The 56478-nt window shown below is 74.2% G+C and carries 49 protein-coding genes (1 of these 49 only partly in view); 15 read left to right on the top strand and 34 right to left on the bottom strand.

Going from position 1 to position 56478, the window contains the following annotated elements; all coding sequences use genetic code 11:
- Nucleotides 1-1897: the 5' portion of an MMPL family transporter gene (locus tag ACF07N_RS11820; protein ID WP_392111250.1), read on the bottom strand. It extends 254 nt beyond the left edge of the window; only the first 1897 of its 2151 coding nucleotides appear in the window; its start codon is at nt 1895-1897; its stop codon lies beyond the left edge, outside the window.
- Between the two features lie 89 nt (nt 1898-1986).
- A complete protein-coding gene (locus ACF07N_RS11815) occupies nt 1987-2991 on the bottom strand; it encodes a ketopantoate reductase family protein (protein ID WP_392111247.1) in 1005 nt (334 codons plus the stop codon).
- Between the two features lie 219 nt (nt 2992-3210).
- Here ACF07N_RS11815 and ACF07N_RS11810 point away from each other — a divergent pair, with 219 nt between their 5' ends.
- Complete coding sequence (locus ACF07N_RS11810; RefSeq protein ID WP_392111244.1) at nt 3211-3825, top strand: RraA family protein; 615 nt, start codon at nt 3211-3213, stop codon at nt 3823-3825.
- A 40-nt stretch (nt 3826-3865) separates the two neighbouring features.
- On the opposite strand, the gene uppS is transcribed toward ACF07N_RS11810, so the two are convergent.
- The 7 genes from uppS to ACF07N_RS11775 form a co-directional block, all read right to left on the bottom strand.
- Nucleotides 3866-5620, bottom strand: a complete 1755-nt coding sequence (gene uppS, locus ACF07N_RS11805) for a polyprenyl diphosphate synthase (RefSeq protein WP_392111240.1) — start codon at nt 5618-5620, stop codon at nt 3866-3868.
- 177 nt (nt 5621-5797) lie between these two features.
- Nucleotides 5798-5929 carry a hypothetical protein gene (locus ACF07N_RS11800; RefSeq protein ID WP_392111237.1) on the bottom strand — a complete coding sequence of 44 codons (132 nt, stop codon included), beginning with the start codon at nt 5927-5929 and terminating at the stop codon, nt 5798-5800.
- Between the two features lie 11 nt (nt 5930-5940).
- On the bottom strand, nt 5941-6705 hold the full coding sequence (locus tag ACF07N_RS11795; RefSeq protein WP_392111235.1) for a cytochrome c oxidase assembly protein: 765 nt from the start codon (nt 6703-6705) through the stop codon (nt 5941-5943).
- A complete protein-coding gene (locus tag ACF07N_RS11790) occupies nt 6702-7148 on the bottom strand; it encodes a DUF2243 domain-containing protein (RefSeq protein WP_392111233.1) in 447 nt (148 codons plus the stop codon). The genes ACF07N_RS11795 and ACF07N_RS11790 overlap by 4 nt, the downstream gene beginning before the upstream one ends.
- Nucleotides 7145-7714, bottom strand: a complete 570-nt coding sequence (locus tag ACF07N_RS11785) for a hemerythrin domain-containing protein (RefSeq protein ID WP_392111231.1) — start codon at nt 7712-7714, stop codon at nt 7145-7147. The genes ACF07N_RS11790 and ACF07N_RS11785 overlap by 4 nt, the downstream gene beginning before the upstream one ends.
- A 1-nt stretch (nt 7715) precedes the next feature.
- On the bottom strand, nt 7716-8918 hold the full coding sequence (locus tag ACF07N_RS11780; RefSeq protein ID WP_383322858.1) for a hypothetical protein: 1203 nt from the start codon (nt 8916-8918) through the stop codon (nt 7716-7718).
- Between the two features lie 125 nt (nt 8919-9043).
- A complete protein-coding gene (locus ACF07N_RS11775; RefSeq protein ID WP_392111229.1) occupies nt 9044-9712 on the bottom strand; it encodes an ANTAR domain-containing response regulator in 669 nt (222 codons plus the stop codon).
- Nucleotides 9713-9897: 185 nt separating this feature from the next.
- On the opposite strand from ACF07N_RS11775, the gene ACF07N_RS11770 reads away from it, so the two are divergent.
- On the top strand, nt 9898-10254 hold the full coding sequence (locus tag ACF07N_RS11770) for an STAS domain-containing protein (protein WP_383322864.1): 357 nt from the start codon (nt 9898-9900) through the stop codon (nt 10252-10254).
- Nucleotides 10251-11204 (top strand): anti-sigma factor RsbA family regulatory protein, encoded by a 954-nt coding sequence (locus ACF07N_RS11765; RefSeq protein ID WP_392111227.1) that lies wholly within the window; start codon nt 10251-10253, stop codon nt 11202-11204. Before ACF07N_RS11770 ends, ACF07N_RS11765 begins: the two co-directional genes overlap by 4 nt.
- Before the next feature lie 19 nt (nt 11205-11223).
- On the opposite strand, the gene ACF07N_RS11760 is transcribed toward ACF07N_RS11765, so the two are convergent.
- The 7 genes from ACF07N_RS11760 to ACF07N_RS11730 form a co-directional block, all read right to left on the bottom strand.
- The gene (locus tag ACF07N_RS11760; protein ID WP_383322870.1) at nt 11224-12261 is read right to left on the bottom strand and encodes a rod shape-determining protein; all 1038 of its coding nucleotides are present in this window, start codon (nt 12259-12261) and stop codon (nt 11224-11226) included.
- 165 nt (nt 12262-12426) lie between these two features.
- The gene (locus ACF07N_RS11755) at nt 12427-16830 is read right to left on the bottom strand and encodes an SAV_2336 N-terminal domain-related protein (protein WP_392111223.1); all 4404 of its coding nucleotides are present in this window, start codon (nt 16828-16830) and stop codon (nt 12427-12429) included.
- A gap of 25 nt (nt 16831-16855) precedes the next feature.
- Complete coding sequence (locus tag ACF07N_RS11750) at nt 16856-17863, bottom strand: AAA family ATPase (RefSeq protein WP_392111220.1); 1008 nt, start codon at nt 17861-17863, stop codon at nt 16856-16858.
- Nucleotides 17864-17950: 87 nt separating this feature from the next.
- Nucleotides 17951-19639, bottom strand: coding sequence for a trypsin-like peptidase domain-containing protein (locus ACF07N_RS11745; protein WP_392111217.1), 1689 nt, complete (start codon nt 19637-19639; stop codon nt 17951-17953).
- Nucleotides 19636-19974: a CU044_2847 family protein gene (locus ACF07N_RS11740; protein WP_383322882.1), complete on the bottom strand. Its 339-nt coding sequence runs from the start codon at nt 19972-19974 to the stop codon at nt 19636-19638. Before ACF07N_RS11740 ends, ACF07N_RS11745 begins: the two co-directional genes overlap by 4 nt.
- Before the next feature lie 80 nt (nt 19975-20054).
- Nucleotides 20055-21395 carry a carboxyl transferase domain-containing protein gene (locus tag ACF07N_RS11735; RefSeq protein ID WP_392111214.1) on the bottom strand — a complete coding sequence of 447 codons (1341 nt, stop codon included), beginning with the start codon at nt 21393-21395 and terminating at the stop codon, nt 20055-20057.
- Nucleotides 21388-22833: an acyl-CoA synthetase gene (locus tag ACF07N_RS11730; protein WP_392111211.1), complete on the bottom strand. Its 1446-nt coding sequence runs from the start codon at nt 22831-22833 to the stop codon at nt 21388-21390. Before ACF07N_RS11730 ends, ACF07N_RS11735 begins: the two co-directional genes overlap by 8 nt.
- A 318-nt stretch (nt 22834-23151) precedes the next feature.
- Between ACF07N_RS11730 and ACF07N_RS11725 the strand changes: the two genes are divergently transcribed.
- A complete protein-coding gene (locus tag ACF07N_RS11725; protein WP_392111208.1) occupies nt 23152-24030 on the top strand; it encodes a RimK family alpha-L-glutamate ligase in 879 nt (292 codons plus the stop codon).
- Between the two features lie 15 nt (nt 24031-24045).
- On the opposite strand, the gene ACF07N_RS11720 is transcribed toward ACF07N_RS11725, so the two are convergent.
- The 10 genes from ACF07N_RS11720 to ACF07N_RS11675 form a co-directional block, all read right to left on the bottom strand.
- The gene (locus ACF07N_RS11720) at nt 24046-24693 is read right to left on the bottom strand and encodes a hypothetical protein (RefSeq protein WP_392111205.1); all 648 of its coding nucleotides are present in this window, start codon (nt 24691-24693) and stop codon (nt 24046-24048) included.
- On the bottom strand, nt 24659-25486 hold the full coding sequence (locus ACF07N_RS11715; protein WP_392111202.1) for an FkbM family methyltransferase: 828 nt from the start codon (nt 25484-25486) through the stop codon (nt 24659-24661). Before ACF07N_RS11715 ends, ACF07N_RS11720 begins: the two co-directional genes overlap by 35 nt.
- Nucleotides 25483-25704 (bottom strand): Trm112 family protein, encoded by a 222-nt coding sequence (locus ACF07N_RS11710; RefSeq protein ID WP_383322900.1) that lies wholly within the window; start codon nt 25702-25704, stop codon nt 25483-25485. The genes ACF07N_RS11715 and ACF07N_RS11710 overlap by 4 nt, the downstream gene beginning before the upstream one ends.
- Nucleotides 25701-26606 (bottom strand): hypothetical protein, encoded by a 906-nt coding sequence (locus tag ACF07N_RS11705; RefSeq protein ID WP_392112381.1) that lies wholly within the window; start codon nt 26604-26606, stop codon nt 25701-25703. Before ACF07N_RS11705 ends, ACF07N_RS11710 begins: the two co-directional genes overlap by 4 nt.
- 15 nt (nt 26607-26621) lie before the next feature.
- A complete protein-coding gene (locus tag ACF07N_RS11700; RefSeq protein WP_392111199.1) occupies nt 26622-27365 on the bottom strand; it encodes a class I SAM-dependent methyltransferase in 744 nt (247 codons plus the stop codon).
- Complete coding sequence (locus ACF07N_RS11695; protein ID WP_383322909.1) at nt 27362-28609, bottom strand: condensation protein; 1248 nt, start codon at nt 28607-28609, stop codon at nt 27362-27364. Before ACF07N_RS11695 ends, ACF07N_RS11700 begins: the two co-directional genes overlap by 4 nt.
- The gene (locus ACF07N_RS11690; RefSeq protein ID WP_392111196.1) at nt 28606-32775 is read right to left on the bottom strand and encodes an alpha-(1->3)-arabinofuranosyltransferase family protein; all 4170 of its coding nucleotides are present in this window, start codon (nt 32773-32775) and stop codon (nt 28606-28608) included. Before ACF07N_RS11690 ends, ACF07N_RS11695 begins: the two co-directional genes overlap by 4 nt.
- Nucleotides 32772-33569 (bottom strand): class I SAM-dependent methyltransferase, encoded by a 798-nt coding sequence (locus ACF07N_RS11685; RefSeq protein ID WP_392111193.1) that lies wholly within the window; start codon nt 33567-33569, stop codon nt 32772-32774. Before ACF07N_RS11685 ends, ACF07N_RS11690 begins: the two co-directional genes overlap by 4 nt.
- Nucleotides 33566-34717 (bottom strand): glycosyltransferase family 4 protein, encoded by a 1152-nt coding sequence (locus ACF07N_RS11680; protein ID WP_392111190.1) that lies wholly within the window; start codon nt 34715-34717, stop codon nt 33566-33568. The genes ACF07N_RS11685 and ACF07N_RS11680 overlap by 4 nt, the downstream gene beginning before the upstream one ends.
- Nucleotides 34718-34933: 216 nt before the next feature.
- Nucleotides 34934-35929, bottom strand: coding sequence for a DUF3068 domain-containing protein (locus ACF07N_RS11675; RefSeq protein ID WP_383340281.1), 996 nt, complete (start codon nt 35927-35929; stop codon nt 34934-34936).
- Between the two features lie 214 nt (nt 35930-36143).
- On the opposite strand from ACF07N_RS11675, the gene ACF07N_RS11670 reads away from it, so the two are divergent.
- On the top strand, nt 36144-36296 hold the full coding sequence (locus tag ACF07N_RS11670; RefSeq protein ID WP_383322921.1) for a hypothetical protein: 153 nt from the start codon (nt 36144-36146) through the stop codon (nt 36294-36296).
- Nucleotides 36297-36299: 3 nt separating this feature from the next.
- The gene (locus ACF07N_RS11665; RefSeq protein ID WP_383322924.1) at nt 36300-37544 is read left to right on the top strand and encodes a helix-turn-helix domain-containing protein; all 1245 of its coding nucleotides are present in this window, start codon (nt 36300-36302) and stop codon (nt 37542-37544) included.
- Nucleotides 37545-37575: 31 nt separating this feature from the next.
- Here ACF07N_RS11665 and ACF07N_RS11660 read toward each other — a convergent pair whose 3' ends face one another.
- Nucleotides 37576-39630 (bottom strand): TerD family protein, encoded by a 2055-nt coding sequence (locus ACF07N_RS11660; RefSeq protein WP_392112378.1) that lies wholly within the window; start codon nt 39628-39630, stop codon nt 37576-37578.
- Nucleotides 39631-39855: 225 nt separating this feature from the next.
- On the opposite strand from ACF07N_RS11660, the gene ACF07N_RS11655 reads away from it, so the two are divergent.
- Together ACF07N_RS11655 and ACF07N_RS11650 are read left to right on the top strand one after the other, a co-directional pair.
- Complete coding sequence (locus ACF07N_RS11655; protein WP_383322927.1) at nt 39856-40629, top strand: IclR family transcriptional regulator; 774 nt, start codon at nt 39856-39858, stop codon at nt 40627-40629.
- Nucleotides 40626-41474, top strand: a complete 849-nt coding sequence (locus tag ACF07N_RS11650; protein ID WP_392111186.1) for an SMP-30/gluconolactonase/LRE family protein — start codon at nt 40626-40628, stop codon at nt 41472-41474. The genes ACF07N_RS11655 and ACF07N_RS11650 overlap by 4 nt, the downstream gene beginning before the upstream one ends.
- Nucleotides 41475-41546: 72 nt before the next feature.
- On the opposite strand, the gene ACF07N_RS11645 is transcribed toward ACF07N_RS11650, so the two are convergent.
- The 3 genes from ACF07N_RS11645 to ACF07N_RS11635 all read right to left on the bottom strand — a co-directional run bounded on the left by ACF07N_RS11645 (nt 41547) and on the right by ACF07N_RS11635 (nt 45020).
- Nucleotides 41547-42947: an NAD(P)/FAD-dependent oxidoreductase gene (locus tag ACF07N_RS11645; RefSeq protein WP_383340287.1), complete on the bottom strand. Its 1401-nt coding sequence runs from the start codon at nt 42945-42947 to the stop codon at nt 41547-41549.
- Nucleotides 42948-43182: 235 nt separating this feature from the next.
- Entirely contained in the window at nt 43183-44412 is a 1230-nt protein-coding gene (locus tag ACF07N_RS11640) for a DUF6545 domain-containing protein (RefSeq protein WP_392111183.1), read from the bottom strand.
- The gene (locus ACF07N_RS11635) at nt 44409-45020 is read right to left on the bottom strand and encodes a toxin-antitoxin system, toxin component family protein (protein WP_392111180.1); all 612 of its coding nucleotides are present in this window, start codon (nt 45018-45020) and stop codon (nt 44409-44411) included. Before ACF07N_RS11635 ends, ACF07N_RS11640 begins: the two co-directional genes overlap by 4 nt.
- A 249-nt stretch (nt 45021-45269) precedes the next feature.
- Here ACF07N_RS11635 and ACF07N_RS11630 point away from each other — a divergent pair, with 249 nt between their 5' ends.
- The 4 genes from ACF07N_RS11630 (at nt 45270) to ACF07N_RS11615 (ending at nt 50001) form a co-directional block, all read left to right on the top strand.
- Nucleotides 45270-46628, top strand: a complete 1359-nt coding sequence (locus ACF07N_RS11630) for an extracellular solute-binding protein (protein ID WP_392111177.1) — start codon at nt 45270-45272, stop codon at nt 46626-46628.
- Entirely contained in the window at nt 46628-47566 is a 939-nt protein-coding gene (locus tag ACF07N_RS11625; protein ID WP_392112375.1) for a carbohydrate ABC transporter permease, read from the top strand. The genes ACF07N_RS11630 and ACF07N_RS11625 overlap by 1 nt, the downstream gene beginning before the upstream one ends.
- Entirely contained in the window at nt 47563-48396 is an 834-nt protein-coding gene (locus ACF07N_RS11620) for a carbohydrate ABC transporter permease (RefSeq protein WP_392111174.1), read from the top strand. The genes ACF07N_RS11625 and ACF07N_RS11620 overlap by 4 nt, the downstream gene beginning before the upstream one ends.
- Before the next feature lie 90 nt (nt 48397-48486).
- Nucleotides 48487-50001 carry an alpha-N-arabinofuranosidase gene (locus ACF07N_RS11615; RefSeq protein WP_392111171.1) on the top strand — a complete coding sequence of 505 codons (1515 nt, stop codon included), beginning with the start codon at nt 48487-48489 and terminating at the stop codon, nt 49999-50001.
- Nucleotides 50002-50011: 10 nt separating this feature from the next.
- On the opposite strand, the gene ACF07N_RS11610 is transcribed toward ACF07N_RS11615, so the two are convergent.
- Entirely contained in the window at nt 50012-52837 is a 2826-nt protein-coding gene (locus ACF07N_RS11610) for a beta-galactosidase (protein WP_392111168.1), read from the bottom strand.
- Nucleotides 52838-52914: 77 nt separating this feature from the next.
- Here ACF07N_RS11610 and ACF07N_RS11605 point away from each other — a divergent pair, with 77 nt between their 5' ends.
- Together ACF07N_RS11605 and ACF07N_RS11600 are read left to right on the top strand one after the other, a co-directional pair.
- A complete protein-coding gene (locus ACF07N_RS11605; protein WP_383322954.1) occupies nt 52915-53373 on the top strand; it encodes an RrF2 family transcriptional regulator in 459 nt (152 codons plus the stop codon).
- Between the two features lie 372 nt (nt 53374-53745).
- The gene (locus ACF07N_RS11600; RefSeq protein ID WP_309093499.1) at nt 53746-54396 is read left to right on the top strand and encodes a DUF4360 domain-containing protein; all 651 of its coding nucleotides are present in this window, start codon (nt 53746-53748) and stop codon (nt 54394-54396) included.
- A gap of 47 nt (nt 54397-54443) precedes the next feature.
- On the opposite strand, the gene ACF07N_RS11595 is transcribed toward ACF07N_RS11600, so the two are convergent.
- Nucleotides 54444-55007 (bottom strand): dihydrofolate reductase family protein, encoded by a 564-nt coding sequence (locus ACF07N_RS11595; protein WP_392111164.1) that lies wholly within the window; start codon nt 55005-55007, stop codon nt 54444-54446.
- 99 nt (nt 55008-55106) lie between these two features.
- Here ACF07N_RS11595 and ACF07N_RS11590 point away from each other — a divergent pair, with 99 nt between their 5' ends.
- Complete coding sequence (locus ACF07N_RS11590; protein WP_392111162.1) at nt 55107-55658, top strand: YciI family protein; 552 nt, start codon at nt 55107-55109, stop codon at nt 55656-55658.
- Nucleotides 55659-55661: 3 nt separating this feature from the next.
- Here the strand turns inward: ACF07N_RS11590 and ACF07N_RS11585 are convergent, their stop codons facing one another.
- Nucleotides 55662-55844, bottom strand: coding sequence for a DUF397 domain-containing protein (locus ACF07N_RS11585; protein ID WP_392111159.1), 183 nt, complete (start codon nt 55842-55844; stop codon nt 55662-55664).
- Nucleotides 55841-56478 (bottom strand): DUF5753 domain-containing protein (locus ACF07N_RS11580; RefSeq protein WP_392111156.1); only part of this gene is annotated, 638 nt, incomplete at its 5' end. The genes ACF07N_RS11585 and ACF07N_RS11580, both read right to left, overlap by 4 nt.

Genomic DNA, 56478 nt, shown 5'->3' with positions numbered 1-56478 from the left:
CCGAGGTGATGACGCCACCGGTGGCCGAGAGGGCTTTGAGCATGCCCTCCCGGGTGCCGAGACGCACGGTCTCCTCCCGGGCCCGGCTGGCCAGGAAGATGTTGTAGTCGACGCCGAGCGCCACCAGGAACAGGAACGCCAGCAGCGGCACCGAAGAGTCGACCCCCTCGAACCCGAGGATCGTGTCGAAGACGAACACGCTGCCGCCGAAGGCCGCGGCGAACGAGACGATCACGGTGGCCATCAGGACCAGCGGGGCCAGGATCGCGCGCAGCAGCAGCCCGAGGACGATCAGCACGACGGCGAGCACCAGCGGGATCACCAGCTTCTCGTCGCGGCCGGTGGTCACCTCGGTGTCGAGGTTCTCCGCACTCGGCCCGCCGACGATCGCCTCCGCCCCGTTCACCGCGTGCACGGCGGTGCGCACCCGCAGAATCGTGTCGTACTCCGCGGCGGTGTCCGGCGCGTCCTCCGGGAACACGGAGATGCCGGCCCAGCCACCGCTGGTCTGCTCCGGGACGGCCAGGGCCACACCGCGCGTGTCCTTGACGACGTCGAGCACCCGCTCCTGGTGCGCCGGCCGCGTGAAGACCGTCATCGGCTGGCCGCCGAGCTCGGGGAAGTGCTGGCGGAGGACGGTGAACCCGGTGACCGATTCCGGCGCCGACAGGAACTGGTCCTGCTCCCGCAGGGCGCCGGTGTTGCCCGCCAGCCCGAGGGCGAGCACGCCGAGCACTCCGAGCGAGCCGAGCGTCGCCACCCACCGGCGGCGGCTGAGGGCGGCGCCGAGCCGTCCCCACAGCCCCGGCCTCTCCGCCACGGCCGTGCTGAACCGCGGGACGGCCGGCCAGAAGATCCGCCTGCCGAGCACCACGAGCACCGCCGGGAACAGCGTCAGCATGGCCACCAGCGCGCACAGGACGCCGGCCGCGCCGATCGGGCCCAACCCGCTGGTGCTGTTCAAATCCGCGACGAGCAGGCAGAGCAGGCCGGCGACCACGGTGGCCGCGGACGCGACGATGGCCGGCGCCGCGCCGCGCAGCGCGTGGACCATCGCGACCCGGACGTTCTCATGGTGGTGCAGTGCCTCCCGGTAGCGAGCGATGAGCAACAGCGCGTAGTCCGTGCCGACACCGAACACCAGGATCGTCAGCAGCGCCGAGTTCTGGTCGTTGACCACGATGCCGAAGCCCTTGACGAGCAGGTAGACGGTCCCCATCGCGGTCAGTGCGGCCGCGCCGGCGGCCACCAGCGGGATGATCCACAACACGGGGCTGCGGTAGGTGAGGATGAGCAGGAGCGTGACGACGGCGATGGTGGTGAGGAGGACCTGCACGTCGATGCCGTCGAAGACGGCGTCCATGTCGCCGTCGATCGCGCCCGGGCCGGTCACGTCGAGTTCCAGGCCGGAGGGGCGGTCCTTCGTGGCGTCACGCAGCGGGCCGACGATGTCCTCCGGTGCGCCGTGGGCCGTGCTCACCTCCAGGGTGAACATCATCGCCTTGCCGTCGGCGGAGGGGCTCGTCGGTGAGCCCTCGCCGTCCTCGCCGGCCGCCGCCGTCGCCTTCGGCGGGTACCGCTGGGCAAGGGTGTCGTAGTGGCGCTCGACCGTCGCGCGGTCGGCGTCGGTCATGCCGCCGGCACGGTGGTACACGAAGACGAACGTGTTGCCGTCACCGTCGGAGAGGCTGTCCTCCAGCACCGCCGCCTTGGTGGACTCGGCACCGGCCGGCAGGGTGTCCACGGCGCTGTCGGTGGTGACCGAGCTCAGCTTCGCGCTCAGCGGCACCATGCCCGCCGCCAGCACCAGCCACAAGCCGATCACCAACCACGGCACCCACCGGCCTGCCAACCGGCCGGCCGGCGCTTCCCGGGACGGCGCTGCGTCGACTGCCATCACTGGCCTCCTCCATAGGGATTGCATCGCTTCTGGATGCCGAATTCCTACGGAGCGAAGCTGAGACGACCGTTAATGCGGTGCTCAGGTCAGGCGGTGGCGCTCGCGGCGGCGCGCCGGCTCAGGTCATCCGCCGTCAGGCCGCCCGGCTTCCCGCCCCGCAGCGCGCTCTCCCGGGCGGCGGCCTGCAGCGCCGCGTTCACCGGGGTGGGCACGCCGTGCTCCCGGCCGAGGAGCACGATCTCCCCGTTGAGGTAGTCCGTCTCGATCGACCCCGTGCCCCGCGCCAGGCTCTGCCAGGTCGAGCTGCGCGTGGGCTCGCCCGGGACCGGCCGCACCTCGACCGTGCCGCTGCGCAGCTCGGTGATCTCCGCTCCGCTCGCGTAGGCGATGCCCGCGGCGTCCAGGACGGCGGCGCCCTCGGCCTTCGCCCGGGCGATCAGGTCCCGGGCGGCGGCGTCCGAGGCGGAGCCGCAGACGGCCTCCACGGCGTTGGCGAGGTTGCCGAGGAGCTTGCCGTACTTCCAGCGCATCACGTCCGCCGCCACCGGAGTCAGGAAGCAGGACTTCTCCAGGTCGTCGGCGATCCGCCGGGCCCTGTCGTCGCCGCCCGTCCCGTAGCGGCCGAGGACGAGGGCGCCGGAGTACGGGCCGCAGGGCGCCACGACCTCACCCGGCGTCAGGTGGCTGCTGGGCAGGACGACGCACATGCCGTACACCTCGCGGAAGCGGCGCAGCGCCAGGCGCTCGTTCTCCACGCCGTTCTGCGCGCACACCACGGCCAGGCGCTCGCCCGCCGTGCCGCCGCCCGCCACCGGCCGTGCGGCCCAGGCGTCCAGGGCGGCCACGCTGTGCTGCGTCTTGACCGCGAGGACGAGCACGTCGTCCGCGCGCAGGCCGACGTCCTCGGGTCCGGCCGCGACGGGCACGTCGAGGGTGAGCGTCCCGGTGGGGACCGTGAGCCGCAGTCCCCGGGCGCGCAGCGCCTCGGCCTGTGCGCCGCGGGCGGCCAGGACGACCGAACGGCCGCTCTCGTGCAGCCGCCCCCCGATCGAACCGCCGACCGCTCCCGACCCGATGACGATGTAGCGCATTCCGCTCCCGGCTCCCCGCTGGTTCGACACACGTCCGGTGCGTACGGGGCGTGTCGGCGAGTCCTGGCCGGGCGCCACGGCACCCCGGTACGGCGCGCCCACCGTACCCCGCGGGCGTCCGGAACCGGGCCGGTGCCGCTGGGAGTTGGGAAGGAAAGCGATGCCGGGCCGCGGACCGGGCCGCGGCCCGGGGCCCTCGACACCGAGACAGAGGAAGCAATGGACCACGCGTTCAAGGACGTTCCCCCCACCACCCTGGCCGACCTGCTCGGCCGCGCACAGGTCATGGACATCGGCATCCGCCCCCTGTGGAACTCGCCCCGCGTCGCGGGCCCCGCCTACACCGTGCGGTGCGAGCCCGGCGACAACCTGATGCTGCATGCCGCGATCCACCGTGCCGAACCCGGTTCCGTCATCGTCGTGGAGTCGGGCGACGTCGACTACGCGCTGGCCGGCGGCAACGTGTGCGCCGTCGCCCAGCGCCGGGGCGTCGCGGCCTTCGTGGTCGACGGTGTGATCCGCGATCTCGGTGAGGTGCGCGAGGCGGGCTTCCCCGTCTTCGCGCGCGGTGTCATCCCGATCCCCGGGACCAAGAAGAAGGTCGGCGCCCTCGGTGAACCGGCCCGCGTCGGCGGCGTGCTCGTCCACCCCGGCGACATCGTCGTCGCCGACGAGGAAGGCGTCGTCGTCACCCCCGCCGCCCGCCGGGACGAGATACTCGCGGCGGCCCGGGCGAAGCTGGCCGGGGAGGCCGGGGAGTCCCTCGACGCCTGGGAGGCGAACCACCGCGCCCGTATCGACAAGGCGCTGCGCGAGGGCGGCTTCACCGCCTGACCCGGCCGGCCGCCCTCCTCCCGCCGCACCGGCCGGTCCACTACCGGGGCAGGGGGTCCGGGTTCGTCGTGCCGTGGCGGCGCTGGCGGTGGGTGTAGGCCGTGACGGCCTCCCAGAGATGGCGGCGGTCGGTGTCGGGCCACAGGCCGGGCGTGAAGTGCAGTTCCGCGTAGGCCGCGTGCCAGGGCAGGAAGTTCGAGGTGCGCTGCTCGTTGCCGGTGCGCCAGAGCAGGTCCACGTCCGGCATGTCCGGGTGGGGCAGGTGGCGGGCGAAGTCCTCGTCGGTGATCCGGTCCGGGTCCAGGTGGCCGGCCCGGACCCGGCGGGCCAGGGCGGCGGCGGTGCGGGTGATCTCGTCCCGGCCGCCGTAGTCGATGCACATCGTCAGGGTCAGCCCGGTGCGGCCGCGCGTGGTGCGCTCCCGCAGCTGGAGCAGGTCGGCCAGGTCGGGGGGCAGCCGGCCGGCGCGGCCGTGCCAGCGCATACGGACGTCGAGGTCCCGGAAGGGGTCCTCGGCCACCTCGTCGCGCAGCAGGCCGAGGATCGCGTCGACCTCCTCCGCGTCCCGGTGCCAGTTCTCCGTGGAGAACGTGTAGAGCGTCAGATGCGCCAGGCCGATCTCCAGGGCACCGTGGACCACTTCGCGCACCGCGTGGGCGCCCGCGCGGTGACCGGCGTGCCGGGGCAGGCCCCGCTGCTGCGCCCAGCGGCCGTTGCCGTCCATGATCACCGCCACGTGCGCGGGAAGGAGGGCCGGCGGGATGACGGGCGGACGCTCGCCGCTGGGGTGCGGCGGCGGGCGGCGGAAGGCCCGTGCGGTGGCCGGCCGGGCCGGGGCGGCCGGCTGCCGCGCGGCGTCCGGCGAACGGTGGTGCGGCGGCAGGGTGAGCGGGGTCAGCGACCAGGCCAGGGCCGCGCGGGTGCGGGCCGGGGCGAGGATGCGGACCCGGGTGCGCAGCGCCGGGCGGGGGCGGGCACGCAGCAGGGCAGGGCCCGCCGCGTCGACGGCGTCGAGCTGCGCGCGCAGCAGGGCGGCCATCGTCTGCAGGACGGTCGCGGGCCCGGGGTGCATGCCGCGGGTCAGGGTCTCCTGGGCGACCCACCGGCGGGCCCGGCCCGTCAGGTCGGTGACCAGGGCCGACACGGCCGGACTCCAGCGGCGGTTTGCCAGGTCGTCCGCCGAGCCCGGGTGAAGGGCGAGGGCCTCCTCGGGCACCAGGAGATCCCCCTGCGCGAGGTCGGCGGACAGGTCGGTGAGGATGTCGGTGAGCCGGACGCCGTCGAGGAACTCCTCGTAGGCCTCCCGGGTGTCCAGGCGCAGGGCCACCGGGACACCCGCGCGGTCCAGGATCGCGCGGACCTGGCCGAACCAGGGCAGGAGGTTGTCCCGGCCCCAGGTGCGCCATGCGGCCCAGTCGGTGAAGCTCCGGCCGTCGGTGTCCTCCCGGACCTGGGCCATGGCGTCGCGCAGTTCGGACAGGTCCAGCCGCCAGCGGGCCGCGGTGTCCACCAGGGCGTGGCGGATCGGGTCCGGGCTGGTGCCGGTGGGCAGTTCGCGGTGCAGGGCGGTGATCCACGCCTCCACGCGGGCGGCCCGTTCGGCGGCGGGGGCGGTACGGTCGTCGCCGAGGTCGTCCAGGGCGTTGGCCGCGGCCCACAGGGCGTGCAGGGCCGGGCGCAGCGGCGCGGGGACCAGCTGGATGAGGGCGTACTCCGCCGGGTCCTCGCTCTTTGTCCGGCGTCGGCACAGTCGGTAGGCGGCCCGCAGGGCCGGGTCGGCAGGCGCATCGCTCACACCGAGGACATTACGTCCCGGCCCCGCGACGCTCCGAGCACCCCGGGGCACGGCCGCGCCGCGCGGTGTCCGGCGCGGGGCGGCCTCCGCGTCCGTCCGGGCGGCAACGCCCGCCGACCCGCCGGGGGCCGCTCCCGCCCGGGTCCCTCCGCGCGGCCCGGGCAGCGGGCGCGTGCGCTACGCCGTGTCGTCGTCCTCCGGTTCCGTGTCGTCGCGGTCGCCCTCCGCCTGGGACGGGGTCGAGGTGGGCGTCGTGTCCTGGTCGTCCTCGCGGTCGCCTTCGGCCTGGGACGGGGTCTGCTCGCTCATCGTCTGTCTCCTTACGCCGGTGCCGGCTGCCGGGTACCCCGGTGGGGCCGGAGTGATCGTCCCTGCGCGCGGTACCACTGGGACGCCAGCAGCAGGGCCAGGGCGATCTCCACCGCGTCGCCGCCGTAGTACATGAGCTGCGAGGCGAGGTGCAGGTCGGTGGGGGTGTGGGCGGTGCCCGGCGGGCCCGCCGCCCACAGGCTCTTGGCCAGGACGGCGTGGGCCGCGGCGGCCGCCAGGAGGGTGCCCGCGCGCACGGCGGGACCCGCCCGGTGGCGCACCGGGTCCACGGCGAGCAGGGCGAACGTGAAGAGCAGACCGGCGAGGAAGAGGTGCAGCAGGAGAAGGGGGTGGTGGTGGAGCGAGGGAGGCAGCGGGGCCCGGTGGATCACCCACAGGCCGCCGAAGTCCAGGGCCGCGGCCACGGGTGGGAAGAGCAGGACGGTGACGAGACGGGAGCGGGTCAGGCGGACCAGGGCGCGGCGGGCGGACAGCGGGAGGGTCCGCAGGGCCAGGGTGACCGGCCGCGCGAGGACCAGCGGGAGCGGGGCCGCCATGCCGGCCGTGACATGGGCGGCCGTGTGCGCGGTGAACGGGGGCAGCCACGTCTCCCACGGGACCGCGAACGCGGCCACCAGCAGGCACCCGCCCAGCCAGAACCCCGCGTCCCGGGCCACCGGCCAGCGGTCCCCGCGGCGCCGCAGCCGGCCGGCCGAGGCCGTGTACAGCAGGCAGCACAGCAGGACCGCGACCGGCAGGGCACCGGGCGTCGTCATCGCGCTCTCCCGCGCTCCGCGCGCCGGGCCCTGCGCCACAGCAGCAGACCGGCCAGCAGGAACAGGACGGCCACCACGTTCCAGGTCCAGTCGTAGGGCCGCGGATCGACCTCGTACCGGATCTGGTGCAGGCGCAGCAGCTTGTGCTGGACCGTGCCGTCGTAGAGCTGGAAGCCGCCCAGGCCCAGGCAGACGCCGGACCACCAGGCCGGGCGCAGCGGACCGCCCCGGCGGCGCAGGTCCGCGTAGAGGAACAGGCCCGACACCATCGCCAGCCACCCCCCGGCGTGGAACAGGCCGTCGGAGACCAGTCCCACGCCGGGGGTGGACCTGTCGTAGAAGTGGTGCCAGTGGAGCAGCTGGTGGAAGACGACCTCGTCGGCGAACGCGGCGATGCCGACTCCCGACAGCGCCCCACCGGCCAGCGAGCGGCGGTACGTCACCCGTCCTTGCCCATGGCCTTGCGGACGGCGTCCCGGGTGCGGTCGACCAGGGCCGCGAGCGGGCCCAGGGCGAGGTTCCTGGCCGCGGACTCCGTGCCGGGGTGCGGACGGGTGGGCGCCATGGCCTCGGCGGCCTTCAGGGCCGAGGCCATCGACGCCAGGCGGCCCTGGTCCGCGTGGCGCCGGATGTGGTTGAACTCGTAGCGCTCCTCCGCCCGGGCGTGTGCCATCACGTCCAGGCGCAGGGCGAGCAGTTCCGGCAGGAACTTCGGGTCGTCGGTGTCCATGCCGTCCAGCCGGGACAGCAGCTCCTTCGCCTCCCGCTCCTCGTTCAGACGGTCCTCGACGACCTGCTCGCCGCCCGGCACGTACGACCGGGTGAACGGCCGCACGACCTCCTCCTCGGCCGTCTCGTGCACGGCCAGCAGCCGCACCAGGCGCCGGAACGCGTCCCGGCGCTCGTCACCGCTCGTCCGCTCGACCTCGTCGAAGAGGTTGCGGATGTCGCCGTGCTGACGCATCAGCAGCGCCACCACGTCGGTGTCACTCGCTGCGATCCCCGCCATGTCAGTCCCTCTCCCGGAGCGCGGGGTCGGGGTGCTCGCCCTCGGTCTCCATCCGGTACTCGCGGCCGAACATCTCGTCGTGCTGGACCATCACGCGCTCGCTGGGCGGCTCCTCGCCGCCGTGGATCTGCTCCTGCAGCTTCTCGAACCGCTCGTGCGCGTCCCGGACGTAGCCGGTGCCGAGCGTGGTCAGGTCGATCTGGGTGTCCAGCAGGTCGCGCACGAACGTCTTGTTCTCCTCGAACGTCAGCACGTTCGGCAGCTCCGGCGCGAGGATCTCCTGCGGCTCGCGGCCGTCGTGACGGCGCATCAGGTCGCAGGCGATGCGCAGGTGCTCCAGCTCCATGTTCAGGTGCAGCTCCCAGATGGCGCGCACCTTCGGGTCGGGCTCCTGCTCCATGAAGGAGTGGTAGAGGTAGCACTCGTTGTACTCGTGGTTGACCAGCTGCTCCCACCACGTCTCGCCCGGGTCCACCAGGGACTCGTAGTGGGTGACGTGCTCCTCCTCGATCAGGCCGATCTCCTGGTACAGCTGACGGGCGATCGGCTCCATGTACTGCGGGCCGACGTTCATGTAGAAGTTCATCGTCTGCTGCTCCGCCGACATGATGGTCAGGGCGTGCAGCTTGGACAGCGGGTTCACGGTGGAACGGTCGTACGGCTCGCGCACGTTGTCGTGCGGGTGGCGGTGGTGGTACTTCGTCGGCCGGCCCGGCATGACCTCGGTGAGTCCGTCGACGATCGACTCCGCCTTGCGGTGCTCGATCATCTCGTAGAGGTTGGCGTACCGGTACAGGTGGTCGAAGTCCTCCAGCACACCGAACTCGTAGGCCTGCTTCAGGTACGGGTCGGGTTCGTGGCGGGCCACCCAGCCGGTCAGGTCGACCGCCACCTGCTCGTAGGCGATCGTGGTCTCCAGGACGGAAGCCAGGCCCGGCAGCAGCCAGTTGACCGCCTTCTGCTGCTGGTGCTCGATGTAACGGACCTCGGCCAGCTGCCGTTTGACGTCCGGGTCGGGGCAGCGGCGGGCGAGCTGGTGACTGAACATGATCGCTTCCACCTCGATGCCGTTCATCGTGATGACGCGGCACCGGGTGTAGGGATCGGCGTGGTCGGGGTCGATCGGCTCGACGTCCAGCTCGCGCCAGCTGCGCAGCTGCCGGTCGAGGGGGATGCCTTGGTGCTCGAGGGGGTTGAAACCCATGGGGTTCTCCTCGCCGAAGGGCGGAGCGGGCCGCCGCCGGGTACCCGAGCGCCTCTCACGCGAAACCGGGCGGACGGCGGCCCGTCACCGGGGGCGCGGGAACCGGCCACCGCCCCGCCCGTGGCTCAGCCCCTGCCGCGCCTCGCGAGGGCCGTCTGCAGAGCCGTGCGCAGCGCGGCGGGCGGCGGACCGTCCCCCTCCGCACTGGCCGTCACCGCCGCCGCCACGTCCCGCAGCTTCGTGTTCGACAGCTGGGACGTCTCCCGCAGGATGTGCCAGGCCTGGTCGGAGGTGCAGCCGTGGGTGGCCATCAGGATGCCGCGGGCCTGGTCGATGACCGGGCGCGAGGCGATGGCCTGGCGGAGCTGATCGACCTCCTCCTGGAGGACGTGCAGGCGCTCCGCGCGCTCCAGGGAGACCGCCGAGGCCGCGGGCACGGGGGTGTCCGGGACGGTCAGCGGATCGGACGTGTCCAGACCGGCCAGCTCCAGGATGCGGCGCGGCTGCCCGTTCCAGTTCGTCACCGACACGGTCAGCGACCGGCGGCGGCGGAAGTCCCCCAGCACGTCCAGGAACTGCAGCCCCGCCGTGTCCATGAAGTGCACGTCCGCCATGTCGAGATCGACCCGGGTGACGTCGGCCGGCAGCTCGGCCAGCGTTCTGGCCAGGACGTCACCGCAGCCGTGGACCAGTTCGCCGCGCGGGGTGAGCTCGGCACGGTCCGCGTCGACGCGGCCACGGATGACCAGGGTGTTCAGCCCCCCTGTGAGATGTGGTGATGCCGCAGAGGTCATGTCACCGCCTTGTCGGTCCTCGTCGGTCGGGTCGGTCTCGCCGGAGTGACGACGTCTCTCGCCCCCCGTGGACGCCGGTGTGAGATGCGCCTGCCCGCCGTTCGGCTTACTACACGCGCCCGGGGGGAATGAGCCTGTGTCGCGCGGGTACGTGCGCTGAGGTCCGGGAAACGTGGGGAGAGTGCGTGGACGCTCCGTATCAGGTGCCGTCGGCCGGGACCCGTGGGGCCCGGCCGGGCCTGGCGGTGTTCCCGCTGGCCGGCTGCCGGGGTGTGCGGGCGGCCGGGGAGGTCGGTCTGACCACACGGGCGATCTGGGAAGGTGTACTGGAGCAAGCCGTACGTGAAGGCGGGGACGTGTACCACCTGGAGCTGTCCGACGTGACGTTCGTCGACGTGGCGGGCGCCGGTGCGCTGGCGGCCGCCGCCGGGCAGCTGCGGGACGGGCGCCGCTTCGTGGTGCGCCGGCCGCCGGCCGCCCTGCGCCGGACGCTCGACCTGTTGTGGCCCGACCAGGAGGGGATCGAGGTGAGTGCGTCATGACCGCTGCGGTCGCGGACCCCTTCGGGCCCCTGGAACCCTTCGTCCATCCCGCTTTCTTCTACCGGGACGAACAGGAGTACCTCGACGTCACGGTGCCCTTCGTACGGGACGGCCTGGCGGCCGGCGAGCCCGTGGCCGTCGCCGTGCCCGCCGAGAACCTCGCCCTGGTCCGGGACGCCCTGGGCGAGGACGCGGCGGCGGTGCGGCTGCTGGACATGCGCGAGGCCGGGCGCAACCCGGGGCGGATCATCCCCGGTGTCCTGCGCGCCTTCGCCGACGGCCAGCCCGACGGCCGGCGGGTGCGGATCATCGGCGAGCCCATCTGGGCCGGGCGGTCCGCCACCGAATACCCCGCCTGCGCCCAGCACGAAGCGCTGATCAACGCCGCCTTCCAGGGCAGCACGGCGACCATCCTGTGCCCCTACGACACCCGGGGGCTCCCCGAGCACGTGCTCGCCGACGCCCACGCGACCCACCCCGTCGTCATCGCCGAGGGTTCCCGGACGGCGCGGGACAGTGCCGCGTACGCGCCCGCCGACGTCGTCGACCGCTACAACGAGCCCCTCGACCCCGTCGCCGGCGCGCTGACCTTCGCCTTCGACGCCGAGTCGCTCCCGCAGGCCCGCCACCTCGCCGTCGGGGAGGCCGCGCGGCTCGGCCTCACCGGCGTCAAGCGCGAGGACCTGGCCCTCGCCACGGCGGAACTCACCACCAACAGCGTGGTGCACGGAGGCGGCACGGGCGTCCTGCGGGTGTGGAGCGAGGAGGGGCATGTGGTGTGCGAGGTCCGCGACGAGGGACGGCTCGCGGACGTCCTGGCGGGCCGCCGGCCCGTGCCCAGGGACCAGCGCGGCGGCCGCGGGATGCTGCTGGTCAACCTGATCGCCGACTTGGTGCGGGTGCACCGCGGCGACCGCGGCACGACCGTGCGCTGCTGGTTCGCCCGCTGACCGCCCTCCGGGCCGGCGCTCAGCTGCCCAGCGGGTCCAGCGCCAGCGGCTCGATCCTGCCCTCCAGCATGGCGCCCAGGCCCTGGACGGCGCACACGTCCGGGCGCTCCGCGATGTGCACCGGCATGCCGGTCGCCTGCCGCAGCATCTGGTCCAGGCCCGGCAGCAGGGCGCTGCCGCCGACCATCATGATCCCCCGGTCGGCCAGGTCGGCGACCAGGTCCGGCGGGCAGGCCCGCAGCACCGCGCCGATGCCGTCCAGGATGGCGGTGAGCGGCGTCTGGATGGCGTCCCGCACGGCCGCGGTGTCGATCTGGACGGAGCGGGCCAGGCCGGTGGCGACGTCCCGCCCGTGGATCTCCGTCGAGGCCGGTCCGTGCGGGGTGAGGCCGTTGCCCGACAGGGCGAGCTGCAGCGGCCGCACCGACTGGCTCGGCAGCATCAGCTCGTGCTCGTGGCGCAGGTGCTGCACGATCGCCTGGTCGACGGCCTCGCCGCCCACGGGGATGCGCTCGGCGGTGACGATCGCCCCGAGGGACAGCACCGCCACCTGCGTGGCCGCCGCCCCGCACACCATGATCATGGTGGCCTCGGGCTGCTCCACGGGCAGCCCGCAGCCGACCGCCGCGGCGATCAGCGTGTCCACCAGCTCCACGCGCCGGGCCCCGAGCCCGACGAGCGTCTCGATCGCGGCGCGCCGGGCGAGCGGGTCGGCGTCGTGCGGGGTGCAGGCCGCGGCGCGCAGGATCGGCTTGCGGCGCAGACCGCGGCGCATCTTGTCGCCCAGCAGGTGACGCAGCATGCGCTGGGCCATCTCGATGTCGACGACGGTGCCGCCCGAGACCGGCCGGACGACCCGGATGTACTCCGGTGTGCGGCCCGTCATCTGCTCCGCGAGCTCGCCGACCGCGATCAGCGCGCCGGTGCGGGTGTTCACGGCGGCGGCGGACGGCTGGTCGACGACGAGCCCGGCGCCCTTGACGTAGACGCGTGTGCGGGCCGCCCCCAGGTCGACGGCGAAGTGGCAGCGGCGCAACTGCTCCAGACTGGCGGTCATGGCAGGTCCTCCCGAGAGCACAGACCGTGGGGGGCCGCCAGGTGGCGGGCCTCGCGTGAGGCCGCCGGGCGGCGGGCCTCCCTTCGCATCGTGCGCGGGAGGGCACCGGGCCGCCTTCCGGAGGGGGCCGGGCGGGGCGCCGCCGAACGGGGGGTTCGGCCCGCCCTACAGGGAACGGGCGGCCTGCAGCAACGGCGCCAGGGACGTGACGGTCCTCTCGCAGCCCGCCTCGCCGAGCTGCCGGCCGGCCGTGGCGTTGCGGGCCAGGCCGACGAAGCGCAGGCCCGCCTGCTGGGCGGCGGTCAGCTCGGCGACCGTGGAGCCGATCAGCACGCCCGTGGTGGCCCCGCCGCCGCCCGAGGCGTGCACGGCGCGCAGCAGGCAGTCGGGGTGCGGGGTCAGCAGGGAGAGGTCCGCGCCGCGGGCGTGGACGCCGGCCAGGGGCAGGCCGTACGGGTCCAGGTAGCGGTGGACGGCCGGTGCGCTCACGTCCGAGACCACGCTGACGCGGCGGCCGGAGTCGTGCAGGGCCCGCACCAGCGGCACCGAGTTGTGCGTGGTGGGCGCGTCGGGCACCGCGCGCAGTTCGAGTGCGTCGAGGCGCTCGCGCAGGAGCGGGCCCAGCGGGTCCCGCGCGAAGGCCCGCAGCACGTCCAGCGGGTGCGTGAAGGTGTCCCGGACCGCGCCGGGCCCGGCCCCCCACGGATCGCGGTGCTCCGCGACCAGGGCGAGCAGCTCGCGCACCGCCTCGCCCGCCGCCCGGGCCGAGAACAGCCGGGCCATGGGCCCGTCGAAGCCGACCAGTACGCAGTCGGCCTCGCGCAGGAGATCCGGCAGCGGGCGCTGCGCGGGGACCACCGGGCCCTGCGGCCCGGGCAGGGCCGCGCCCTCCGGGGCCAGCTGCACCGACACCGCCACCGACAGGCCCGCGACCGGCCAGCGGCGCAGTCCGGCGTTGACCGCCCGCTGGGCCGCGCCCGCCCGGCGCAGCGGATGGCGGCGGGTGATGCGGGCCGCCTCCTCCAGCAGATGGCCGAGCAGCGCCTCCGAGACCCGGGCGACCTCGGCGCGGACGAAGGCGACCGGGTCCTCCACGTGCCAGGACAGCTCGACCGCGGCCGCGAAGGCGCCCTTGCCGGAGCTGGGCAGGGAGACCCGGTGGTGGGACTGGTGGGTGGTGAGGTCCACCTTGTAGTAGGTGACGAGCCGCTCCGGCCGGTCGCCGTGCGGCCGGGCCGGGTCGAGCAGGGTGAGCGGGCCGTCGGGCCGGGTGTGGACGACGGCCGTGCGGCCGGGGGCCGGTATCCCCAGCCGGCGCAGGTCGTGCGTGATGAAGGGGCCCTGCACCAGGTCGCGCGTCTCGGGCTGCGGGGCGGCGGCCGGGGTCAGCGGGCAGGACCAGGCGACCGGCGGGGTGTCGGTGGCGCCGTCCCGGTAGACGGGCCGCAGGCGCTGGGGGCCCCGGGCGGCGGAGCTGGCGGCGAACTCCTCGTAGAGGGCGGGCGAGACAACCACCTGGATCCCGGCGGGCACCGGCGGCAGCTGCGGCGGCGGGGCGGGCCGGTCCCAGAAGGTGACGGTCAGCGACGGCGGGTCGGCCAGCCCGGCGAGGACCTCGGGCAGGCCGCGCAGGACGGCGACCAGGACGGGCAGCAGGTACGTGCCGGGTTCGGTGTGGACGGCGTAGCCGTCGGGGCGGACGCGCACGTCGAACCGGTGGGCCGCCAGGGCGCCGCGCGCGAGCATCTCGTGCACCGCGTACTCCAGGGTGATCCGGGCCTCCGGCCGGTTCAGGTCGTCGGCCTCGAAGAGGATCGTGGGGGCGGCGGCCTCACGGGCCTCGTCCGGCTCGGCGAGCAGGGCCCGCAGCCTCGCCTCCAGGACCCGCAGCCGGTCCCGGGCCGCGGCCGCCGCGGGGCCGGGGACGCCGTCCAGGGGCGGGCCGTACCAGAGGCCGAGCGCGTCCCGGACGTCGGCGGGGGCGGGCGCCGGGTTGCCGAGCAGTTCCTCGCAGCGGAACACGTCGACGTGGACGTCCGGCACGTGCAGGGCGTGGGCGCCGGGCAGGCCGACCAGGGCGCCCGGGGGCAGCACCCGGTGCAGCTCCGCGACGAGGTCCTCGATCCGGGCCACGGCCGGGCGCTCGTCCGGCGGTTCCTCCCACAGGCCCCGGGCCAGCTCCGCGTGGGACAGACGGCGTCCGTGGGAGAGGAGCAGCAGGCACAGCAGCGCCTGGGCCTCCGGGGAGGGGGGTTCGACGGGCCGGGTGCCGTGGCTGATGCGCAGGGGGCCGAGCAGGGTGACGCCGAGCGGCGGCGGCCAGGGGGCCGTCGCGGTCAGGGCGGCGGCGTGACGGGCGGCGGCGGGCAGTCTGCCCCGGTCGATCAGGGCGAGCAGCTCGCGGTGCTCGGCGGGCACCGGCACGCTCGTCGCCAGCTGCCCGAGCAGCCGCCGGAAGTCGGCCAGGTCCGACTCGGGGTCCTTGCCCCTGGACTCCTCGCCGAGGGCGATCCGGCTCAGCAGCACGGTCCCGTCGGGCCGCAGCAGCAGGCCGGCTGGACCGCGCTCGCCGCGCACCAGGCCGTGCGCGTGCAGGGCTTCGAGGCCGGCCGGCCCCTGGGCCACCAGGCGGGCGAACGTGTGGAATGACAGCCCCGAGAGCACCTCGGCGAGGGTCAGCCCGTCCACGAACTCCGTGACCAGGTAAGGGCCGTCGTCCGCCACGCCGAAGTCCAGCACCCGCACCACGTGCGGGTGCTCGAGCCCGGCCAGGGCACGGGCCTCGGCCAGGAACCGCTCCTGCCCCGCGGGCCCGCCCGGGTACGGGCGCACGACCACCCGCCGGCCGGTGTCGGCGTCCACGGCCTCCCACACGTCCGGATGCCTCGCGCGCCGCTCGGTCAGCCGGTACCGGCCGGCGAACAGCCGCTCCGGCGCCCCCTGCCCGCCCAGCCGCCGCACGGTCTCCTCGCTGACGGTGGCGAACGCCGGATCCGAGCCGTCCGGCCCGCCGCCGGCCCGGGCCCGGAACTCCCCGGCCGCGAGCCCGGCCCGCTCGTCGATCAGGCCGCCGATCTCCGCGAGGAACTCCCGGGTCCTGCCGCGGGCCGTGCGCGGCAGCGACCGCAGCAGCAGCTCCCGTACGCCGGGCCGGAACGCGTAGGAGCCGGGCGGGCCCGGGACGGCGGTGAGCATGCCGCTGAGGACGACCTCCGCGAGGTGCTGGGGACGCGGGTGGCGGTCCACGGCGCGCTGGACGAGGCGCATCACGGGGACCGAGGGAACCGCCAGCGCCAGGTGCCCGGCGAGCCGGAAGGCCTCCGGGGAGGCGGTCGCGCGGAACCGCAGCACCAGGTCCTCGGGTGTGACGCCGGCGAGGCCGGGGGCCGGTTCGGCGGGCGGCGCGGGAGCGGGCGGCAGCCAGGCCGCCGCGCCGGGGGTGCGGGCGCCGCCGGGGCCGGCGACCAGGGCCGCCCAGTGGGCGAGCCAGGGCGCACCCGGCTCCAGCACGGGCACGGGCAGGGCCCGGTCCGCGGGCGCGGCGACGGGGTCGTAGGGGGTGAAGGCCAGGGCCGCCGACGGCGCGGCCGCGGCCGGGGACGTCAGCAGGCCCGGCTCGGCGGGCAGCGCGGTCGTGGACCACAGGCGCTCCGGCAGCGGCTGGACCACGGCCAGGGGCATGCGCTGCGCCCAGCGGCGCAGGGTGCGGTACCAGCGGTCGCCGGCCTCGCCCGGGCGCCACTGCGGGCCCATGCAGTCGCTGACGACGAGGGTGACGGTCCGGCCGTCGTCGAGGTCGGGGACCCGGTGGGCCCGCCCGTCGGGTGTGGCCGCGTGCAGGGTGACCGTGCGGAAGATGCCCGACTGGGCGAGCGCCGTGTGCAGTTCGCTCACCAGGGGACGCCAGATGGGCATGGTCGGGCCCGTGTCGTGCACGAGGTTCAGCCGCAGCCAGCGGTCCGGGGCCGGGCGCAGCACCGGGAACCACACGTCCGGGTGGGCGCCGAGCCGCGCGATCCGGTCGGCGGTCGCCCGTTCGTCCAGCACCCTCGCGTGCGACGAGGGCACCGTGCGCTTCAGCGGGCGCAGGGCGCGTTGCAGTGCGAGGGGGTGGGGGAGCATCGGGGGCGCGGGGGCGAGCAGGGGGGTTCCGCCGCCCCGGGGGCGGTCCGTGGAGCGGGTGGCGGGCAGGGTCAGCGGCACGCGCCCGGGCGTCCGGCCGGCCGGCTGCTGCCGCGGGGGCGGTGTGTCCCGCGGGGGCGCGGGCGGGGTGGGCACGGTCGTCCGGGGCCCCGCCAGGGTGGCCGGGTCCTCGGACCCGGCCATCCGCTCCGGCGGAGCGTCGGGCCGCCCGTCACCCAGCCGGTCGGCCAGCCACACCAGTTCGGCGATCTCCCGCGGCGTCGGCTCGGCCCCGGCCGCGGCCAGGACGGCCGCGAGCCGGGCGACGGGGGAGGGGCCGCTCCCGGTGGCGTGCGGGCGCGCGGGCGTGCCGGCCGGCGTCGGCGGGGCCGCAGGTGGCAGCGGGCCGTCGGTGGGCTGTGCTGCGGGCGGGCCCGAGGGGGGCACCGGGGGTGGGGACGGTGTGCCGGGGTCAGAAGCCATCGCCGTCCGCCGTCGCGCTGAGGTACGGCATCAGCTGTTCCGCCAGGTCGTCGCGCGAGTCGGCGTCCAGGCCCGCCACGCCCGTCAGGTAGAGGGCGTTCAGCAGCTGGTCGGTGGCCAGTTCGCCGCCGGAGGCGCGTTCCAGGAAGCGGGTGATCAACCGGTCGGCGTCGCCGTCGGGGGTGTCCAGGTGGGCACGGACGATGTCGGTGAGCTGGTCGCGGTCGGGGCGGCGCAGCTTCAGCCGGACGCAGCGCCGCAGGAAGGCCGGCGGGAACTCGCGTTCGCCGTTGCTGGTCAGCACGACGAACGGGAAGGCCCGGCAGCGGATCCGGCCGCGGTGGACCGTGACGGGCGAGTCCGTGCCGTCGGCGAGGACCTCGGCCGCCCCGTCGCCCGAGTGGCGCGCGGCGCGCACCAGTTCGGGGATCTCGTACTGGCCCTCCTCCAGGACGTTCAGCAGGTCGTTGGGCAGGTCCAGGTCGCTCTTGTCGATCTCGTCGACGAGCAGCGCGCGCGGCCGCTCGTAGGGGAGCAGGGCCGTGCCGAGCGGGCCCAGGCGCAGATGGTCCTCGACGGCGCCGGGCCGGTCCTTCCCCTCCCGGGCCGCGTACAGCCGGGACAGCGGGTCGTACTGGTAGAGACCGTCGGCGAGCGTGCTGCGGCTGGTGATGTTCCAGCGCAGCACCGGGCCGAGCCGCAGTTCCCGGGCGACCGCGTAGGCCAGTGAGGACTTGCCGGTGCCGGGCGGGCCGGTGACCAGCAGCGGCCGGCGCAGCACGAGCGCGGCGTTGACCAGCCGGACGGTCTCCGGGGTGGCGACGTACGACTTCGCCCGGTGCACCCGGTCGGGGGAGATGGCCGACGTGTCGTCGCCGTCGTGGGGCGGCGGCAGCGCGGGGCCGCCGTCGAAGGCCCGCCAGGGCGGCGGGGCCGGGAGGTCGTCGATGCCGTCGTGCGGCTCGTGGTCGCCGGTGTAGACGGACCAGTGCGGCATGGGGGGTGTTCTCCGCTCTCCGTTTCGTGCAGCTGTTCGTCGGACGCGCCGGACGCGTCGGGCCGCCGTCCGGCGGCCCCGGGCGGGTCAGGACACCGGCGACCCCGCGTGCGGCACGACGACGGCGTGCGGGTCGGTGAAGACCCGCGGGTCGTCCCACAGCAGCTGGATGCCGCGCGCCCAGTGGTCCTCCTCCGCGTGCGCCTCCTCGCGCAACGCGAGAACGTGGCGCGGGAGTTCGGCGGGCGGTACGGCCGCCACGCACGCGTCGAGCGCGTCCAGGAACGTCTTGCCGGTGCAGCCGTCCGCGCCCTCGCAGTCCTCCTGCCCGGAGCCGCAGCCGCCCCGCGACCAGACGATCACCGGGGCCGGCGCGGTGAGCGAGACGTCGAACTGCGGCCGGGTACGGGAGGCGGCCGGGGCGGTGCCGAACCCGGCGAGGCAGGCGTCGGGCCGGCGCAGCCGCATCCGCAGCCGCCCGGGTTCCTCCGGGCCGCCGCACTCCACGCGGTGCAGCCGGGCGCCCGGGAAGGCGTCGAGCCGCTTCCACGCCCGGGTCAGCACGTGCCGGGTGCTGGCCTTGCGCCGGGCGTGGTCGGTGACGACCAGCGGGTAGAGGCAGCCCAGCGGGGTGGTGTCGTCCGGTGCGCTCTCCCAGCGGTCGACGGGCCAGTCCAGCCAGTCCCGGGGCAGCGCGAACGCCACCAGCTCGTCGGCGCCGGGGGTCAGGTACCGGAACGCCGCCTCGATGCGGTCCTGCACGTACGCGGGCAGCCGGTGCTGCTCGACCGTGCCGGAGTCGACCGGGTGCCGCCGCCCCTCGCTGTGGGCGGACACCTCGACCCGGACCAGGCCGTCGCCCGCCCCGCTGTGGCCGAGTTCGACCAGGATCGGCGACCAGTCGGGGGCCGCAGGGGTCACGGCCGGGGTGTGCAGCAGTGCGTCGAGCCGGTCGGCGAACCGGGTGACGGTCCGTGCGGCGCCGGGCCCGTCGAGTTCGCACAGCACGAACAGGGCCGCCGACCACAGCGAGTCGAACCCCTCCTCGGGCGGCGGCGGGTCGAACGGTCCGGCCGCCGCGCTGTACAGCCGCGCCGGGTCGCAGTCGACGCCCGCGTGGGCCGCCCTCTCGACCAGGGCGCGCAGCCGGGCCCGGTCGGCGGTGGTGTGGTCGGCGGTGGGGACCAGGCCCTCCAGCGCGGGCCAGTAGCGGGCCATGACCTGCGTGGGCATCATCCGGCCGGTGCGCACGTCCGGGGCGTCGGCCGCCGCCGTGACCATGCCGATGACCTCACCGGTGTCGGCCAGGGTGACCGCGGCCCCGCTGAAGCCGGGCGCCAGGGGCTGCCCGCCGGCGTGCCAGGCCTCCAGCTGGAGCCACTCGCGCCGGATCAACTGCGGGGCGGTGACCCGGTATTCGGCGAGCGTGCCCTCGTCGTAGCCGGCCGGGTAGCCGTAGACGACGAGTTTGCGCGGGGGCGTGCCGTGGGCGGCGCCGACCGGGGCGAGGGCCGCCGGGGCGATCCGCACCTCCCGTTCCAGTTCCAGCACGGCGAGGTCCCCGGGGGCGGCGGCGCCGCCGCTCCAGCCGCCGTGGGCGACGACGCGGGCGGACAGGGGCGGGGTGCCGGGCAGTTCGGTGAAGCTCACCGCCAGCTCCTCGCCGTCGCCCACCACATGGGCGCACGTCAGCACCGTACGGGGCGTGACCAGGAAGCCCGCTCCGCTCACGCGGCCCCGTAACTCGATCCGGGCGTGCCACTCGGCGCTGTTCATGAGGCCGGGCGCGCCTCCGGGGCGGCCGGGGACCAGGTCAGTCTGACCACCAGGTGGCCCTCGGCGGTGCCCTTGGCGATGAACGCGCCCGCCTCGGCGGACAGTTTGACCCCGAACTCGATCTCCACGCCGTCCGGCTTCAGGGACCCGTCGCGGAACACCCGCAGCGCGGACTCGGCCGCCGCCCGCACCCCGTCCAGGGCGCCCTCGAACGTGCGGGCCGCCTGGACCGTGCCGTCGCCACGGGAGACCAGGCGGGACCCGGTGCGCTCCTCGGCCGCCTCGACGGTGACCACCGCACCGTCCCCGGTTCTGAACTCGACCAGCCCGTCCACGACACCCCCGTCGTCCTCGCGTTGAGCGTTCCTGTTGTGACGGACGGTACTTGATGGCGTGCACGGCAGCCACCGGTACCTCAGGGTCCGACCGTCCCCCGGATCACCCCCAGCTCCACCAGGTCCTGCGGCCGGATGCGCAGCCGGTCCGCCGTCGCCTCCACCTCGCGGGGCGGCCGCTTGAGGATGGCCGCCGCGAGCTCCGGCGCGATCACCGAGAAGTAACTGTCCGGCGTGGCCCAGGTGTTGCCCGGCGCGGCCAGGGCCAGCGCGCCGCCCGAGCCGCCCTCGCCGACGACCAGCGTGGTCAGCGGCGTGCGGGCGCTCGCCACCGCGCCGAACAGGTCGGCGATGGCGGCGCCCGCGCCCTGCCGCTCCGCCTCGGCGTCGTTGGCGGCGCCCGGGGTGTCCACGAGGGTCAGCACCGGGATGCCCAGCCGGTCCGCGAGGCGGATCAGCCGGGCGGCGGTGCGGTAGCCGGCCGGGCGGGTCGCGGTCCCGGTCTGCGCGGCGTACGCGATCGTCCGGCCCTCGTGCGTGCCGAAGCCGCACAGCATGCCGTCCGGGTCGGCGCCGCCGCAGCGGTCGCCGCTGATCGCGGCCCGGTCGGTGAAGTAGGCGTCCAGGTAGGCCGCGGCGCGCGGGCGCAGCGTCGAGCGGGCCCGCCGGACGGCGTCCCAGCCCGTGGCGGGCAGGACCGCGGTCTCGCCGAGCGGCTCGGGCGGCGGGGCGGGCGTGGTGGACCGGCAGGTCAGCAGCCGCAGCCAGCGCGCCAGCGTCGCACGCAGCTCCGCCGGCGGGACGACCGCGTCCGCCGCGCCCGCCGCGACCTGCGCCTCGGCCGTGTACGCCGCCGGGTCCGCGTCCGCGGGCCGCACCCGGGAACCGGCGAAGCCGACCTGCGCTCCGGGCAGCGCGAGCACCACGTCGGCGCCGGCGCCCAGCGTCGCCCAGCCGCCCCCGGTCGTCGGGTCGCGCAGGACGGCCACCTGGGCGAGACCGGCGTCCCGGGTGAGCGCCGACTGCCGGGCCACGCGCTGGAGTTGGGTCAGCGCCCGCATGCCCTCCTGCATCCGGCTGCCCCCGGTGGCCACCAGCGGCACGACCGGCAGGCGGCGTTCCCGGGCGTACGCGTACGCCGCCTCCAGCCGGTCGCCGGTGCGCTCGCCGAGGGAACCGCCGAGGAAGCCGAACTCGAACGCGATCAGCACCGCCCGGGTGCCGCCGACCCGGGCGGTGCCGCACACCACCGACTCCTCCTCGCCGGTGGCCGCCGCGGCCCGGGCGCGGGCGGCGTCGTAGCCGGGCCAGGCCAGCGGGCCGTCGGGCGGCGAGATCCGCGCCGGGGCGGGCAGTTCGCCGAAGGTCGCCTCGTCGGCGACGGCGGTGAGGACCTCGCGGGCGGAGAGCCGCTCAGCCATGGGTCAGCGCCCGCTTCATGATCTTCCCCATGTCGTTGCGGGGCAGGGCGTCGAGGTGGTGGACGACCCGGGGCCGCTTGTGCGGGGCGAGACGCCCGGCCACATGGTCGGCCAGCTCCTCCAGCGCGGGCGGCGCCTGGGGGTCGTCCGGCACGATCCACGCCACGATCCGCTCGCCCAGGTCGGGGTCCGGCTCCCCGGTGACGGCGGCCTCGCGCACCCCCGGGTGTTCCAGCAGCGCGTTCTCGATCTCGCCCGCCCCGATCTTGTAACCGCCGCTCTTGATCAGGTCGGTGGCCTTGCGGCCGACGATCCGGACGTAGCCGTCGGGGTCGCGCACCGCCATGTCGCCGGTGCGGAAGAAGCCGTCGGCGGTGAACGCGGCGGCGGTGGCGTCCGGCCGGTTGAGGTACTCGGTGAACAGGTTCGGGCCTCGCACCTGGATCTCGCCCACCGTCTCCCCGTCGTACGCGGTGACCTCCGAGCCGTCGTCCTCGACCAGGCGCAGCTCCACGCCCGGCAGCGGCACGCCGACCGTGCCCGGGCGGGCCTCTCCGTCGGCGCGGACGCTGGTGTTCATCAGCGTCTCCGTCATGCCGTACCGCTCGATCACCCGCCGCCCGGTGGCCGTCGCGATCCGCCCGTGGTCGTGCAGGGGCAGCGCGGCGGAGCCCGACACCAGCAGCCGCGCCCCCGTCAGGGCCTTCACCAGCTCCGGTTCGCCCGTCACGGCCTCCGCGATCCGGTGGTACATCGTCGGCACGCCGAACAGCATGGTCGCGCCGCCGTTCAGCTCGCGGGCGACGCCCCGGGTGCTGAACCGGCCCAGGTGCCGTACCGAGCCGCCGCGGCGCAGGGGGCCGAGGATGCCGAGGACCAGGCCGTGGACGTGGAACAGCGGCAGGGCGTGCACCAGGACGTCCTCGCCGGTCCACTGCCAGGCGTCGGCCAGCGCGTCCAGGGTGGCGGCGATCGCCCGGCGCGGGACGACCGCGCCCTTGGGCGGGCCGGTCGTGCCGGAGGTGTAGACGATCAGGGCCGGGTCCTCGTCCCCGCCGCGGTCCCCGGGGGCGGGCCCGGTGCCGTGCACGTCGACGTCGACCCGGTCGAGGTCCGCGAGGGCGGCGGGGAGCCGGTCGTCCGGGGCCGCGAGCAGCAGGCCGGGCGCGCTGTCGGACAGGATGTGCCCCAGCTCCTTCTCGCCCGACTTCGGGTTGAGCGGCACGGCGGGCACGCCGGCCAGCAGCGCGGCGACGACCGCGACGGCCGTCTCCAGCGTGGGCGTCGCCCAGACGGCGACCCGCGTGGCCCCGCCGAAGCGGCCCGCGAGCGCCCCGGCCGCGGCGGCGAGCTGCGCGTAGGTCAGGGAGCGCTCGCCGAATCGGAGGGCGGGCCGGTCGGCCGGGTGCGCGGTCAGGGCCGGGAAGAGAGGGGTCACGCGTTCACATCTCCTTGGTCGTTGCGTCCGGTTGCCGGTTGCCGGTTGCCGGTGGTCGGGCGGGGGCCGGTTTCCTGGTTCGGCCCCGGCCGGGTACGACCGTCACCGGCCGGGGCGGCCGCCGGCACGACGGCCACCACGACTTTTCCGTACACCATCGGCTGCCGGAAGAAACGCTCGCGGCACCGTGCCGTCCTCGGCGCGATCACCACACGGCGGCCGGGCCGCCCGCCGCGGGCGCGCTGTCGCGGGTCCGGGCACGGTTGTTAGCCTGCGGCGGAAGCCGGAATCGATCGTCTGCCCGAGGATGGAGTCGCCGTGGCCGGGAGCCCGCGCATCGCGCTCGTCACCTACGACCCGGGGGGCGAGGAGCACAAGGACCGGGACCTGCCCGTGCTGGCCGGGGCGTTGCGCGAGGCCGGGGCCGACGCGGTCGCCGTGCCCTGGGACGACCCGGACGCCGACTGGGCGGGCTTCGGCCTCGCCCTGATCCGCTCCACCTGGGACTACAGCTGGCGCGCCGCCGAGTTCACGGCCTGGGCCGGGCGCTGCGCGAAGGCGACACGGCTCGTCAATCCGCTCGACGTGGTGCGGTGGAACGCCGACAAGCGCTACCTCGGGCAGCTCGCGCGGGCGGGGGTGCCCGTCGTGCCCACCCGCTACCTCGCGCCCGGCGACCCAGTGGAGCTGCCCGCCGACCGCGAGTACGTCGTGAAGCCCACCTCCGGCGCCGGGGCACGCTACGCCGCCCGTCACCGGGCCGGGGAGCGCGAGGCCGCCGTGCGGCAGGTGGAGCGGATGCACGCCGAGGGGTTCACCGCGATGGTGCAGCCGTACCTGGCCGCGATCGACACGGACGGCGAACGGGCCCTGCAGTTCTTCGGCGGCCGGCTGCTGCACGCCACCGTCAAGGGCGCCGTCCTCGCCCCGGGGACGCCGTACGACGCGGACAAGGTCGCCCACCCGGACGTGCGGCCCTGGGAGCCGACCGCCACCGAACTGGCCGTCGCCGAGCGGGCGCTGGCGGCCGTGCCCGGTGATCCCGAGCTGCTGTACGCGCGGGTGGACCTCGTCACCGGGCCGGACGGGGAGCCCGTGGTGATGGAGCTGGAGCTGATCGAGCCGAACCTGTTCCTGTACCTGCACCCGGACTCGGTGCCCCGGGTGGTGCGGGCGGTGCTGGCCGCCGCCGGCTGACCGCAGCGGCGCCCCTCAGGCCCCGGTGCCGGTGACGGCGACCCGCTGCAGCAGCCCCCAGGTGAACTCGGCGACGGCCTCCCGCCGCACGCCCCGCCCGTCCGGAGCGGTGAACGCCAGGCCCCACCTGGTCGGTGCCGAGCCCTCCAGGGGGCGGACCGGGGCGAAGGCGCGGGCCGCCTCGTCGACCGTGCAGGACCAGGGCGTGAGGTCGTCCAGCGTGCGCAGCCGCGGGCCCCGGGCGCCCGGGGCCCGCACCAGCCACTCGTTCCACACGCTGCCGTTCGGGGCGGTCAGCACCTCGAAGCGCAGGTCCGGCCAGAGCGGCACCGGCCAGAGCCACGCCTCGCAGTCCAGGTCGCCGATCCGGCGGGGTGCGCGGGACTCCGGTTCGCCCAGGACCGAGCGGATGGGGGTCCCCCCTGTTCGAGCGGAGCCGAGAACTCGGGGGAGGGACAGGGGCGCGCGGGAGCGCGGGGAGCGGACCATCGCCTGCCAGCGCTTGTTGGCCTCGCGCATGCCGGCGATCGACACGCCGAGCCGGTGCCGGGCGTCCTCGACCAGGCCGGGGTTGTGGTCGGCCATGCGGCGCAGCAGCACCAGCTGGAAGTCGAGCGGGGTGAACGGGCTAGCGGGGGGCTTTCCGGAGGGCATGGGACCCATCGTCGCCCACCCGGGCGGAGCCGGGACGGCGGCCGTCGGGCAGGAACAGCACCGAGTTGACGTAGCGCGGGCCCCGCAGGAGCGGGGAGGGCAGGACGCGGCGGAGCAGTCCGTGCGAGACGACGTAGGAGGCGCGGGCCTGGTGGTCCTCCAGCGGGAACTTCGCCAGCGGCACCCAGGTGTCCCCGGGCAGCACCCAGCCCTCGTAACCCAGCAGGGCCAGGTACGTCACCACGGGCGCGATCGGCTGGATGCGGGACTCCAGTTCGACGAAGAGGGCGGGCCGGTCGCGGGCCAGCAGCCCGGTCGCGCCGCGCAGCACCGCCGGCTCGTTGCCGTCGACGTCGATCTTGATGAAGCCCACCTCGCGCAGCCCCAGCTCGTCCAGCGTGACGCTGGGCACGTCCAGGGCGCGGCCGTGGATGTCGCGCCGCACCAGCGAGGAGACGCCCCGGTCGCCCGAGTCGCCCGCCGGCAGCCACAGCCGGGCGATGCCGGGCCGGTCCGAGGCGGCCGCGCGCACCACCCGGACGTTCGGCGGGGTCGCGGCCGCCAGCAACCGGGCCAGATGGGGCACCGGCTCGATCGTCACGACGTGCTCGGCGCGGGCCGCCAGCCGGTGCGTCCACGGCCCGTACCAGCCGCCGACGTCCACCGCCGTCCCGCAGCCGGCCGGGCACAGCTCGGCGAGCCGGGCCAGCTCCGGTTCGAACCGCGGGTACAGCGCCCGGGCCGCGGCGGCCACCAGCCGGGTGGGCAGGAAGGGGGCGAGACGGGCGGCCAGGCTGGTCACGGTGCCATCCTCGTGAGGAGTTCCTCGTGCTCGTCGTCCGGGACCTGCTCGCCCGAGGACGGCAGCAGCTGCGGGATGCCGTCCACGATCGGGTAACGGCGGTGCAGGCGCGGGTTGTACAGCGCCTCCGCCCGCCCGGCCTCCTCGGGCAGCAGATGCAGCGGGCCCTTGTCGAGCGGGCACGCCAGGATCTTCAGCAGCGGGTCGTCGGGCTTCATGGGGATGCCAACTCCTCGGCAGGTGCGGTGGGTCGGGAAGCGGGGTCGTGCTTCGGCATGGCCAGCAGCACGGCGACCGCGAGGGCCGTGCCCGCCACCCGCAGCGCGAGCCGCAGCGGCTCGTGCGGCAGGGCCTCGCCGAACGACAGCGTGCCGAGCACCGCCGTGAACAGGCTGGTCACGGTCGTGCACACCGGCACGATCAGCGAGGCACGGCAGCGCTGCAGCGCCGCCTGCGACATCACCAGGCCGAACACGCCGGTGAACAGCAGCAGATACGGGTACGGGGAGCTCAGCAGGTCCAGCACCGCGCCGCCGATCCCGTCGGTCGTCAGGTGGCTGGAGACGCCCTTGATGGCCAGCGAGCTGACCCCGTACAGCAGGCCCACGGCCACGCCGTACTCGACGCCGGTCGTCGGGCGCCGGTGCCGGTTGCGGGCGCGCCGCTCGGCGGAGCCGTACAGCCACACCCCGGCCGCCAGCGACGGCACGCACACCAGCAGGATCAGCGGGTAGGGCGCGTCCTGGCTGACGGTGTCCGTGCCCTCGCGCAGCGACAGCACGACCATGAGCAGCGCGAGCAGGATCGCGCCGAGCGCGTACCGCTCCCGGCCGCTGGTCTCCTCGCCGAGCAACCGGGCCGACAGCAGCACCAGCAGCACCAGGCCGGAGACGAAGATGCCCTGCGCGGCGGCGATCGGCAGGGTGCGGTAGACGACGAGCTGGGCGCCGAAACCGGCGGCGAGGGCGAGGGAGCCGCCGATCCACAGCGGGCTGCCGAGCACCAGGCGCAGCAGCCGGGCCGGCTGCCGGACGCTCACCTCGGGCAGCGAGGTGAGCGCCCGCTTCTCCAGTACGAACCCCAGGCTGTACAGGGTGTTCGCCAGCAGGGCCGCGGCCACTCCCCACCACATGGGCTACGTCCTCCGGGCGTGCAGCAGCAGGATCGACGCGAGCTGGGGCCGGGCGCAGGCCAGCCGGTCCAGGGGCCGCAGCGGGCGCGGCACCCCGTGGAAGGGCGCGCCCTCCAGCCGTACGACCGTGAACCCGGACGCGGCGACGAACTCCCGCAGGGCGCGCGGCGTGTACAGCCGCAGGTGCCCCACGACCTCCTTGCCCGGGCGGCCGTGGATGCCGCGCAGGCTGACCTCGGAGAAGACCGGCTGCACGCCCGCGAGCAGCAGGGCCCGGTTGTACCAGGCGGCCAGGTTCGGCGTGGACAGCATCAGATGGCCCCCGGGGCGCAGCACGCGGCGGATCTCGTCCAGCGCCGCGTCCGGGTCGACGAGGTGCTCGATCACCTCGCTGAACAGCACGGCGTCGGCCGAGCCGGACGCGAACGGCAGTCCCCCGCCGGTGAGTTCACCGCGCACCGCGTACGGGACGCGGGTGCGGGCGCGGCGCAGCGCGTCCTGCGACCAGTCGACGCCGACGATGCGGTGGCCGGGCAGCAGGGGGGCGGCGGTGGCCGCGGCGGTGCCGTCGCCGCAGCCGATGTCCAGGACGGTCCTCGGGTGACCCGCGGCCGGTCCGAGCGCCCGGGCCAGCATCCGGGCCTGGCGCAGGCTGCGCGGGGTGCCGGAGGCGACGGGGACGGCCGGGTTCTCGTAGAAGTCGCGCAGGTTTTCCGGATGGGGCGCGGTGGCCGGTCCGGCCGTCATGACGTGGCCTCCGTGGTGTGCAGGTAGTGCTCGAACAGGTCGCGCAGGTGGGCGCCGTCGCCGGGGCCGAGCAGGGCGCGGGACCAGCGCAGGGCGAGGTGCAGGCGGCCGGCCGTGGAGGCGGTCGTCACGGTCAGGCCGCGCGGCATCCGGGCCGGGGCGGAGAACCAGACCGCGTGCGCGCGGCCCGCCTCCTCGCCGAAGTCCAGCGGGTACGGGATGCGGCCGATGTTGCTCAGCAGGGTCGTCGACGTCCAGGGCGCCGCGGCCCGGCGCAGGGTGCGGGTGAGTGCGGCCCGGGCGGCGACCGGCGCCCAGGGGGCGGTGAGCAGGGTGGCGCCGTGGCCCAGCTGAGGGCGGGGCAGGGACTTCAGCGCCCGGGTGCGTTCCGCGGTGCGGCGCAGCAGGTCCGGCAGGTGCGGGTCGCGCAGTTCCCGCGGCGCGAAGGGGACCTCCACCAGGCGGGTGCCGTTGCCGATGGGCATCGAGGTGTCCCGGGGGCGGTCGTCCACGGGCATGGTGATGCGCAGCGGCCGGGGCCGGGCGCCGTGCTCCCGGTTCCAGTGGGCGACGGTCAGGGCGGTGGTGACCATCAGCTGGTCGTTGACGGTGTAGGGGGAGCCCTTGGGCCGGTGCGGCAGGGGCAGTTCGGCGACGAGCATGCCGTTGCCGGGGGACGGCTCGGGCGTGCCCCGCGCGACGCGGGCCGGGGGCGCCCAGTTGGTGGGGGTGTCCGGGGGTTCCCGGTGCGGCTCGGCGGGACGGACCGGGGGCGCGGCCGGGGAGTTGTCCCTGCCCCCGTACAGTTCGGCGGCCGTCGCGAGGATCCGCAGGCAGGCCGGGCCGTCGAGGGCCGTGTGGTTGATGGTGAGGAGCAGGACCGAGTCCACCACCTCCAGGCGTACCGGCGGCGACTGCGACAGCGGCGGGGCCTGCGCCAGGGCCCGGGCCCGGGCGTCCTGGAGGGCGCGGGGACCCGGCGGCGCGAACGTCACCACCTCCACGTCCGGCTCGCGTGTCAGCTCCCATTCGTAACGCCGCCGGTACCACGGCCCCGGCGCCTCCCGCATGAGGATGCGCGGATGCCGGTGCAGCGCCTCCAGGAACGCCTTGCGCAGACGGGCGTGGTCGAGGGGGCCCGGCAGGTGCACCTCGATGTGGACCGTCTCCGGCTCCTCCTCCTGCAGGCAGTGCCGGGAGACCTCGTCCACCACCGGGAACGGGACGCGCACCGGTGTCGTCATACGGTTTTGCCCTCCCCGGGGTCCGTCCTCGGCAACGGCCGCGTCGGAGCTTCCGACGCCGGTTGCTCGCGCAGGCTCACGAGCCCCGCGAACAGGCCGGTCAGCGCCAGCAGTTGGGCCACGTGCCCGAACGCGCCCCCGCCCGCGCCCACCGGTTCCCCGGCCCCGAAGGCCGCGGCGATCCCCGCCCCGGCCAGGGCGGCGAACGCGAGCGGCACCAGCAGCGCGTGCCGCCGCGCGGCGAGCAGCGCCAGCGCCGGGACCAGCAGCGCCAGCCATCCGGCGACCACCACGCCCACCAGCGTCAGCGCCACCGCGCCGAGCCACAGCCCGGGCAGCGGCGGGGCGGGCTGCGGCGCGTCGGGGTTCGGTGCGCGGCGGCGCCACACCGCCAGGCCCAGCAGCGCCGCGATGCCGACACCGCTGCCGATCAGCCCGATGTCGTAGGTGGTGGCCGGCTCGTACGACAGCCGCACCGCGCCGCCCGACCCGGCCGGGATCCGCCAGCCCTGCTGCCAGCCGTCCAGCCGGACCGGGGTCAGCTCCTTGCCGTCCAGCGTGGCCCGCCAGCCGTCGTTGAAGTTCTCGTACGTGGTGAGGTACGAGGCCGCTCCCGAGCCGACCGTGACCTCGCGCCGGTCGCCCAGCCAGTCCCGGATGCGCAGGTCGCGCCCGGCGGCGGTCTCGGGCACCGTCCCGCGGGTCAGGGTCACGTCCGTGAGCGCCAGCGGGCCCGCGTCGCCGCCCTCCAGCCGGTGCTCGCCCGCCGCCAGCCGCACCTCGGCGTCGCCGCGTCCCTCCTGGCAGAGCGTCACCTCCACGCCCCGCCGCTCCACCAGGTCGCGCACGGTCCCCTTCACGGCCGACTGGTACAGCTCGCCGTCCAGCGCCACGTCCGGGCCCTTGCCGCACGGCAGGGAGAAGGCGCGGGTGCCGTCCGGCTGCGGGGTGCGGTACCGGTCGAGGGAGGGGAGGTAGGCCTCGGTCAGGCCCACCGGCAGGCGCAGGTCCTCGTCGGCGACCGGGTTGTGCAGGGTCAGCGGGGCCGTCTCGGTGACCGTGATGTCGAGCCGGTCGGTGGTGATCGGCGGGAAGCGGACCCAGCCGTTCTTGTCGACACCGGCGACGGCCGCGCCGTCCGGGGAGCTGATGTGCACCTCCGAGGCGCGGGTGGACAGCCCGCCCGCGGGGGCCAGGACCAGTTCGCCGACCGGCTGCTTGCCCTCCCAGCGCAGGTGGATCGTCGGCCGGTCGCCCGCGATCCACGCCGTCGTCAGGTCGCCGTCGGTGAGGTTGCGCGCCCCGATGCCCGCCCCGAGGCGTGCCGTGGAGTCGGCGGTGGCGACGATCCGGGCCTGCTGCCCGGGCGCCACCTCGTACAGCAGCTCGTCGAGTGCGGCGCCGGGCACCGGCACCGCGCGCGCCTTCACCTCGTACGTCCCGGCGGCCGGGGTCGTGAAGCGGCGGTGCAGGCCCGCCTCGGTGCCGGTCGGGGACAGGCCGGTCGGGTCGGCTGCGCGGTGCAGGGAGACGACGGTCGCGGCGGCACTCGCCTCGTCCGCGTCGGACGGCAGCCGCAGCAGCCGCGTCACCCGCACGTCCGGCAGGTCGATCTCGGAGAAGCCCGCGCCGGTCAGACCGGCCCGGCGCTCCACCGAGTCCACGATCGTCAGCTTCATCCAGCGCGTCGCGCCCTCGGGTGCCTTGACCCGCTGGGTCGTGCCGTTCGGCTGGAGGAAGCTGGTCCGCTCGCCCTTCTCGGTCTCCACCCGCACTCTCGTCGCCGCCGCCCGCACGCTCCCCTGCGGCAGCGGCGTGATCTTGAAGGAGGACGGCATGGCGTAGCTGCCGGTGAAGCCGATGCGCAGCCACTGCCCGTCCGGCGTGTCCGGCGAGCCCTCCGTCCAGGCGGTGTCCGGGTTGCCGTCGAAGGCGTTCACCGGGTCGTACTGCGGCAGGTGGAACAGCCAGTTGCCGTACGAGGACGCCGACACCGAGCGCGCGCCGCGCAGTTCGGCGACCGTCTGGTGCTCGGTGCCCTCGGCCGGCAGGATCTGGCGCGGTTTCTCGCCCGGGTCCTGCTGGGCCCCGGACGCGTTGCGCTCGTCGCGCGTGTACGTGTACGAGGTGTTGGCGTTGACCAGCCCGAACCGGGTGTCGGCCCGGCGCAGTCCGTCGCCCACCACCTGCACCGCCGGGGTGCCGAGCCCCGGGTGGTCGTCCCCGGCCAGCACGGCGGCCCGCCCGCGCAGCCCGGACGCCAGCGGCAGCAGCGCCTCGGGCCCGCCGGACACCACGGCCGTGTCGGCGACCGGGGCGAGCGCGGCCTGCCCGGGCCGCACGACGTCCTCGCCCGCCGGACGGTAGATCTCCACGGCCCGCTGCCGCGGGTACAGCCCCTCGACCTGGAGCGGGGCGTCCTGCGCGATCCGGCCGCCCGTCATCACCGGGCCGAGCCCCGTGACCCGCTCGTACCCCGACTGCTCCAGCGTGCGCTTGACGGTCGCGGTCGGTACGGCGCCGATCTGGTCGGGGTCGAGGTCGTTGCGCACGACGACGTAGTACAGCCCGGCCCGGCTCAAGTAGTCGGCCAGGCCCGGCACTTCGCCGCCGGACAGCAGGGCCTGCTCGACGGCGTCCATGGCGCGCCGGTTGCCGGGCGTGCCGAACGGGACGTAGTCGCGCTGCGCCCAGCGCGACTCGGCGAGCACGTCGAGCGGCTGATCGATGGGGGAGCCCCAGGTGTAGACGCCGTGCGCGGTGGCCGGGACGACCAGGGCGCGCGAGTCCGGCGAGTACTTCTCCAGCCAGTCGGCCGTGGCCTGCCAGTAGGCGGGCAGCTTCCGGAACGAACCGGGGTTCAGGATCGAGCCGTTGAGGTACGGCCACAGCAGCCCGGGCAGAATCAGCACGGCCGCGACGAGCGGCGCGAGACGCCGGCCGCGCACCGGCCGGGCCCCGCGCCGCTCGGCGGCCACCCCCACCAGATGGGCCAGGCCCAGCACGAGCGCGAGCGCCAGACCGGTCTGGAACTTGTAGATGTTGCGGAAGGGCGACAGCCACCCGTCCAGCCAGCCCTGCACCCCGTCGTGGAACGGCGCCCCGAACGCCCCGCCGTATCCGGCGAGCAGCACCAGCGCCGTCACCAGTACCGTCAGCACCAGCCACCGCCGCTCGGGCACGTCCCGCCGGGCCAGCCCGGCCAGGCCCAGCCCGGCCGCCAGCGCGGAGCACACGATCACGAGCACGGAGGACGCCACGGTCCACCCGGCCGGCAGCCACGCCTCACCGAAGTGCAGATAGGCCACCCAGTTCCCGGCCCCGCGCAGCGCCTCGGTCGCCGACATGGTGTCCGTCGTCGTCCGCGCGGTCTCTATATAGGGGAGGAAGTTCTCCCCGTAGACGCCGAGCAGCAGCAGCGGCACCCACCACCAGGCCGTCACCACGATCACCGCCGGGGCCCACCAGGCGATCAGCTTGCGCATCCGCGGCCCCGGCGGCCGGGACAGCAGGTACAGCCCCACCGGCAGCAGGGACGCCAGCGTCGCCGACGCGTTCACCCCGCCCATGAACGGCACGAGCAGCGCCGAGCGCAGGGCGGCGACCCGGGCCGTGTACCGCTCGTCCGTCAGCGGCAGCAGCACCCATGGCAGGAACGCCCCGGGCAGCGCGGCGGCCGACGTGGAGCCGATGACGGTCGTGAACAGCGGCCACAGCGCGTACGCCACGGCCCCCAGCAGCCGGGACGCCGGACTGCCGACCCGCAGCCGCTCCGCCAGCCGCAGCGCCCCCCAGAAGGCGACGGACACGATCACCGACAGCCACAGCCGCTCCGCCAGCCACACCGGCAGCCGGACGAGGTCGGCCACCCAGTAGAACGGCAGCATCGGCCACAGATAGCCGGCGTACTGGTCCTGGATGCCGCCGAACCCGGCCCGGTCGTGCCACAGCTGCCCCAGGTCGGCGAGGAACCGGCCCGGATCGGTGGTCACCCCCAGCTTGGTGTCGAACGTCTGCCGCCCCGGCTGCACCGCCAGGAACAGCACGAACACCACGGCCCAGAAACCCAGCAGCCAGCGCCGCGACCGGGGACCGTCGGGCGGGCCCGACGCGGTCGTGGTGGTGGGGACGGCTGCCGGGGGAGGAGCCTGGACCGTCGTCGTCATGTAGGACACCGCCGCAGGATGAGGAGGAGGTTCCAGGTGGCGAACTCGCGGATCACGGGCGCCTTGACGACGGCCTCCGCGAGGAAGGGCCAGTAGCGGGAGCGCGCCGAGACGACCGTGACGTCGTCCCGGGCCCGCACCTGCCGCAGGGTGGGGCCGATGTGCACCGCGAACAGGTTCTCGCCGAGCGTGTGCTTGGCGGGCCTGCCGGTCCGCCGGGCGTAACGGGCCCGGGCCCGCTCGGCGCCGAGGTAGTGCCAGGGGGCCCACTCGTGCCCGCCCCACGGCGACAGCCAGTTGGTGAACGACACGTAGATCAGCCCGCCGGGCCGGGTCACCCGCGCCAGCTCGCTGAGGAACGTCTCCGGGTCGGCGACGTGCTCCAGCACGTTGGAGGAGAAGGTGACGTCCGCGACACCGTCCCGCAGCGGCAGCAGGTATCCGTCGGCGACGACGGCCGCGTCGGGCGGCTTCTCGCCCAGCTCGGCCACGTCCGGCTCGAACAGGAACGCGTTCGCCCCGCGCCGCCGGAACTCCGCGGTGAAGTACCCGCCGCCCCCGCCGACGTCCAGGACGGTACGCCCCGCCACGGGCCCGTCCCAGGCCTCGACCTGGTCGACGGCGTCCCGGGCGAGCAGCGAGTAGCAGGCCCCGGGGTCGTCCTGCTCGCGCAGGAAGGCACGGAACAGGGTCAGGGAGCGCCGGAAGGAGGGGTCCTTGTAGGGGGCCGCTCTCGCGGGGCGCGGGGCGGCGACGGGCGCGGCACCGCCCCGCGGGCGCCGGGGCGGCGTCACGGTCCCCAGCCCCTCACCGCCTCCGCGGCCACCACCCGGAACTGCCGCACCGTCCGGTCCCACCGGAACTGCGCCGCCCGCTCCCGGGCCGCCTTGCCCATCAGTTCCCGCCGCTCCGCGGACAGCGCCAGCGCGCACCAGGCCGCGGCGAACGAGGACTCACCGCGCGCCAGGATCCCGGTCTCGCCGTCGACCACGGAGTCCTTGAGTCCCGGCACGTCGAAGGCGACACTCGGCGTCTCCCGGGCCGCCGCCTCCGTCACGACCAGGCCCCAGCCCTCCACCGCCGACGGGTGCAGCAGCAGCCAGGCCGCGCACAGCAGCCGGTGCTTCTCGGCCTCGGAGACGTACCCGGTGAACTCCACACCGGGCCCGGCCGCCCGCTCCAGCCGCTCGCGCTCCGGCCCGTCCCCGACGATCACCAGCCGCCCGCCGGTCACCGGCCGTACCCGCTCCCACAACCGCAGCAGCAGGTCGATCCGCTTGTACTCGACGAGCCGTCCGACGGCGACGAACAGCGGCTCGGACGAGCGCTCGGCTCGCGGCCCCGGCTCCTCGACGCCGTTGTGCACGACGCGGATCCGCTCCCGCTCGACCCCGATCGCGCGCAGGGCGTGCGCGGTCGAGGACGACACGGCGACCAGCAGGTTGCGCTGCTGCGCCCCGGTCAGCGCCCAGTGTTCGAGTCTGCGGCCGAGGCGTGCCGCCGGCGCCAGCGGGCCGCCGAAACGCATCGCCCACAGGTCCGTGTGGACGTGGTTGACCAGGCACAGGGTCGGGCCCCGGTGCCACAGCGGAGCCAGGTACGGCATGCCGTTGCACACCTCGACCAGCAGGTCGCAGTCGCCGACCTGGCGGGCGAAGGCCGACCGGGCGCGCAGGTAGTGCCCGTACGGGCCGCCCGCCGAGACGACCCGGTAGTCGCGGAACGCCGCGGGGCCGCCGCACAGCAGGGTCACCTGGTGTCCCAGCCGGGTCAGCCCTTCGGCGAGCTTGTCGACCAGCAGCTCGGAGCCGCCGGCGGAGGGATTGCCGAGGTCGCGGTGGGCGAGGAAGACGATCCGGCGCGGCTGTGGGGGGAGCGCCGGAGGGTGCTGCGGCGCGTGGGGGGACGCGGTGCGCAGCGTGGACGGTACGTGCTGGGGCATCGGTGCTCCAACTCGTCTCGGGGTGCGGAACCCGGTGGGGAGAACGTGGGGGTGGGGCCGTCGGGGAGGGGCCGGCCTGTGGGGGGCCTGGGCTCCTCCTGGGAGGGGAGTGCGGACGGGATGTGCTCGGGTGGGGTTGGACAGTTTTCGCCCGGACGTTCGCCACGGCTACTCACCGACGTGACAATTTCCGGCTTTGTCGGAGCTGACGTCACATCACATCGTGAGGGTGGGCCGGGGCGTACCGGGCACATCGGACGGAGTGGGCTGCTCCGGCTCCTTCCGCCCACGGGCCACCAGAACGCCGCCCACCGCCGCGAGCACCAGGCCGGCGATCCCGGCGCCGATCGGCAGGGTCGTCCCGACCAGCCGGAGCTGACCGCTGTCCCGCTTCGCCTGCCGCACCGCCTCCTTCTGCGTCGCCGTCGTGAAGGCGACCTTCTCGCTGTCCAGCAGCACCGCCGCGTCCTTCTTCGCGCCCGGCGCCCGCAGGGTCCGCTTCGGCCCGGTCTGTGCGTACAGCACCCGGCCCGTGGCCTGGTCGACGACCAGCTCGAAACCGTGGTTGGCGTACCACTCCTCGGCCAGCACCTGCGGCCGGTCCGGCTGGTCGACGAGCGTGCCGGGCACCATCCGCGTGCCGGTGCGGGTCGGCGGGACGGAGCCGGTGAACCTGTAACCCGTGTACCCCTGGACCTTCTCGGTGCCCCGGTAGCGCAGGACGACCGTGTCGCCGAGGGTGTTGTCCCACCACTGGTAGGACCGTTTCTGCACGTCGAAGGGGAACTTCAGGTAGGCCTCGCCCTCGATGTGGGGCTTCTCCCCGCAGCAGTGCACCGGGCGGGTGGTCCTCCGGTCCATCACCCAGCGGTGCGGCGTGAAGTCCAGCGCGTCGTGCGGATCGGCGGCCGGCAGCGACTTGTCGGTGTCGACCGTGGTCGTCACGTCCCAGACGGCGTTGCCGCTGCGCTCACTGTCGGCGACGTCGCCCCGCACCCGCTGGGTGACCGTGATCTTCCGGTCGGGCACCGTCTCGATCCGGTCAGTGTCGAAGACGCTGCCCCGGCCTTCGTAGACGGCGGTCGTGTCGATGTCGATCGGGTTCACCGCGGCCCGCGGCTGCACGTACCAGGCGAGCAGGGGCGCCAGCACCAGCAGGAACGTGCCGAGACCCAGCAGGACCAGGGAAAAAGGAGAGGTTGTACGGCGCATCCGGGCACTCCAGTGGCTTGGGACGGCTCGACGTACGAGAGGGCCGGCACGGCGGCGGAATGCGCGCGTGCGGCTGGGCCGGGAACCGTAGGCGGCTCTTGACGGGGTGTCAATGCTTGTCGAGACTGGGCCCGACAGGCAGGGACGGGGTGCCGAGGTGGGGCAACCTCCGGACTATCTCCGGACGAATCCGGACAGAGAGGCTGACCCTGCGATGTCCAGACTGCTCGCTGCCGTGCTGACCGTGGCGCTCGCCGCCGCCCTCGCCGTGGGGGCCGCGCTGGGCGTGGTCGCGCTGCTCGAAGCCACGCCCGACCAGCCCAACACGCCCCTGATCACGTACGAGCGGGCCGGGCAGGGGAGCTGACGGATGACGGCCGCCCGCACCGGAACCGTCACCTCCCGCTCGGCCTGGCACGACGTACCGCGCTTCCAGGTGCGCCGGTTCGCCGCGATCGCCATGGCCGAGGCGCCCGAGCTGGCCGAGGAGATCCTCCGCGAGATACAGCGCGAGTACCCGCACCTGCCCGTCGTCCTCGACGACTCCGGCGAGCCGATGGCCCTGGTCGGCATCCGCCGCGCCATCGAGGTGTTCGTGCAGCACCTGGAGCACTCGGAGGGCCGCCCGACCGTCCCGCCCGGCGTCTTCCAGGACTTCGGCCGCGGCGAGGGCCTCAACGGCCGCTCCCTGGACTCCCTCCAGGCCATCTACCGCATGGGCGTACGCCTGGCCTGGCGCCGCTTCGCCGACATCGGCCAGCGCGTGGAGATCCCGCCCCCGGCGATGTACGAACTCGTCGACGCGGGCTACGAGTACCTGGACGGCCTGGTCGACCAGTCCGTACGCGGCTACGCCGAGGCGGCGGCCCGTCAGGCCGGCGAACGACTGCGGCTGCAACGCCGCCTGATGGAACTGCTGCTGGCCGAACACCACCGCGGCGACCCCACCGAGGCCTTCACCGAACGTGCCGCCCGCATCGGCTGGCCGCTGCCCGAGAAGGTCGCGGTCGGCGTCCTGCTGCGCCCGGCCCGCGAGGCGATGGCCCCAGCCGTCGGCCAGGGCGTCCTGCTCGACATGGAGTACGAACAGCCCCGCATGGTCGTCCCCGAGCCGGACGCGGCGGGCCGCCACGAACTGCTGCACCGGGCCCTGACCGGCTGGTCGGGCGCGATCGGACCGCCCGTGCCGCTGGCCGACGCGGCGAAGTCGCTGCGCTGGGCGGAGGCGGCGGTCCGCCTCATGGAACGCGACCTGCTGCCCTCCGGCGAGGTCCTGCACTGCACCGAGCACACCGAGGCCCTGGTCCTCCTCCAGCCCGAGGAGCTCATCGACGACCTGGCCCTGCGCTGCCTGGCCCCCCTGACCCACTGCGGCCCCACCCACGGCCGCCGCCTCGCCGAGACCCTCCTGGCCTGGCTGGAGACCCGGGGCGGCGCCCCCGAGGTCGCCGCCCGCCTGGGCGTCCACCCCCAGACGGTCCGCTACCGCCTCCGCCAGATCCGCGAACTGTGGGGCGACGAGATCGACGACCCGGACCGCCGCTTCGAACTGGAACTGGTGCTACGGGCACAGCGGCTGCGGGGAAGACTGGGGGCGGTCCAGGGCCGGCGGTGAAGGGCCGGTGCGCCGGCGAGCCACCGTCCCGTCACACCGTGGCGCGTTCCCTCGCCGCGGCCCGCCCCGGCGCCGGAGCGTCCAGGTGGACCACCACCGACGTGTAGAAGCGGTGCACGGCGTCGTCGACACTGCGGATGAAACCGGACTCGGCGTTGCCCCGGCCGCTGCCCATGCCCTTGAACAGGGACAGCCGGAAGCCGGTGATACGGGTCGCGCTGTCCCTCGGCAGCAGATCGGCAGGCTCGGGGCGCAGCCGCTCCAGCGTGCCCCGGGGCCCACCCGCCTCGCCCTCGACCAGCGTCTCGACGTGCAGGTCCGCCGGGGCCTCGGCGAGGCGCCGAAGCAGACGCTTGGCCCAGGTGAGGGGATAGCCCTGTTCGGGAGCCGGGATCTCGACGGAGGTCCGCAGCTTGGCCGTCCGCAGGTCGGCGCTGATGCCGAGCAGACCGGGCGCGCCCTCGACCCGCAGCTCCGCCTGGAGCCTGCCCTCCAGGCACAACTGGTCCGCCAGGCGGGCGCGGCGGGCCCCCGGGTCGGCGCCGCGCCGGGTGCGCTGGGCGGGCAGCACCTTCTGGCCGAGTTCGCCGCCGAGCCGCAGGCACACCTGGCGGACGAGGCGTTCCCAGCTCTCGACGACCTCCAAGGCGCGCGGGTCGCCTTGGCAGAGGGTCTCGTCACTGATGCCGTTGCGCACCGGCACCCAGGCCGAGCCCATGTTCTGGAAACCGTGACAACCGGAGTTGTCGTGCTGGAGGTAGTGGAGCAGGTCCTGCAGGAGCCAGGTGCGTGCCGCGTTGCCGACACCGTCGTGCCGGATCAGCATCTGTGCCTGGTGGGCCACTTCCGCCCAGGACAGGTGCCAGAGCGCCACCTGGTGCTTGCGCCGCCGGTCGATCTTGACGTCGACCAGCGGGCTGCCTTCCAGCGCCACGTCGTTCGACAGCGTGATCACGGCCTCGTAGCCCCGCCGCGCCGCGATGTCCATGTAGGCCTGCACCTGCTCGGACTTCAGCGGGTTGCCGTTGGTCTTGGTCTCGACGAGCGCGGTCCACAGCTTCCCGGCGCGCTCGACGCGGATCACCCCGTCGGGGCGCCGTGGGGTGTCCCCGTGCGGCAGGGAGACCTCGGTGAAGGTCTCCATGCGGCCGGACGGCGCACCGAACGGCGCGGTGATGCGCCGTCCGAAGCGCGGCACCTGGGCCATCACCGACAACAGCACGGAGGTGGCACGCATCTCCCGGTCGCGATCGCTCTTGAGCGTCGAGACGGGGAACAGCCGGGCCTGCTTCCACGCGTCGTTCTCCGCCAGGCTCTTCACGGGTGCCCTGGGCGGCGTGACCTTCTTCTTCGCGGTCCGGGGCCGGACCGGCCGCTTCTTCGGGACGGTTTCCTCGTCGGCCGGGGGACGCGGCGCCGGGACGGCCTCCAGGGTCACCGGCGGCGGAGCGTCGGCCGCGGGTGCGGCTGGAACGGCGGGTTCCGCTACGACCGCCCCCTCGGGATCCCCCTCGGGATCCCCCTCGTACCCCGCCTCGGGCTCCGCCTCGTCGTCCTCGATGTCGACGCCGAAGTCCGTCGCCAGTCCCGCCAGGCCGCTCTCGTAGCCCTGTCCGACGGCCCGGAACTTCCACTCCTCGCCCCGCCGGTACAACTCGCCGAAGATGATCGCGCTCACCGGGCCGGGGTCCTCGACGACGAACCGGAGGAGGCTCTCGCCCACCGCGTCGGCCAGCGTCACGCGCACGTCGTCCAGCTCGCCGAACCGGGCGCCCTCGTAGCGGCTCGCCGCCACGACGATCCGCTCCACGCCGGCCGGGACCGCGGTCAGGTCGAAGCTGATCCGGTCCTCGCTGCCGTCGTCCGTGGGCTCCTTGCCGAGCAGCTGCACACTGCCGTCGGCGGCCACCGGGTTGTTGTAGAAGTAGAAGTCGGCGTCGCTGCGGACCTTGCCGTTCTCGTCGAGCAGCAGGACGGAGACGTCGGCGTCGCCCTGCCCGGTCGGGCTGGACCAGCCCAGGCTCACGATCGCGGAGCCCACGTTCTCGCTCAGGGCCGACAGGGACACGTTCGAGCCCATGGTCATGTCACGCACAGAAGAATCCCCCCACCTCGCGACACCTGTGACGTGTCGCACATCGGCACTTTAATGTGCACGCAGCGTGCTCGTGGGGTGCTCGTCGGTTTCCGTCCACTGCCGGTCTGCCCATTGCCCGGGCAAACCTCTATGGCTAGCCTGTGTTCGTCATGCCGATCGCCTGTTGAAATCTCGAACGCGGGCGCTGAGAACACATTAGGGAGGGGGCCGGTCGTGGGACGACTCGTACCAGCCGTGACCCGGGCTCTCGACATTCTCGAGCTCTTCCTCGACGGGGACGGAACGCTCTCCGCCCCCGACATCGTGCGCAAGCTGCAGCTGCCGCGCACCACCGTGCACGAGCTGGTGACCACGCTCGCCGCCCGGAAGTACATCGTCCCCGTGCCCGGCCAGCCGGGACGCTACCGGCTCGGCGTGCGCCCGTACCAGCTCGGCGCCCGCTACGCCGAGCAGCTCGACCTCGCCGCCGAGGGGCAGCAGGTCGCCCGGTCCGTCGCCGAGACCTGCGACGAGACCGTGCACGTGGCGATCCTGGAGGACACGGACGTCATCTACATCGCGAAGGTCGACTCCACGCACGCCGTGCGGATGGTGTCGGCGGCCGGCCGCAGGCTGCCCGCGCACTGCACCTCCGTCGGCAAGATGCTGCTGGCCTCCCTCCCCGAGCACGAGCTCGCCGCGCGGATCCCCGACGGCGCCGAGCTGGTCGCGATGACCCCCAACAGCATCACCGACCCGGCCGCTCTGCGCGAGGCCCTGGCCGAGATCCGTGAGCGGGGCCTCGCCGTGGAGAGCCGCGAGTCCAACCCGGACGTCAGCTGTGTGGCCGCGCCGGTGCGCGACCGCACCGGGCAGGTCGTCGCCGCCCTGTCGATCTCCGTGCCCATGATCCGCTGGAGCGAGGAGCGCCGGGCCGAGCTGGAGCAGCTCGCCGCGAAGGGCGCCGCCGAGCTGTCCGAGCACCTCGGCCACCGGAGCGTGGCATGACGGCGCCGTACGAGGTCGCCGTGCGCGCCGAGGCCGAGCTGGGGGAGGGCCCGACCTGGGACGCGGCGGCCGGGCGGCTGCTGTGGATCGACATCCTCGGCTCGCGACTGCACACCTACGACCCGGTCACCGGGCGGCGGACCGTCCGCCGCACGGAACAGCACATCGGCGCCGTCAAGCCGCGCGCCGGCGGCGGCCTGGTGCTGAACCTGCGCGACGGGATCGGGCTCCTCGACCCCGACGGCGGCTTCCGCTGGCTGCACCGCGAACCCGTGCCGGGCCGCCGCGCGAACGACGCCGCGGTCGCGCCCGACGGCGCGCTGTGGGCCGGGACCATGCGGTACGACGAGGCGCCGGGCGGCGGCACGCTGTCCCGCGTCACCGGCGAGGGCGCCGTGGAGGTCGTGCTCGACGACGTCACGGTCTCCAACGGCACCGGCTGGAGCCCCGACGGGCGGCTCATGTACTACATCGACACCCCCACCCGGCGCATCGACGTCTTCGACCACGCCGACGGCCGGATCTCGGGGCGCCGGACGCTCGCCGAGATCGAGGAGGGCGCCGGCTTCCCCGACGGGCTGACCGTGGACGCCGACGGATGCGTGTGGGTGGCCCTGTGGGAGGGCGGGGCGGTACGGCGGTACACGCCGCAGGGCCGGCTGGACCGGGTGATCGAGCTGCCGGTGCCGCTGGTGACGGCGTGCGCGTTCGGCGGGGCCGGGCTGGACGACCTGTACATCACCACCGCGCGGGTGGGCCTGAGCGAGCCGCCCGCGCCGGCGGGTTCGCTGTTCGTGGTGCCGGGGGCAGGCAAGGGCCTGGCCCAGCCCGCGTTCACCGGCTGACCGCGCACACGGACCGGGGGACACGGACCGGGGGACACCGGGGCAGGGGCCGGGACGGCGGCCCCTGCCGGTTCAGCGGTCCGTACGGTCCAGCCGCCGCAGGATCTCCCGTTCGTCCTCCGTCAGCGGCGCCCCCACCGCCGCCGGCAACGGCGGCCCGCTCAGCGTCGCCAGCACCGTCGAGGGCCGCAGCAGCCGCGCCGGGCCCTCCGTCATGCTCATCACGTCCCACACCGCCGACGCCGCCGTGTACGAGCCGGTCGCCGTGCGGATCATCCTGCGGGTGTAGGCCGTGACCAGCCGGTCGGCGACCCCGGGCGAGCCCCCGCGCGTCCCGGGGTACCAGACGTCCTGGCTCACCGCCATCGTCCACGCGGCCTCCACCGGCCTGGCCGCCCGCCGCTGCACCCGCCGGGCCAGCCCCGGCGCGTCGAGGCCAGAGCGCCGCAGCTCCCGGTCGAGCGCACGCGCGCCCAGCGCGGCCACCGACATGCCCTGCCCGTAGGCCGGGTTGAACGTGGCCAGCGCGTCACCGAGGACGACGAGACGGTCGGGCCAGGAGCGCACCTTCTCCAGGTACCGGCGGTGGTTGCTGGTGCTGCGGCTGACGTGGACGTCGGTGAGCGGTTCCGCGCCGGAGATCAGCCGGCCCACGATCGGGTCGGGCAGGTCCAGGGTGTACCGCAGGAACGCGTCGGGGTCGGACGGCGGTTCGCCACCGCCCCGGGTGCCGGCCAGGCTGACCATCCAGCGGTCGCCCTCGATCGGCAGCACCATGCCGCTGCGGCCGGGACGCCCCTGGTACGGATCGGCCTGCACCATCGTCAAGGGGAAACGATCCGCCCCCTCGGGCGTGCGGTACAGCCGGGTGGCGTTGACCAGGCCCGCGTCCACCGTCTTCTCGCGCACGTCGCCGACGCCCAGCCCCGCCAGCCAGGTCACGATCCGCGAACCCCGGCCGCTCGCGTCCACCACGAAGTCGGCGGCGAGGTCCTCGTCCCCGGCGGCGGTCGACAGCCGCACCCCGGTCACCCGCTGCCGCGTCCCCGTCAGTTCCAGCACCCGCGCCTTGCGGATCACCACCCCCGTGCTGTCCAGCACGGCCCCCCGCACCGCCCAGTCGAGCAGGGCCCGGGTGCAGGTCAGCATCCGCGGTCCGGGGTGACGCCAGCGCCGGAACCAGCCCTCGGGCGTGAGGGCGACCATGCCCGAGCCGAGCGGTATCTCGTGCGCCCCGGCGGCGAGCAGGTGCTTGCGCATGCTCACGCCCGGCACCAGCTCCTCCATGGGGGCCAGGCCGCCTGCCATGAGGAGGTGCGCGTGACGTCCCTGCGGCAGGCCCCTGCGGTGCTCCGGTCCCTCCGGCAGGTCGTCGCGGTCGAGCACGATCACCTCGTCCGCGACGGCGGACAGGGCCGCCGCGGCCAGCATGCCGGCCAGACCCGCTCCGATGACGACAGCTCTACGCGACATGCGACTCCTCGCACTCAGCCATGAAGGCTCCTTCGCCCCGAGGGCATTCCCCGTCGTCCGGCGGTGGCCGTGCAGCGCACAACACCGGGCGCAGGCACCGGTTTCGAGCCATGGGGGCCTCGTTCCGGACGGCTCTCACCGTACCTTCACGTACCGTCCTCGCGGCCCCCCGTGCGCGGCTCGTCCGCGGGGCCGCCGAAGACGGCAGGGGCGACAGGGGGCGGCCGGGGCGGTGTCAGCCGGCGAGCGACCTGCCGTCCGCGTGGTCGTGCGCCAGGGCGCGGATCGCCCGGAGGTCCTCGGTGCGGCGCAGCGCCCGGGACACGGCGCCGATCTCGCGCAGCAGGTCCGTGGTGTCGCGGGCGCCGGTGTCCTCGTCCTCCCGTGTCCGGTTCCCGGCGTCGGCCGCGTCGAGGATCGCCGCGGTGGCGGCGAGTGCCTTCGCCCGGTCGGGCGGGTGACCGAGGGCGAGGGCGGCGTCGTGGAACCGTGCGCGCCGGTCCTCGTCGACGTGCCGGGCCAGCGGCAGCAGCACGTCGCGGATGAACGTCTCCCGGCGCACCAGCCGCAGCTCCGGCGTCGCGCGCAGCAGGAACGGGACCCCCGCGCCGTTGACGGACTTCATCAGCAGGTACAGCGGCCGCAGTTCGTGGTGGGCGAGCCGGACGTGCCAGCGGCCGTGCAGGTACTGCCCGGCGTGCGGGAGGATGAAGCCGACCGCGATGAGCACGGCGGACAGGCAGGCCAGCGGCGGGGCGACGGCGGTGCTCAGCCAGTCCACGTCCCGCCCGGCCCAACGGGCCACCACGGCACTGATCTTGGCGGCGTCGAAGAGCAACTGGGCCGCGTAGCCGACGCCGAGGAACTTCAGCCCCCAGCGCAGCAGCGAGTCGAGCCCGTCCGTGCGGACCCAGTTCCAGATCAGCCCGTTGGTGACCAGCGCGGCCACGGTGTGCGCGAGCAGGTACAGCACGATCACCTCGCGCATGTACGGGGTGTTCGCGTAGTACGTGTCGAGGTCCCGCAGCCGCTCCACCGGCACGTCCGCGAGTGCGAACAGCACCCACATCGCGACGATCACACCCGAGTAGACCGCCACGACCCCGCGCATCGCCCGGCGGGTGCGGGCGGAGCGGTCGGACAGGCCGTTGCGCCAGGAGATGATCAGCAGCAGGCAGAAGGCGCAGAACGCGGTGAGCAGCGAGTAGACCCAGGGTCCGGAGAAGTTCGCGACACCGGTGAGCCGGTTGACCCGGGCGATCGTCGACGGCGCGACGAAGACGAACACCGCGCAGGCGAGCAGCAGCAGCCCGCCGACCGCGCGCAGCATCGGGTCCTGCCAGAGCCGGATGATGCTCGGCAGCTTGATGGCCAGGGCGGCGGCCAGGACCCCCGCCGGGATCCACCAGAAGTTCGGATAGAACTGGTTGACGAACTCGACCGGGGTCAGTGCCACCGTCGTCACGGTGCCGCACCTCCTCGCGGCCCCCGGTAGTACAGCGACCGCTGCACGGGTTCGAGGGGGGTGTCGGGGCCGCGCCCGCCCGGCAGCAGGGTGCGGCAGCCCGCCGCCAGCCGGTGCCCGAAGGCGTCGGCCTCGGCCTCGTCGTGTTCCCGGGAGCCGTTGCGGGCGGCCACCGCCAGCGCGACGTCCTCCCACCCCGGCCGGTCGGCGAACGCGTGGGCCGCCGCCGCACCCGCGCCCGGGTGGTGCCCGTGCCCCGCGTGCAGGTGCCACAGCTCATGCCCGAGGATGACCAACTGCTGCACCGCCTCGGCCCGTTCCTCCACGATGACCAGGTCGAAGTCCTGGAACTCCACCCACAGGCCGGTCACTTCGATCTCGTCCGGGAAGCACTCGAAGCGCAGCTCCACCGGTCGCCCGCCGCGCCGCGCGCTCATCTCCTCGCACAGCGCCCGGCACAACGACCGCACGTCGGCCGGTGCCTGGGGTCTCGCGCGCACCGCGGCGGTGAGTTCGGCGGCCAGGCCGCGCAGGGCCGCGCCGCGGCGCGAGCGCCCGAGTGCGGCGGTGACTCGGGCGGCCATCGTCCGCGCGCCCGCGATGTCCATCGCTCCCCCTTCTCACCACCGGCCGGCGGCTTCGGCAGCCCGTACGAGACTACGCGCCCGAAAGTGTGCGCGTCATGCGATCCGGGGTCCGATGTTCAACGGGGAACGACCGTTCGTGCCCGCAAAGTCCTGCTCAATGTGTGACCGGACCATTGACGCGCCCGCGCTTCGAACTTACGGTCCCGTTCGAAGTGACGAGCGACATCCGAAATACCGAACGGACCTGGACATCGATCGTAAGGGCAGGGCATGGGACGACCTGGCCTGGACCGCAGGCAACTTCTCGGCGGGCTCGGCGGACTCTTCGTCGCGAGCAGCTTCGGGTTCGCCGCCCTCGGCACCGGAGCCGACGCACTCGCCTCCGACGCGAGCACCCGCGTGCGCTACTGGAACCTGTTCAGCGGCGGCGACGGCGCCAACATGATCGCGATGCTGGACGCCTTCCGCGCGGACCACCCCGGCATCGCGGTGAAGGACTCCACCCTCCAGTGGGGCAACCCCTTCTACACCAAGCTGGCCATGGCCGCCGCGGGCCACCGCGCCCCCGACCTCGGCGTCATGCACCTGGGCCGGGTCACCGGCTTCGCACCCGGCCGCCTCCTGGACCCCTGGGACACCGCGCTGCTGGCCGAGTTCGGCGTACGGGAGGAGGACTTCAATCCGGCGCTGTGGAAACGCGCCGTCGTCGACGGCAAGCTCTACGCCCTGCCCCTCGACATCCACGTCCAGCTCTGCTTCTACCGCAAGGACGTGCTGAAGAAGGCCGGACTGCTCGGCGCCGACGGCCGTATGGTGCCGGTCGGCTCACCCGAGGAGTGGTTCGACGTCCTCAAGGAGGCCAGGAAGGCCACCGCGAAGGGCCTGCAGACCATCGGCTTCTGGCACAACGACCAGAACTTCCAGTGGTGGTTCTTCGTCGCCTTCTACACCCAGCTCGGCGGCACCTGGTTCGACGCCGCCCGCACCGAGGTCACCTTCGACACCGGCAAGGCCGTCCAGGTCCTGGAGTTCCTGCGCCGGCACGTCACCGACGGATTCGCCGACCCGGGCTTCGGGGGCGGCGCGGGCGCCGAGCAGTTCCTCAACGGCTCGCCCTTCGTCTGGGAGGGCAACTGGTCGGTGCCCGTCTTCTCCGGGGCGAAGCTCGACTACGGGGCCACCCCCCTGCCGCCCGTCTTCGGCAGGCCCGCCACCCACGCCGAGTCGCACGCCTTCGTCCTGCCGCACCAGTCCGGCCGCGGCGGCGCCACCGACGAGGCGGCCCACCGGCTCGCCGCCTACGTCGTCCGCCACGCCCGGCAGTGGGCGGCCGGCGGCCACATCCCCGCCTACACGCCCACCCTGTCCACGGCCGCCTACCGGAAGCTGGACCCGCAGAGCGAGTACGTCTCCGCCATGGACCACCAGGCCAACGAGCCCAAGGTGTGGTTCGCCGGCTCCACCGGCATCCTCGCCCAGCGCGTCGGCCCGATCGTCGTCTCCGCCACGACCGGCTCCGCCGGACCGGAGACCGCCGCCGGCCGCATGAGGAGCGCCCTCACCGGACTGCTCGCCACGAAGAACCCCATGGACGGCAGGACCGCCGCCGAAGGAGGTGCGGCCGCGTGATGGCCACCAGCGCCCAGACCCTCGCCGTACCCGCCCGCGCGCGCACCGCCGCCGCGGGCGCCACCCTCCGCCGCAACCAGGGCTTCCAGCACGGCGGCTGGTTCGTCGCCCCCTTCCTGGCCCTGTTCGCCCTGTTCGTGATCTGGCCGCTCCTCAAGGGCGTCTACCTCAGCTTCACCGACGCCAACATCACGGGCGAGGGCGCGAGCTTCGTCGGCCTGGACAACTACCGCGAGGCCCTGCGGGACCCCCTGATGTGGGACTCCCTCGGCCACAGCGCCTACTTCACCGCCCTGGTCGTGCCCTGCATCACCGTCCTGGCCTTCCTCCTCGCGATGCTCGCCCACCACATCGAACGCGGGAAGTGGCTGTGGCGGCTGTGCTTCTTCGCCCCGTTCCTGCTGCCGTCCACCGTCGCGGGCAACCTGTGGCAGTGGCTGTTCAACCCCGGCACCGGCATGGTCAACCACGTCCTCGGCCTGGAGACCCCCTGGCTGACCGACAAGTCCTACGCGATGCTCGCCATCGTGATCATGACCCTGTGGTGGACCGTCGGCTTCAGCTTCCTGCTCTACCTCGCCGCCCTCCAGGGCATCCCCGGCCACCTCTACGAGGCGGCCAGGCTCGACGGCGCCAACGCCTGGCACCGCACGGTCCACATCACCCTGCCGATGCTGCGCAACATCACCGGCCTCGTCGTCGCCCTGCAGATCCTCGCCTCGCTCCAGGTCTTCGACCAGGCCGTGGTGATGCAGGACTTCGGCCCCGGCCCCGAGGAATCGACCCGGACCTTCGTCCAGTTCACCCTCGAAGAGGGCTTCACCAGCTACCGCGTGGGCTACGCCTCCGCGATCTCCGTCATCTTCTTCGTGATCATCGCGGCCGTCGCCCTCGCCCGGATGTGGCTGCTGCGCAACCGTGAGGAGAGCGCCCGATGACCAGCAAGGCGTGGAGCCCCGCCCAGATCGTCCTGACCCTCCTCGCGGCGGCCGTCTCGATCGTCTTCCTGGCCCCCTTCGCCTGGGCCCTGTTCACCTCCCTCAAGTCGGAGACCGAGGCCGTCGAGGTGCCCCCGCACTGGCTGCCCGAGGACGTCACGGGCCAGGCCTGGCAGGCCCTGTTCGAGGCCGGCACCCTCACCAACTGGTTCGTGAACTCCGTGGTCGTCTCGGTCTGTGTGACCGCGGTGGTGCTGCTGGTCGGCGCCCTGGCCGGATACGGCTTCGCCCGCACCGAGTTCCGCGGCAGGAACCTGCTGCTGGGCCTGGTCATGGCGGGCCTGATGATCTCGCCCGCGGTGCTCGGCGTCCCGCTGTTCACGACCGTCCAGCAGATGGGGATGGTCGACACCTACTGGGGCATGATCCTGCCGCAGTGCGCGCCCGCCGCGATGGTCTACATCCTGTACAAGTTCTTCCAGGGCCTCCCGCGCGAACTGGAGGAGGCCGCCTTCATCGACGGCGCGGGCCGCTGGCGGGTCTTCTTCACCATCGTCCTGCCGCTCTCCCGCCCCTCCCTGGCCGCGGTCGGCATCTTCACCTTCATCGCCTCGTGGAACAACTTCCTCTGGCCGTACATGGTGACCAACAACCCCGACCTGATGACCATGCCGAACGGCATCGCGACCGTCATGAACTCCTACGGCATCCAGTGGGCCCAGCTGATGGCCGGGGGCCTGATGGCGGGCCTGCCCCTGATCATCGTCTTCGTGTTCTTCCAGCGCCAGATCGTGGCGGGCGTGGCCCACACCGGCCTGGCCGGGCAGTAACGCCCCTCCGGGGCGCGGGGAACTGCGCGAACGACCCCCACAGGCCCGCGGCCGCCACCGAGACAGAACCACCCACCCCGAAAGGCGAACATGCACAAGGCCCGCTTCACCCTCGACCCCGCCTTCACCGTCGGCGAAGTGAACCCCCGGCTCTTCGGCAGCTTCGTCGAGCACCTCGGCCGCTGCGTCTACACCGGCGTCTTCGAACCGGACCACCCCACCGCCGACGACAAGGGCCTGCGCCAGGACGTCCTCGCCCTCGTCCGCGAACTCGGCGTGACAGCCGTCCGCTACCCCGGCGGCAACTTCGTCTCCGGCTACAAGTGGGAGGACTCGGTCGGCCCCGCCGCATCCCGCCCCCGCCGCCTCGACCTGGCCTGGCACTCGACCGAGACCAACCGCTTCGGCCTGTCCGAGTACATCGACTTCCTGCGCAAGATCGGCCCGCAGGCCGAGCCCATGATGGCCGTCAACCTCGGCACCCGCGGCGTCGCCGAGGCCCTGGAACTCCAGGAGTACGCCAACCACACCGGCGGCACCGCCCTGTCCGACCTGCGCGTGGCCCACGGCGACAAGGACCCGTTCGGCATCCGGCTGTGGTGCCTGGGCAACGAGATGGACGGCCCCTGGCAGACCGGCCACAAGACGGCCGAGGAGTACGGCCGCCTCGCCGCCGAGACGGCCCGGGCCATGCGCCAGCAGGACCCCGGCGTCGAACTCGTCGCCTGCGGCTCCTCCAGCCAGTCCATGCCGACCTTCGCCGCGTGGGAGGCGACGGTCCTGGAGGAGACGTACGACCTCGTCGACTACATCTCCCTGCACGCCTACTACTGGCCCGAGGACGGCGACCTCGACTCCTTCCTCGCCTCCGCCGTCGACATGGAGTCGTTCATCGACAACGTCGTCGCGACCGCCGACCACGTGGGCGCGAAGCTCAAGTCGAAGAAGAGGATCAACCTCTCCTTCGACGAGTGGAACGTCTGGTACCTGCCCGAGTGGGAGGCCCGCGCCAAGACCTTCGAGCAGCACGACTGGCCGGAGGCGCCGCGCCTGCTGGAGGACAACTACAGCGTCACCGACGCCGTCGTCTTCGGCTCGCTCCTCATCGCCCTGCTCCGGCACGCCGACCGGGTCACCGTCGCCTGCCTCGCCCAGCTGGTCAACGTCATCGCGCCGATCATGACCGAGCCGGGCGGCCCGGCCTGGCGGCAGACGACGTTCTTCCCGTTCGCCCAGGCCGCGCGGTACGGCCGCGGCCAAGTCCTCGACGTGCGCGTGGACTCGCCGACGTACGAGACGCGCAAGTACGGCGAGACCGACCTGCTGCACGCCACCGCCGTGCGCGGCGAGGACGGCGCGGTCACCGTCTTCGCCGTCAACCGCAGCAGGACCGAGGCGCTTCCCCTGGAGGTCGCGCTGAACGGGCTGGACCTGTCGTCGGTCGTCGAGCACAGCGCCCTCGCGGACGCCGACCCCGACGCCCGCAACACCCTCGACGACCCCGAGCGGGTCACCCCGCACACCGTCGACGGCACGGCCCTGCGGGACGGCACCCTGACCACCACCCTGGAGCCGCTGTCCTGGAACGTGATCCGGCTGGCCTGACGGCGCCCGGTCACACCGGCTTGACGGGCACCCCTCCGGCCGCGGCACCGAGCAGCGTCAGCCGCACGGTCCCCGGCCCGGAGGGTGTGGTCCCGTCGGACAGCACGGCCAGCGCCAGTGTGTTGGCACCCCGTGTGCGCAGGATCCCGTTCGGCAGCACGAACATGTGCTGCGGGCCCACGTCGTTGATGTACTGGCCGAGGTTCCAGCCGTTGAGGAAGATCTGCACGCGGTAGGCCCGGCCCGGGTCGTCGTCGAGGACGAGGCCGACCGAGGCGTCCACGCCCGGGTCGACGTCCAGCCGGAAGCCGGTGCGGTACCAGGTGACGCCCTGCCGCCGCTCGGCGCGGGGCAGCCGCGTCTCCTTCCAGTCCCGGTCGTCGTGCTCCGGCAGGTGCCAGCCCTCGCGCTCGCCGTACAGCCCGCCGTTGTTCATCGGCCCGCGCACCGGGTCGGGCACGGTGGCGCCCTGGATGCGCCAGGTCACCTCCGGTCCGGCGCCCTCGAAGGTGACGGCGGTCAGCCCGCGCGCGGCCTTGTGCGTGTCGCGCGCCCGGCCGTCCATGTCGTGCTGCATCGGCCGCACGAGCACGGACAGCACGTGGCGCGCCTCGGGCTCCTCCTCCCGCAGCCGCTCGCGCAGCTCCTCCGGCAGGCCGAAGGCGGCCTTCGCCGTCCACGTCCCCTGCCGGGCCCGGCTCCGGTCCGGCACGGGCATGCGGTGGGTGCCCAGCGGTTCGCCGTCCAGCCAGGCCATCAGCAGGCCCTGCGTGCCGGTGCTGTAGGCGAGCGACACCGACTCGACGCCGCTCGCGCCCGTCCACGTGCCCCGGTACCAGACGTCGCCGTAGTGGAAGCCGTAGTCGTCGGCGAAGAGGACGGGCTGCCCCTCGGGCACGGGCGTGGTGCTGAAGGTGGTCGTGCGGTCGGCCGTCGTCCACTCCGAGTCGTCGAAGTCCGGCTCCGCCTCCGGGTTCTCGGCGCGCCGCCGCCAGCCGTCCAGGGCGGGCAGCGCGGGCCGGGTCACCCCGGGCAGCGGCCGCAGCGCGAGCAGGCTGCCGGAGGCGCTGATCCGCGTGGGCACCGGGCGCCCGTTCCACGTCACGTGGGTGATCCCGCGCGGCCCCCACACCTCCAGGCCGGTGGCGCCGATGGTGTCGCCGGTGAGGTGGACGGTGGAGCCGCGCAGCTCGGCCGAGCGCAGCAGGGCCGGGCCGTAGACGAGGAGCGGACCGGACGGCGTCTCCCAGGGCCACAGGCGCAGGGCGGTGGCGTCGTCGGCGAACAGCACCAGCATCGGTGTGTCCACGCCGTCGCCCTCGACCCGCACCCGGCTCAGCCCGCCCGCGCCGAGCGGGGCGGTGATGTTCAGCTTGCCGAGGTTGTACGCCCAGGCCGGCTCGGCGTCCAGCCGCATCGGTGTCGGTTCGTCCGCGCACTCCAGCACGACCTGCGCCATCTCACCGCGCCGCCCGGTGAACACGGCGATGTCCTGCCGCCCGGCGGTCAGGCTCAGCATGGGCTGCACGGTGGAGTGCACCAGCGTCCGCCGCCCGAGTCGCAGCCCGGCCGCGATCAGCTTGGCGTCCCGGGCCCCCACGGTGACCGGCACGTCGATCCCGGCGTCCGGCAGTGTCGTGGACACGGCCTCGCCGGTGTCGTTGCGCAGGACGTAGACGTGGGCGCCCGTGTCGGGGTTGGTCAGGTGGTGGACCCCGATCCGCTCGTCGGTGGCGCGCACCCGCTTCGCCGGGTCGAGCTTGGCCAGGTCGGGCACGTGCCGCAGCAACTGCCCGATCTGGTGCGACGGGGCGAGCTTCGGGGTGGCGTTGCGGGCCTCGTCGATCGCGGCCCCGCAGTCGTACGACGTGTAGACCGTGGGCGCGGGGAGCCAGCCCCAGGAGGTGCCGCCGTACGTCATGGAGACGTGGTGCAGCGTGCTGCCGCCGCCCGCGAGGCCGGTCAGGTGGAGGCGCCGCTCGTACGCGGCGTCCCGGATCCGGCGCGCCTCGGCGTAGCCCTTGCCGCCGAACGAGGAGCCGCCCCACGGGTCGGACGGGACCCCGGTGCCGAACGACCCTGACGCCCAGCGCCCGTTCCTGCCCATGCCGCCGGGGAGGAGCGGCACGTCGATGCCGTCGGCGCGGACCTTTTCGTACAGGTACGACCGGTAGGCGCGCCCGGCCGGCTCGCCGACGCGCGCGTCGTACTCGTCCTCGATCCGGTACAGCAGCACCGTGCCCGTGCCGCGCGTGAACAGGCGCCTGGCGACGACGGCGTTGACGGCGGTCAGCCATTCGTCGACGTACCGCAGATACGTCGGGTCGGAGGTGCGGGCCGTGCCGTCGGTGGCGGTCAGCCAGCCGGGGAGGCCGCCGGCGTCGACGTCGGCGCCGATGTACGGACCGGGCCGCACGATCACGTACAGCCCCGTCTCGGCGGCCGTGCGCAGGAAGAGGTCCAGGTCGCGCACGCCGGTGAAGTCGTACCGGCCGGGCGCGGGGGAGTGGTGGTTCCAGGCGACGCACACGCTGACCGCGTTGTGGCCGTGGGCGCGCATCTTCTCCAGCACGTCCCGCCACAGCGACGGGCTCGGCAGCCGGAAGAGGTGCATCTCGCCCGGCCACAGGACCAGGCGGCGGCCGTCGATCAGCAGGGAGTACCGGTCGAAGCCGATCTCGTGCCGCCGGCCGTCCGCGCGCGGCACGGGCGGCGGCGGGCCCGTCGGGGCGGTCCGGGCCGGGTTGGCGGAGGTCGGCGACCCGCTGCCGGTCAGCGCGAAGCCGAGCGCCGCCGTGCCGGCGAGAGCGTGGAAGGTACGCCTGCTGAGCTCCAAGGGAGCGCCTCCTGTTGTGCCATGCCATGCGTGGTGCGTGTGCTCAATGTCTACAGGGTGACCGCGACAATGGTCCTATGAGGATCTCGGCACGTGCGGACTACGCGGTACGAGCGGTCGTGGAACTGGCCGTCCGGCAGGGTGAGGGGCCGGTCAAGGCGGAGGCCGTCGCCACCGCGCAGGACATCCCCCACAAGTTCCTGGAGGGGATCCTCGGCGATCTGCGGCGCGGCGGTGTCGTCGACAGCCGCCGCGGCGGGGGCGGCGGCTACCGGCTGGCCCGGGAGGCGGACCGGATCACCGTCGCGGACGTGATCCGCGCCGTCGACGGCCCGATCGTCTCCGTGCGGGGCGAGCGCCCGACCGGCCTCGCCTACACCGGCACCGCCGAGCCGCTGCTGCCGCTGTGGATCGCGCTGCGCGCCAATGTCCGCCGGATCCTGGAGGGCGTGACGATCGCCGACCTCGCGGCCGGGGCGCTGCCCGAGCCGGTGGAGCGGCTCGCGGCGGAACCGGCGGCCTGGGAGAACCCGTGACGGGCCGCGCCCGCGGCTGGGCGGGCGGCGGGGGACGGGTCCGTGGGTGATCCTCATCGCGTCCTCGGGGCCTCGGTCGACGCACTGGTAACGCACCCTATGCGCCCGGCGGCACGGGCGCGGCCACGGGGCCGGGCCGGGTGCGGGACGTCCCCCGCCTCACCTCGGCCGATGGGCGACCGATGTGAAATCCCGTGCTGTGAATGGCCGGAGAGCGTCCTGGCCGCCCCCCGTGGCCCTGCGTACGATGCGACCGCTCCCGGCCTTCACAGCTCCTCCATCGCACGGACACAGGCCGGGCGCACATGCGCTGTCGTCTTGACATGCCCATGTCCAATCTGGATCCACCCCCCACGAACGGATGGGAGAACCATGGCCGGTGGCCTGCTCCTGAGCGGTGCGATCGCCGCGCTGCTCACCAGCGCACTTCCCGCACAATCCCCGTCCTCCGGGTTCGTCGACCCGCCCCCGGACAAGATCGTCATCAAGGTCGCCACGGTGAACGGCTCCGGCTGTCCCCAGGGCACGGCCGCGGTCGCCGTCTCCGAGGACAACACGGCCTTCACGGTGACCTACAGCGACTACCTCGCCCAGGCGGGCGGGAACTCCGACCCCACCGCGTTCCGCAAGAACTGCCAGCTCAGCCTGATCGTGCACGTCCCCCAGGGCTTCACGTACGCCATCGCCAGCGCCGACTACCGGGGCTTCGCCTCGCTCCAGCGCGGAGCGAGCGCCACCCAGCGGGCCTCGTACTACTTCCAGGGCTCCCCGAGCACGGCGCACCGGAGCCACCCCTTCAGCGGCCCGTACAACGACAACTGGCAGGCCACCGACGAGACGGACTGGGCCCAGCTCGTCTACGCGCCCTGCGGCGTCCAGCGCAACTTCAACATCAACACGGAGATCCGGGTCAACGCCGGTACGCAGGCGGCGGACAAGGTCAGTTTCATGACGATGGACTCGACGGACGGGGACATCAGCACGGTGTACCACATGGCGTGGAAGGAGTGCCCGGGCCGGTAGGAGGCCGGGGGCCGGAGCAGGAGCCGGCCCCCGGCGAGGCCGGCCGTCTAGCGCTTCACGCGGTGGCGCAGCAGGACGACGTGCGAGCTGAACGTGCGGGTCTCCACGAGTTCGAGATCCACCCGGCGCTCGCTACGGGGGAAGAAGGGAATGCCGCCGCCGACGAGGACGGGGTAGACCATGGCCCGGTACTCGTCGATCAGCCCCAGGTCGGCCGCCTGCGCGGCGAGCGTCGCACCGCCGATCGCGATCTCGCCCTCGCCCGGCTCGGCCCGCAGCCGCTCGATCTCCTCCGCGAGGCTGCCGGAGGCCAGGCGGGCGGCGCCGCGCACCTCGGACAGGGTGGTGGAGAAGACCACCTTGGGAAGCGGGTTCCACAGCCCGATCCATTCCAGCTCCGCCTCGTCCGGGGTGGTCTCCTGCTCGGCGGTCTCCCAGTACAGCATCGTCTCGTACAGCCGCCGCCCCATCACGTGGACGCCGACCTGCCGGATGTCGTCGATCCAGTAGCGGAAGACGTCCGGGAGGGGCTCCGACCAGTTGAAATCGCCGTCGGGCCCGACGATGTAGCCGTCGAGCGAGACGTTCATCGAGTAGGTCACGCTGCGCATCAAAGTCCTCCTGGTCGACGGATCCGACCTTACGACCGCCGGGCGAGGCGGAACTCATCGCGACGCGCGCGATCCGGGAGGTTCGCGGTTGGATGAGGCATGGAGTTCTTCTGCTACCACCGTGACCGGCCCGGTTCCCTGCCGCTGCGCCAGGAGCTGGGCGAGGCGCACTGGGCCTACATGGACGGCTACGAGGCGGAGCTGATCGCGCGGGGCCCCACCTTCGCCGCGGACGGGGAGACCCCCACGGGCAGCGTCCACATCGTCGACCTCCCGGATCCCGCCGCGGCCCGGGCGTTCGCCTTCGACGAGCCCAACCAGCGGGCCGGGGTGTACCGGGACGTCCTTCTGCGGCGGTGGCGGAACGTGCTCGGGCGGACCATGTGGGAGTTCCCCGGCGGCCGGTCGGGCGGAAACCGCTACCTCGTGCTCGGCTTCGGCGCGGGGCCGGGGGTGGATCTCGACGTCCCGGCGGCCGTGCGCGACGACCTGATCGCGTACGGGCCGCTGCTGTCCGACGACGGTGCCGTGTGGGTGGGTACGGCGGCACTGGTGCGGGCCGCTGACGCGGAGGCGGCGGGTGCCGTACTGACCCGGGACGCGTACGCCGAGGTCGAGGTGCACGCGTGGGAGTTCGGGGGGCGGAGGTGAGGGTTACTCGCCGGCGTGCGTGAGGAAGGCGGACCAGGCGGTGGGGGAGACGCGGAGTTCGGGGCCTTGCCGGTTCTTGGAGTCCCGGATGTGGATGGTGTCGGGGCAGGCGGCGACTTCCAGGCAGTCGCCGGAGCCGCTGCTGCTGTAGCTCGACTTGAACCACGTCAGTTCACTGGTGCTCATAGGTCTCCTCGCAGGCGCTGCAACAGGCTCACGGAGTCTGAGAGGGAGAGAGCCTGTGCTCGCATCCTGGCATACCTCCTTTGCAGCACGCTGACTACTTTCCGGTCACTGATCAGCTGGCCGCTCTGCTGTCCTTCGAGGTACGAGAACCAGTGGTTCTCTGGGGTTTCCAACAGTTGGAGAGGACCGTGCAGCCCGGCATGGGACTCCTGCCTCAACGGCATGATCTGGATCTCGACGTTGCGCAACTGCGCGACCCTCAGCACATGGTCGATGAGGTCGCGCGTGACCTGAGCCCCGCCTGTGCGCCGTAAGAACACGTGCTCTTCGACGATGAAGCTGAACGCGGTGTTCGGACGCTCCTGCAGTAGCCTCTGCCGCTCCGCTCGTGCGGTCCACTGAGCCTCGACCTGCTCGTCGCCCAGCGGGGGCAACTCGTCGATGAACAACTGGTGTGCGTATGCCTCCGTTTGCAGGAGGCCCGGAACCATGCGGCACTCGTAGGTGTACAGGGTGATCGCCACCTGCTCCAGCTGAGCCCAACGTCGGAACCATGCCGCCAGACCCGGCTGCCGCTCCAGGCGTCCCGCTGCCTTCTGGAGGACGCCTGCCATACCCAAGGCCTCCTCCGCGC

Origin of the sequence: Streptomyces sp. NPDC015242 (assembly GCF_043079125.1) — a bacterium.
Taxonomy (GTDB): domain Bacteria; phylum Actinomycetota; class Actinomycetes; order Streptomycetales; family Streptomycetaceae; genus Streptomyces.
This window is presented reverse-complemented; position numbering and strand designations above follow the sequence as displayed.

Coding starts and splice junctions, on each gene's coding strand:
- ACF07N_RS11800 (WP_392111237.1), bottom strand. CDS start 5,929: ATGAGCGAGCAGACCCCGTCCCAGGCCGAAGGCGACCGCGAGGACGAC.
- ACF07N_RS11735 (WP_392111214.1), bottom strand. CDS start 21,395: ATGGCTGAGCGGCTCTCCGCCCGCGAGGTCCTCACCGCCGTCGCCGAC.
- ACF07N_RS11760 (WP_383322870.1), bottom strand. CDS start 12,261: ATGACCGCCAGTCTGGAGCAGTTGCGCCGCTGCCACTTCGCCGTCGAC.
- ACF07N_RS11745 (WP_392111217.1), bottom strand. CDS start 19,639: ATGAACAGCGCCGAGTGGCACGCCCGGATCGAGTTACGGGGCCGCGTG.
- ACF07N_RS11815 (WP_392111247.1), bottom strand. CDS start 2,991: ATGCGCTACATCGTCATCGGGTCGGGAGCGGTCGGCGGTTCGATCGGG.
- ACF07N_RS11780 (WP_383322858.1), bottom strand. CDS start 8,918: ATGGGTTTCAACCCCCTCGAGCACCAAGGCATCCCCCTCGACCGGCAG.
- ACF07N_RS11710 (WP_383322900.1), bottom strand. CDS start 25,704: ATGAAGCCCGACGACCCGCTGCTGAAGATCCTGGCGTGCCCGCTCGAC.
- ACF07N_RS11765 (WP_392111227.1), top strand. CDS start 10,251: ATGACCGCTGCGGTCGCGGACCCCTTCGGGCCCCTGGAACCCTTCGTC.
- ACF07N_RS11795 (WP_392111235.1), bottom strand. CDS start 6,705: ATGACGACGCCCGGTGCCCTGCCGGTCGCGGTCCTGCTGTGCTGCCTG.
- ACF07N_RS11630 (WP_392111177.1), top strand. CDS start 45,270: ATGGGACGACCTGGCCTGGACCGCAGGCAACTTCTCGGCGGGCTCGGC.
- ACF07N_RS11615 (WP_392111171.1), top strand. CDS start 48,487: ATGCACAAGGCCCGCTTCACCCTCGACCCCGCCTTCACCGTCGGCGAA.
- ACF07N_RS11695 (WP_383322909.1), bottom strand. CDS start 28,609: ATGACGACACCGGTGCGCGTCCCGTTCCCGGTGGTGGACGAGGTCTCC.
- ACF07N_RS11785 (WP_392111231.1), bottom strand. CDS start 7,714: ATGGCGGGGATCGCAGCGAGTGACACCGACGTGGTGGCGCTGCTGATG.
- ACF07N_RS11650 (WP_392111186.1), top strand. CDS start 40,626: ATGACGGCGCCGTACGAGGTCGCCGTGCGCGCCGAGGCCGAGCTGGGG.
- ACF07N_RS11665 (WP_383322924.1), top strand. CDS start 36,300: ATGACGGCCGCCCGCACCGGAACCGTCACCTCCCGCTCGGCCTGGCAC.
- ACF07N_RS11605 (WP_383322954.1), top strand. CDS start 52,915: ATGAGGATCTCGGCACGTGCGGACTACGCGGTACGAGCGGTCGTGGAA.
- ACF07N_RS11620 (WP_392111174.1), top strand. CDS start 47,563: ATGACCAGCAAGGCGTGGAGCCCCGCCCAGATCGTCCTGACCCTCCTC.
- ACF07N_RS11600 (WP_309093499.1), top strand. CDS start 53,746: ATGGCCGGTGGCCTGCTCCTGAGCGGTGCGATCGCCGCGCTGCTCACC.
- ACF07N_RS11670 (WP_383322921.1), top strand. CDS start 36,144: ATGTCCAGACTGCTCGCTGCCGTGCTGACCGTGGCGCTCGCCGCCGCC.
- ACF07N_RS11700 (WP_392111199.1), bottom strand. CDS start 27,365: ATGACGGCCGGACCGGCCACCGCGCCCCATCCGGAAAACCTGCGCGAC.
- ACF07N_RS11660 (WP_392112378.1), bottom strand. CDS start 39,630: ATGACCATGGGCTCGAACGTGTCCCTGTCGGCCCTGAGCGAGAACGTG.
- ACF07N_RS11635 (WP_392111180.1), bottom strand. CDS start 45,020: ATGGACATCGCGGGCGCGCGGACGATGGCCGCCCGAGTCACCGCCGCA.
- ACF07N_RS11645 (WP_383340287.1), bottom strand. CDS start 42,947: ATGTCGCGTAGAGCTGTCGTCATCGGAGCGGGTCTGGCCGGCATGCTG.
- ACF07N_RS11585 (WP_392111159.1), bottom strand. CDS start 55,844: ATGAGCACCAGTGAACTGACGTGGTTCAAGTCGAGCTACAGCAGCAGC.
- ACF07N_RS11690 (WP_392111196.1), bottom strand. CDS start 32,775: ATGACGACGACGGTCCAGGCTCCTCCCCCGGCAGCCGTCCCCACCACC.
- ACF07N_RS11680 (WP_392111190.1), bottom strand. CDS start 34,717: ATGCCCCAGCACGTACCGTCCACGCTGCGCACCGCGTCCCCCCACGCG.
- ACF07N_RS11675 (WP_383340281.1), bottom strand. CDS start 35,929: ATGCGCCGTACAACCTCTCCTTTTTCCCTGGTCCTGCTGGGTCTCGGC.
- ACF07N_RS11810 (WP_392111244.1), top strand. CDS start 3,211: ATGGACCACGCGTTCAAGGACGTTCCCCCCACCACCCTGGCCGACCTG.
- ACF07N_RS11775 (WP_392111229.1), bottom strand. CDS start 9,712: ATGACCTCTGCGGCATCACCACATCTCACAGGGGGGCTGAACACCCTG.
- ACF07N_RS11750 (WP_392111220.1), bottom strand. CDS start 17,863: ATGCCGCACTGGTCCGTCTACACCGGCGACCACGAGCCGCACGACGGC.
- ACF07N_RS11595 (WP_392111164.1), bottom strand. CDS start 55,007: ATGCGCAGCGTGACCTACTCGATGAACGTCTCGCTCGACGGCTACATC.
- ACF07N_RS11720 (WP_392111205.1), bottom strand. CDS start 24,693: ATGGGTCCCATGCCCTCCGGAAAGCCCCCCGCTAGCCCGTTCACCCCG.
- ACF07N_RS11625 (WP_392112375.1), top strand. CDS start 46,628: ATGGCCACCAGCGCCCAGACCCTCGCCGTACCCGCCCGCGCGCGCACC.
- ACF07N_RS11590 (WP_392111162.1), top strand. CDS start 55,107: ATGGAGTTCTTCTGCTACCACCGTGACCGGCCCGGTTCCCTGCCGCTG.